The following is a 57,671-nucleotide window of genomic DNA, read 5'->3' as shown; positions in this document are numbered from 1 at the left end:
ACCGCGGACGTCTGCCGCGAGCGTGGTGTCACGCTCGACGAGGCCGGCTTCGAGCGCGAGCTGGAGGCGCAGCGTCAGCGCGCGCGGGCCGCCAGCCAGTTCGGCGGCGACTACGGCGCCGCGCTCGAGCTCGAGGGCAGCACCGAGTTTACCGGTTACGACCGTCTCGAAGATTTGTCGACGGTAACGGCGATCGTCGATGGAGAGGGCAATGCCCTCGACGCGCTCGAGGAAGGCCAGAAGGGCGTCGTGGTGCTGGATCGCACGCCGTTCTACGGCGAGTCCGGCGGCCAGGTGGGGGATACCGGCTACCTGAAGGCCGGTGGCGGCCGTTTCCAGGTCACCGATACCCGCAAGCAGGCCGGGCATCATCTCCACGAAGGCGTCATGGTCGAGGGCCGTCTGGCCGTGGGCGAGACGCTCACGCCCCAGGTGGACGCCACGCTGCGTCAGGCGACCATGCGCAACCATTCGGCCACTCACCTGCTTCACGAGGCGCTGCGTCTGACGCTCGGCGACCACGTGCAGCAGAAGGGCTCGCTGGTCAGCGCCGAGCGTCTGCGTTTCGATTTCAGCCATTTCGAACCGGTCACGCCGGAACAGCTGGCGCAGATCGAGCGTATCGTCAATGCTCAGGTGCTGGCCAACGCGCCGACGCAGACCGAATTGATGACGCTCGACGAGGCCAAGGCCAAGGGGGCCCGAGCGCTGTTCGAAGCCAAGTACTTGGATAGCGTGCGTGTGCTGACGATCGGCAGCGACGACTTCTCGATCGAACTCTGCGGCGGCACGCATGTGGCGCGCAGCGGCGATATCGGGCCTTTCCATATCGTCTCGGAGTCGGGTACGGCCGCTGGGGTGCGTCGCATCGAGGCGGTCACCGGCGAGGGCGCCCTGGCCTGGTTCGATGCCCAGTCGCGGGAGCTCAATGCCGTCGGCGAGCGGCTGAAAGCCAAGCCGGAGCAGGTCGTGGAACGCCTGGATGCCGTGCTCGAGCGTCAACGCTCGCTGGAAAAGGAGCTCGAGCGACTCAAGGCCAAGCTGGCGAGCGCGGCAGGCAACGACCTGCTGGCCGAAGCGCAGGACGTTGCCGGGGTTCGGGTACTGGCAACGCAGGTCGAGGGAATCTCGGGCAAGGAGCTGCGGAGCCTGCACGATCAGCTCAAGCAGAAGCTGGGCTCGGGAGTCCTGGTGCTGGCGACGGCTCAGGATGGCAAGGTCAGCCTGATTGCCGGCGTGACCGACGATCTGACCGCCAAGGTCAAGGCCGGCGAGCTGGTCAATCACGTCGCTGCGCAGGTGGGCGGCAAGGGCGGTGGACGCCCTGACATGGCGCAGGCCGGTGGTAGCGACCCGGCGCAATTGCCGGTAGCACTGGAAGGCGTACCGGCCTGGGTCGCGCAGAAACTGAGCTAGGGGCTGGGCTAAATGCATTCACGGTCGGCGCCAGCGCCGGCCGACAACGCTAGGGAGCGATAAGCAGACTCATGGCGCTATACGTACAAAAGTTTGGAGGCACATCGGTCGGCTCGGTCGAGCGGATCAAAGCGGTGGCCGAGAAGGTCAAGCGGGACCGCGATGCGGGACATCAGGTCGTGGTCGTGGTGTCGGCAATGAGCGGCGAGACCAACCGGCTCATCGAGCTGGCCAGCCAGATCAACGAGGATCCGACGCCTCGAGAGATGGACATGCTGGTCTCGACCGGGGAGCAGGTCACCATTTCGCTGCTGGCCATGGCCTTGCATCAGCTGGGCGTGCCGGCGACCTCCTATACCGGTGCTCAGGTAGGAATCCGTACCGACAGCGCGCACACCAAGGCGCGGATCCAGCGCATCGAGACCGATGAGATCCAGGACGATCTGAACGATGGTCAGGTCGTCGTCGTCGCGGGTTTCCAGGGCGTCGACGAGGAAGGCAACATCACCACGCTGGGGCGCGGCGGTTCGGACACGACCGGTGTCGCCCTGGCCGCGGCCCTGAATGCCGATGAGTGCCAGATCTACACTGACGTCGACGGCGTCTACACCACGGACCCCCGCGTCTGCTCCAAGGCTCAGCGCCTGGAGAAGATTACGGTCGAGGAGATGCTGGAGCTCGCCAGCCTGGGCTCCAAGGTGTTGCAGATCCGTGCCGTGGAGTTCGCCGGCAAATACAACGTACCGTTACGCGTGCTTTCGAGTTTCGAGGAAGGACCGGGCACGCTGATCGTGGCAGACGAGGAATTCGAATCGATGGAAGAACCGCTGATCTCCGGTATCGCCTTCACGGCGAACGAAGCCAAGCTGACCCTGCTCAATACCCCGGACGTGCCCGGCGTGGCCTCGCGCATCCTGGGGCCGATCGCCGACGCCAATATCGAAGTCGACATGATCGTGCAGAACGTGGCCCCGGCTGGCGACTACACCGATTTCACCTTCACCGTGGCCAAGGGCGACTACAAGCAGACCATGCGGATTCTGCAGAATGACGTCATCCCGGCGCTCGGCGGTGGAGAGCTGCGTGGCGACGAAAACATCGCTAAGGTCTCCTTGGTCGGTGTCGGCATGCGTTCTCACGCCGGCGTGGCGTCCAGGATGTTCCGGGTGCTCTCCGAAGAGAATATCAACATCCGCATGGTGTCGACATCCGAGATCAAGATATCCGTGGTGATCGACGAGAAGGCGATGGAACTTGCCGTACGTGCGTTGCACACCGCTTTTGGCCTCGACAAAGACAGTATTCAGAGCGAATAGCTGAATAACACCTTCAACAATGTCTCAGGCGTTCTACGCTAAGGGTGAGTTGGAAGGAAGTGAAAGGAACATGCGTTCTTTCAACGTTGCCGCGGGTTTGCATGGAACGGCGTCATTGGCCTGAAGGTCCGTATGACGCATAATCGCTTCTCGGGTGGCAGGCTTGCCTCGCGGAAGCCCGAGAACGTGACCCGAGAATGGAAGAAGGCCCTGAGAAGGAGATCAGATAATGCTCATCCTGACCCGTCGCGTGGGAGAGACTCTCATGATCGGCGACGACATTACCGTCACGGTTCTGGGAGTGAAAGGGAATCAGGTGCGTATTGGCGTGAATGCGCCCAAGGATGTGGCCGTCCACCGTGAAGAGATCTATCAGCGCATTCAGCGCGAGAAATCCGAAGACGAAGACGGCGATCCTGGCGCGTGAGTGCTGGATAGGCGCTTTGGTACCGTCTGGGCTGGTGAAGTCGTCCCCTTTATCGGCTCGGGCTACCCCTGAACACCTTCTTCGCCCGCAGGCATCGGCCTTCTAATCTCGCCTTCTGGTAACTTCTTCATCCTCTAAGGTTTTTTTCGAAAAAAGTTTGTCCGTTGGCTGGACAACCCTCATCGAAATCGGTAACCTACGCGCCGTGCTGATCGGGGAGAGGTGGCCGAGTGGCTGAAGGCGCTCCCCTGCTAAGGGAGTATAGGGTTTATAGCCCTATCGAGGGTTCGAATCCCTCCCTCTCCGCCATTTCCGGGAAATCGGAAACCGCGATCAACACCGTGTGAAGGAAGTTAGTGATCAAGCGCCCGTAGCTCAGCTGGATAGAGTACCTGACTACGAATCAGGTGGTCGGAGGTTCGAATCCTCCCGGGCGCGCCACTCACTGAAGTCGGGTAAACCGGCATTGCTGCTTCACAAGATTTCAAGCGCCCGTAGCTCAGCTGGATAGAGTACCTGACTACGAATCAGGTGGTCGGAGGTTCGAATCCTCCCGGGCGCGCCATATAGACGAAAACCCCCGCACTCATGTTCTTATACAGGGCGCGGGGGTTTTTGTTTGTCGGGTATCTGATCGGCGATATCTGGCCGATAGCGGTCGAGCGCCGATGAGACCTCGGCGCGCCGCCGTCCAACGGTTTGGCCGGCCAGAGCCGGTGAGGACGCTTTCTAGGCGAGCGCTGTCGAGGAGTCGTGGATCGACGTCGGTGCCGGCTCGGAGGCGTTCAGGCCCGCGAGGAAGGCATCCAGTGCTGTCTCCCGGCGCAATGCCATGAATCGCATCGCCGCCTCCGTCTCTCGCCCCCGCATGATGTTCAGCCACTGTTTCAACAGCGACACGATCACCTTTTCCGGCATGCCCGCGCTTTGTTTTGCCTCGGCATAGCGGTTCAGCAGGGCGCTACGTGCCGACCACGGCGTCGCGGGCAGACGTTCGCCGCCCGAGATCTGCCAATGACGGATACGCCGTGCCAGCCACGGATCTGCCAGCATGCCGCGACCCAGCATCACATCGTCGCAACCCGAGAGCGAGCGCGCCTTCCAGTAGTCCTCCAGCGACCAGATATCGCCATTGGCCACCACCGGCACGCTCACGACGGTCCGGATCCGAGCGATCCATTCCCAGTGGGCAGGCGGGCGATAGCCCTCGCGTCGCGTGCGCGCATGCACGACCAGTTCTTCGGCCCCACCGGCTTCGGCCGCTTGCGCACAGGCCAAGGCCAACTGCTTGTCATCGAAGCCGAGGCGGAGCTTGGCGTTGACCGAAACCCCGAAAGATCGGCCCACCTCGGCAACCGCGGCGACTGCGGCGTGAACGCGCGCCGGCGTACGCAGCAGCGACGCACCGCCGTCGTGGCGATTGACGGTCTTGGCCGGGCAGCCGAAGTTGAGATCTAGCCGCGTCGCTCCCTGTGCGATCGCCTGTTCGGCATTGGCCTCCAGTGCCTGTGGATCGGAGCCGAGCAACTGCAGGGTGACGGGCGTGGCCGAGGGCGTGACAGGCCCAGACGCGCCTGCGGTCGCCAGCTCGGGGCAATGGCGCAGAAACACCCGTGGCGGCAGTTTCGCGTCGACGACACGCACGAACTCGGTCACGCACCAGTCCAGGGCTCCGTCCTCGCTCAACAGCGCACGGGTATCGGCATCGATGACGCCCTCCATTGGCGCCAGACCGAGTCGGCCGCGTGTGGCCGAGGGCCCATGAGGGAGCGGCGTATCGCAAGGGGAGAAAGACGTGTCTGGATAGGGGAAAGGCTGTACCATACGACCTCCGGATGATCGGCCGTCAAGCTAGCACACCTCTCGCCGAGGACGAATGAAAAGATGGTCAGGTGAGCGGCATGCCCGATGTGGGGCATGCCGCTCCCTGTCGTCAGGCGCGGGCGGCGGCTCGCTGCTGGAGAAGACGGCGGACGGTGAACGCCACCGACAGAACCGCGAGTACCAGCAGGCCCGCCGAGATCGGGCGGGTGAAGAACAGCGTCCAGTCCTCGTCGGCCATCAGTGCCCGGCGCAGGTTGGTTTCGGCAATCGGCCCGAGGATGACGCCGAGCACCAGCGGCGCCAGCGGGTAATCGAGCTTGGCCAGCAGATAGCCCACCAGGCCGACGCCGATCAGCAGGTAGAGGTCGGTAACGCGGTTGTTCAGCGCCAGCGCACCCACCGCACAGCAGACAAGTACCACCGGCACGATGATCGACTTGGGAATCTCGGTGATTCGCAGGAACCAGCGCATGCTGATCAGGCAGAAGACCAGCACCATGCCGGCGGCCAGGAACATCGCCAGGAACATGCCATAGACCAAATCGGCGTTATCCATGATCAGCCTGGGGCCTACGCTGACGCCTTGTACCATCAGCGCTGCCATTAGCACGGCGTCGACCGCGCTACCGGGAATGCCCAGCGCGATCATCGGGATCAGCCCGCCGCCGGCGGTGGCGGAATTGCCCGACTCGGAGGCGACCACGCCATCGGCGATACCGGTACCGAAGCGTTCCGGGGTCTTCGAGGCACGCTTGGCCTGATCGTAGGCGATCAGGTTGGCGATGCTGCCACCGGCGCCGGGGACGGCACCGATGACCACGCCCAGCAGCGACGAACGCAAGAGATTTACAGGGCGGCTCAGAACCTCGCGCATGACGGCGAAAGGCCGAAACTGCATGCTTCCGCTCACCAGCGCCTTGCCTTGCTGGAGCTCCGACGGATTCTCCACCTCGCTGGCCAGCTGGCTCACCGCAAAGATGCCGATCAGTACCACCAGGAACGGAAAGCCGGCCGCCAGCACGTCGATGCCGAAGGTAAAGCGTGGCACGCCCATCATCGGATCCTGGCCCACGGTCGCGATGAACAGCCCCAGCAGGCTCATCATCAAGCCCTTGAGAACCGACTTGCCGACCAGGCTGGCGACGACGGTGACAGCGAACAGGATGAGCGAGAAATACTCCCAGGGGCCGAGTTTGACGGCGATCATCGCCAGCGGTGGCGCGGCGACGATCAGCACCACGGCACTCACCAGCGCGCCGAAGAACGAAGCCCAGATACCCAGCGCCAGCGCGCGGCCCGGTTCGCCCTTGCGCGCCATCGGGTAGGCATCGAACGTCGTCGCCACCGCAGAAGGCGTGCCCGGAATGCCCAGCAGGGCGGCACTGATCAACCCGCCCGAGCCCCCGCCGACATACACGGCGAGCATGGTCGCCACGCCCTGAAGCGGCGACATGGTAAAGGTCACCGGTAGCGTCAGCACGATCGCCATGGTGATCGTGAAACCGGGAATGGCGGCGGCCACGACACCTGCCATGACGCCAATCATCATGCTGACGAGGGTCGCCAGCGAAAACAGTTGTTCGACGCTGCTGAGCAGCGCATCGGTCATCAGCATGGAAAGTTCTCTTGTCCCGTTGGTCTTGTTCGAGTCGGACGACCGGTCTCGGGCTACCCGCTCCGCGCTACCACAGGCGTCCCGCGGGTAGCGAAATCAGGAACACGTGGCTGAACAGCATGTAGAGACCCAGGCCGAAGATCACGGCGACGAGTGCAGCGATCAGCAGTCGGCGTCCGCGACGAGCGCCCAGGATGAACTGCACGGCGAGCAGGAACAGCAGTGACGCCAGGGCGAATCCGATCCATGGCATGAGCAGCGCGTAGACGGCAAACGCCGCCAGCGTGGCAAAGGCCAGGCGTCGCTGCAGGAACCACTGTCTTGCACCGGCGCTCGCGGATCGGTCAGTGACGCGCAATGCCGCCATCGACTGCACCACGATCGCCAGATTGAAGATCACCAGCGCCCCGAGAATCAGCCTCGGGAACGAGCCGGCACCCAGCGGTTCCCACATCGACGACGGCAGGTCGCCGGCCTGCACGAACAGCCCGACGAACAGCGCGGCCAGGACGGCATTGAAAATGACGTTGGCGACCGCCTTGCCGTGCTCGCTGCTGGTCTCCCGCGCGGGGCGGGAGACCATCTCGGCATCCTTGCTCATCGTGCCAGCTTGCCGGAGAGGCGCTTGACCGTGGCATCGACCTCGGCGAGGTAGTCCGCATAGGCCTGCGGCCCCATGAACTCGACCTCTGCGCCGGCCTTGTTCACGCGCTCGACGAACTTCGGATCCTGGGACATGGCTTCGAAGCCCTGGGCCAGGGTCTCTACCTTGGCCGGATCGATCTCCTTGGGCGCGACGATACCGCGATTGATGCTCAGGTTGAGGTTGTCGTAGCCGAGCTCCTTGAAGGTCGGTACGTCGGGGGTCTGCTTGAGACGTTCCTTGCTGCCGATGGCGAGAAACCGTAGGTCGCCGTTCTTGACGAACTCCAGGCTCGACGAGATATCGCCGATCGAGGCGTCGATATGGCCGCCGACCAGCGCGCGAATGCGAGCGCCGGTTCCTTCGAAGCCGACGTATCGGAACTGTGCATCGATGGCGTCTTCGATCATCGCCGCATGCACGTGGGGAATGCCGCCGAGCGTTGCGCCGACGCGAATGTCACCGGGATTCTCCTTGGCATATTCGGCGAAATCCTCGAAGGTCTCCCAGTCGCTGTCGGCATTGACCACCAGATACTGGGGCGAGGAGGCCAGCGAGGCGATCGGCTGGAAGTCGTCCCAGTTGAGCTGAGTCAGGCCGGTGGCGTTGGCGGCCATCAGCCCCTCGTGGACCTGGCCGACGGTGTAGCCGTCGGGATCCTTCTGCGCCAGCTCCTTGAGGCCGATGGTACCGCTGACGCCGGGCATGTTGATCACCGGCATCGGCTGGCCGATGTGCTCGTCGGCGGCGTTGGAGATGATGCGCATCAGGGCATCGCTGCCACCGCCGGGTGACCAGGGCACGATGAACTCGATGGCCTTGTCGGGATAGTCTTCGGCTTGTGCGAGCTGGCTGGTCGCCAGACCGGTCGCACCGAGCCCCAGTGTCAGGGAAGCGATCGCGCCGCCGGAGGCGAGCATTCGGCCCAGTTTACCCTGGGCGGCGTTACGGAGTACGTCGTAGAACATGAGTTGTCCTTGTTTGGCTTGTAGGTTTTGACGTCGTATCGACTTTTTTCGGTCCGTTGACTTTCTTCGCTTCTTGCGTTGCTGCCTTTCGAGGGCGCGTGCGCTCGCGCTTTGGCACCTACCCGAGCAGTAGCCCTCCATAGATCAGTCCCAGAAGAACGGCCCACACCGGATGGAGCTTGAGACGCCAGAGCATCACCACGGCGATCGCACCGATGATGGTCGTGTGAATCCAGCCGGAATCAGTGACGCTTTCGTTGAGGAACGACCAGGTGAGATAGCCCATCAGCACCATGATCACCGGCCGGACCCACTGGCTCATCGACTTGACCTTGATCGAATCCCGGTAGCGATACAGGGTTCCCAGCGCTACCAGCATCAGGATCAGTGAAGGGGCGACGGTGGCGAACGTGGCCACCAGTCCGCCGCCGATGCCGGCCACGTCATAGCCGATATAGCCGGCCATCTTGGTGGCGATGGGGCTGGGCAGGGTATTGCCCAGCGCCAGCGTCTCGGCGAATTGCTGGGAGGTCATCCAGCCATAGCGGCCGACGACTTCATTCTCGACCAGCGGAATGATCGCCGGCCCGCCGCCATAGCCGATGATGTTGGGAATGAAGAAGGCGAGGAACAGATCCCAGTAGATCATGACTTCGCCTCCCCGCTGCGCTTGCGCCACCGTTCCGGTCGCAGCAGTGCGGCAATGAGGATCGCGCCAATCACCAGACCTGGATGAATACCGAGCCCGTATATCAGACCGCCGGCGACCGCCCCCATGATCAGGGTCGCGATCCAGCCGAGCACGATGCGTGACTTCTGGAAGAAGTCCCAGGTGAGCTGGGCCATCATCACCATCACCACCGGAATGACGCCTTCGCTCATGCCCTGGATCCAGCGCTGGTCGCGGAAACGGGTGAACAGCCCCAGCAGTACCACCATCGCCACGATGCACGGCACGATGACCGCCAGGACGGCATTGAGACAGCCGACCACGCCGCCAACCCGATAACCGATGGTGCCGGCCATCTTGGTGGCGATGGGGCCGGGCAGGGTGTTGCCGATGGCCAGCACGTCGCCGAACTCCTCATCGTTCATCCACTGATAGCGAGTGACCGCCTCGGCGCGAACCAGCGGAATCATCGACGGCCCGCCGCCGAATCCGAGCAGGCCGATGCGCAAAAACGCCACGAACAGATGACGCTGGGTTGTCAAAGACGAAGACATGGATCAGAACACCGCGATGCTGGAGTCGGTGCGCGGCTCGGTGCCGCCGCAGTAAACGCCGCTCTGAGGTTCTCGCAGGATGATCTGACCACGACCATAGGCGGTGCTGTCCACGGCCATGGTCATCTGGTGACCACGTGCCGCCATCTCGCGGATCACGTGAAGCGGATAGCCGGGTTCGATGCCGATCTTGCGTCCGCCCATCCACTGCCAGCGTGGCGCATCCAGCGCCGCCTGCGGGTTGAGATCGAAGTCGATCAGATTCATGACGACCTGCATGTGGCCCTGGGGCTGCATGAAGCCGCCCATGACGCCGAACGGGCCGAGCGCGGTGCCGCCCCGGGTCAGAAAGCCGGGGATGATGGTATGGAAAGTGCGCTTGCCAGGCGCCAGCACGTTGACATGATCCGCCTCGAGGCTGAAACCGTGACCCCGGTTCTGCAGCGAGATACCGGTTTCGGGCACTACGACGCCGGAGCCGAAGCCGTGATAGTTGCTCTGGATATAGGAGACCATGTTGCCGTCGCTGTCGGCGGTCGCCAGATAGACCGTGCCGCCGGCCTGTGGCTGGCCGGGTTCGGGGTCGATGGCATTCTCGCCGATCAGGCGGCGGCGGGTGTCGGCATACTCGTCGCTGAGCAGCGAAGCGACGCTCGTGCGCATGTACTCGGCCTGGGTGATGTGATGGTGGCCATCGGTGTAGGCCAGCTTCATCGCTTCCAGCTGACGATGCAGCAGTTGCGGGTCGTCGCGGACCGTGACATCGAACCCTTCCATCATGCGCAGCGCCATCAATGCGACCATGCCCTGACCGTTGGGCGGAATTTCCCAGACGTCGTAGCCCCGGTAGTTGACCGAGATCGGCTCGACCCATTCGGGGCGATAATCCGCCAGATCGTCGGCGCGAAGGTAGCCGCCTGTTGCGCGCGAGAACGCATCGATCTTCTGCGCCAGTTCGCCGCGGTAGAAGCTTTCGCAGCGGCTCTCGGCCAGGGCTTCGAGCGTTCTGGCCTGAGCTTCGTTGCGATGGAGTTCGCCAGGGCGAGGCGCGTGCCCTTCGGGCGCGAAGGCCTCGAGCCACGTCGCAATGGCGGGATCGCTTGCCTTGGCACGGAATTCGACCTCGGCGCGTTGCCATAGCTGGCTGATCACCGGCGAAACCGGGGAACCTTCCCGGGCGATGCGGATCGCCGGCGCCAGCAGGGTGGCGAAGTCCAGCTTGCCGTACTGCTTCGACAGCTCGGCCCAGGCGGCAGGAATGCCGGGGACGGTGACCGGCGTCCAGCCGTGCAGCGGCATCTCGTCGTGGCCGGCGGCCTTGACGGCTTCCGGCGTCAGCCGCTTCGGCGCATGGCCGCTGGCGTTGAGACCGTGGAGCTTGCCTTTCCCGTCGTTGCCTTCGGCAATCCAGACCAGGGCGAAGGCATCACCGCCGATTCCATTGCCGGTGGGTTCGACCACAGTCAGCACCGCCGCCGTCGCGATGGCGGCGTCGATGGCGTTGCCACCCAGGGCCAGCATGTCTCGCCCGGCCTGGCTGGCCTGTGGCTGCGAAGCCGCGACCATGCCGCGATCGGCATAGGTGGCGCTACGGCGAGAGGGGTAGGGATTGTTGTGATCGAAAGCGAGGGACATGGCGTTTCTCGATTATTGTGAGCCGATTCACCGTAAGGCGGTTCGCCGGATGCCGAAGGTCGTACGGTAAATTGATGTTAATCGTTTATGATGTGAAAAATCGATTTTTTACTATGGCGTCGAATTCTTGTGAAGGTCAAGACCTGAGTCGGCGAGATAGTGAGTTTCTATCACTGGATCGGAAGGTGAGCACTTATGGGAGTTGAAGCACCCACCGCCAACATGACGGCCAGCCAGCTGTACACGGCCTTGAAGCGCGATTTGATCGATGGACGTTTCGCCGCCGGGCAGAAGCTGGCAATCACCACCCTCAAGCAACGTTACCGGGTCGGGCTCAGTCCCCTGCGCGAGGCGCTCAATCGATTGGCCGCCTATGGCCTGTTGGTGCAGGAAAATCAGCGTGGCTTCCGGGTTCCCGCATTGACGCGTGCCGAACTGGACGACATCGCCGAGCTGAGACAGCGTTTCGAAGGGCAGGCGCTGGCGCAGGCACTGGCGGCGGGCGACGATGAATGGGAAGCCGGCCTGCTGGCGGCGTTTCACCGTCTCAAGCGGGCCGACGAGACGCCGGGTCAGCTGGAGCATTGGGAGCAGATGCATCTGCAGTTCCATCGTCATCTGCTGGAGCCCTGCGGTTCGCCCTGGCTGTTGCGTTTCATCGAACAGCTGCATGACCAGTTCGATCGCTACCGGCGCATGGCGCCGGCCAACAATGCGGTGCGAGAGACACTCAATGACCAGCACGGCCAGCTGGTCGATCTGGCCATGTCACGCGATACCGCTGCGGCGCGAGCGCTGCTCGAAGAGCATATACGGCTCTCCTACGAGGTGGCGCAGGGTGCCTGCCAGGAAAACGAGATGAGCAAAGGGAAAGGCGGGGCGACAGGGATAGGCGGGGCGACAGAGAAAGCATGACGACGATCACAACGGCGTGATCAGAGCCGCACGAGTGCGCCTTTCAGGCGCCGCTCCAGCACGGCCAGCGAGATGCTGTCATCGGCCGGCCACGCCAGCAGCAGACGCGCCCCCTGGCTATCGTAGTCGGCGCTGACCACCGGAATGTCATGCTCCGCCAGCCAGCGGCGGGCTTCCGCTTCGTTGCTGAAATCGACTTGGATGGTCACGTCGCGACGCTCGGTGAATTCGCGCCGGGGCAGAGTGTCGAGTGCCTTAAGCACGGCCTGGGTGTAGGCACGAACCAGCCCGCCGGTTCCCAGTTTGGTGCCGCCGAAGTAGCGCGTCACCACTGCACCGATCTGCCCCAGTCCGCTGCCTTCCAGCGCCTGAAACATGGGGCGTCCGGCGGTGCCGCCCGGCTCGCCGTCATCCGAAAAGCCGATCGCGATCTGCTCGCCGGGCGCGCCGGCAATGAAGGCGGAACAGTGGTGGCTGGCATCGGGATAGGTCGAACGCGCGTCGTTCAGCAGCACATCGAAGGCGGCGTTGTCGGGTGCATGACAGAGCCAGCAGATGAAACGGCTCTTCTCGATCTCGACGGTATTGGCGTGTCGCGCACGCGGGGCAAGATCGGGAATCGGATAGCGCATGGCGTTCTCTTGGCTGACTCAGGCCGAGTTTTTTGCTCGGCCCGGAAGACTTGGGTCGATTCCGGGGGAATCAGGCCACCTGGGGTGGGTTGCGCATCACGCCCATGACCAGGCCGAGTACCTGCACATCCTCGTTCTTCAGGTAGATCGGCGGCATGCTGTCGTTGGCGGGCTGCAAGCGGACACCGGATTTCTCGATGAACAGCTTCTTCAGCGTCACTTCCTGATTGTTGATCAGGACTACCGCCGTTTCGCCGTTTTCGGCCGACTCATAGCGCTCGATGATGATGACATCGCCATCGAAGATATTGCTGTCGACCATCGAATCGCCTCGGACGCGTAGCGCATAGGTGTTTCGGCGGACCAGCTTCGCGGGGACATGAACCGTGGCATCGTCGAGGCAGGCTTCCATCGGCAGCCCGGCGGCGACCTGTCCGAGCAGAGGAATCTCGACCAGATCGGTGGCATCGATGGGTTCCCAGTTGCCGTCGATCAGCGGCAGGTTCGGCTGGCGCTGCAGATAGCTCGGTGCGGCGTTTGTCATCGTCTTCTCCCGAGGTGGTGCCGCCATCATAGCAAGGCAAACGGCAGCGGCAAGTCGATACTTTGTTGCAGGATCGCCTGCCACCAGCGACTCCGGTTTTCCTGGTGGCGCGGGTTTCCGCGTCCGGCCAGGCGATGCCGCAATCCGGCGATCTCTACGGGCGGCTGGATGACGTCGAGATCGCTGGCGCCAGGACATTGACGCTGGATATCGATCACACGGTGCCTTAGGCTCTGCCGAAACCGGCGATGGCGGGTTGCCGACCGGGTAGTTCGCCATCGCCATATCGGTTCAGGAGCTCGATTCCCCGCATGCGTCTCAAGTCCATCAAGCTGGCCGGCTTCAAGTCGTTCGTCGATCCGGTCACGGTGCCGTTCGACAGCAACATGACCGCCATCGTCGGACCCAACGGCTGCGGTAAGTCCAACGTCATCGATGCCGTGCGCTGGGTCATGGGCGAGTCCTCCGCCAAGACCCTGCGCGGCGAGTCGATGACAGACGTCATCTTCAACGGTTCCACCGGCCGTTCTCCCGTCGGCCAGGCCTCCATCGAGTTGATCTTCGACAATCGCGACGGCGATCTCGGCGGCGCCTATGCCGGCTACAACGAGATCGCGGTCAAGCGCCTGGTCACCCGCGAGGCCCAGTCCAGCTATTTCCTCAATGGCCAGAAATGCCGTCGCCGCGATATCGCCGACATCTTCCTGGGCACCGGGCTCGGGCCGCGTTCCTACGCGATCATTGGCCAGGGCATGATTTCCCGGCTGGTCGAGGCGCGGCCGGAAGAGTTGCGCAACACACTGGAAGAGGCGGCGGGAATCTCCAAGTACAAGGAGCGTCGGCGGGAGACCGAAAATCGCCTGCGGCGCACCCAGGAGAACCTCGAACGGCTCGACGACATCCGCGAAGAGCTCGACAAGCAGCTCGAACGGCTCAAGCGTCAGGCCGAAGCGGCCAAACGCTATCGCACCCTGAAAGAGGAAGAACATCGCCTGCGCGGCGAGCTCGCGGTGCTGCGGGAACGCGCCCTGCGCAGCCAGCAGCGCGAAGAAGAGGCGCGCGTGCGCGACTGCGAGATCCAGGTCGAACGCGAGATTCTCGGCCAGCGCCAGTGCGAAACCCGATTGGCGGAAGGCCGGGAGGCCCACGATGCGGTGGCCGCGGAGCTGGAAACGCACCAGGCCGCGTTCTACCAGACCGGCGCCGATATCGCCCGGCTGGAGCAGTCGCTGGAACATGCCCGGCAGCGTGAGCAGCAGCTCGCCGACGATCAGGAGAGCGCCCGACGCGAGCGGGATGCGCTGGCGCAACTGGTCGAGCAGGACGAGACGCGCCGCGCGGAGCTCGATACCCGACTCGAGACGCTGTTGCCAGAAGCCGAGATCGCGGACGAATCGCTGCTGACGCTGGAGCTGCAGCTCGAAGAGGCCGAGGCCCTGGCAGACGAGCACCGGCAACAGTGGGAAGCGTTCAGCGAACGCGACCGGGATGCCCGTCACCGGGCCGAACGCGAGCAGGAGACGATCCGGCGTCTCGAACGCCAGCTCGAAGAGGCGGCCCGTGAACTGGAACGTCGACGGCAGCAGCGGTCCGAACTGCCGGATGTCAGTGATCTGGAGGCGGAAAGAGACGCGCTCCGGGAAGACTTGGCAATGCTGGACGAACGGCAGCAGGCGCTGGAGATTCGTCGCGAAACGCATCAGCAGTCCCGCGAGCGGGCTCGGCAAAGCCAGGCTGAAGCGCAGGCGGCCAGAGACAGCGAACGTGAGCGTCGGCATCGCTGCCAGGGAGAGATCGCCTCGCTGGAGGCACTGATCGACGCGGCCCTCAACGATGACGACGCCAGCCTGGCCGAACAGCTCGGCGATCACCCGCTGGGTAGTGCCCCGCGAGTCGCCGAGCGTCTCCAGGTGGCGGCCGGCTGGGAGCGCACCGTGGCCTGGGTGCTCGCGCCGTGGTTGAAGGCGCGCCTGGCGGATCCGGAAGCCGCCCGCGTGCCGCTGGCGTCGCTGGTCAGCGGTGAGCTGCCGGTGGTCTCGGACCAGTCGCCGGAGGCCGCACCTCCCCGGTCGCTGGGCGCCCGGGTCGAGGGCGCCGGTGCGCTGTCGATGTGGCTGTCGGCGATTCATTGCGTCGATGACCCGGAGGCGGCCTGGCAGATGGTCGCCGACCTTCCCGCGGGGCAGAGCGTGATCACGCAGGATGGCCTGTGGCTGGGGCGGGGCTGGGCCCGGCGTCTCGGTCGGGACGACGCCAATGCGGACAGCGTCCTGCTGCAGCGACAGCGCCGCGATGCGCTGATCGAGGAGATCGCGACGCTCGACGCCACGCTGGCCGAGCATGAAACACGGATCGCACACTGGCAGTCCGAAGTCGAGGCCAGCGAAGCGGCACTGGAAACGCTGGGGCAGGACGAACGCGGGCTCGCCCAGCAGCGTCAGACGCAGGCGACCCGGCTGGCGACGCTGGAGAGTCGTCTCGAGCATGTCATTTCGCGGCTGCGGGAGTTCGATGCCGAACAGGCGCAGGGGCAGGAGCGACACGCGGAGCAGGCACTGGAACTGGAAAGCGTGCGGGAGCGCTGGCAGCAGGCGCTCGATCAGGTCGAGGCCAACAGCGCCGAGCGCGACGCGCTGCAAGCGGCCCGCGAACAGAGCCAGTCCCGGCTCGCGGAGCTGCGCCAGCAACAGCAGCAGACCCGGCAGACCCAGCAGCAACTGGCGCTCGAACGTCAGCGTCTCGAGGCCCAGCGCGGCGAGCTTCGGCAGCAGGCCGAGCGCAGTCGGGAGCAGCTGTCGCGACTCGACGAACGTGTCGAACTGCTGCAGGAACAGCTGGAAACCTTGCGCGAACCCGACGACGATCAGCGTGAACGCCTGGCGCAACGACTCGAGACACGATCCCGGCAGGAGGCCACGCTCAACCGTTGCCGGGATCGCGCCAATCAGATCGGCGAGACGTTGCGCCAGACCGAGATCGAACGCCAGCAGCACGAACGCAATCTGGAAGGGCTCCGCCAGCGGTTGCAGGAAGCGCGGATGCAGGTTCAGGCGTTGACGCTCAAGGCGGATGCGCAGCAGGAGGCGCTGGCGGAACAGCAGCAGGACGCCCGGAGCCTACAGGAAAATCTCGATCCCAATGCCACGGAATCCGCCTGGCAGACTCGGCTGGAAGAGACCGGTGAGCGCATTCGGCGGCTCGGCGCCATCAACCTGGCCGCGATCGAGGAGTACGAGCAGCAGGCCGAGCGCCGTGATTACCTCGAAGCCCAGCACGCCGAGCTGAGCGAAGCGATCGACACCCTGGAGCGTGCGATCAAGCGTATAGACCAGGAGACGCGCACCCGTTTCAAGCAGACTTTCGAAGAAGTGAACCAGGGCCTGATGGCACTTTTTCCCCGAGTCTTCGGCGGTGGGACCGCATGGTTGACGCTCACGGGAGAGGATTTGCTGGAGACGGGCGTGGCCATTATGGCCCGCCCCCCAGGCAAGAAAAACAGCACCATTCACCTGCTTTCCGGGGGAGAGAAAGCACTGACGGCACTGTCGCTGGTATTCGCCATCTTCCAGCTCAATCCGGCACCTTTTTGCATGCTCGACGAAGTCGACGCGCCACTGGACGACGCGAATGTGGGACGCTATGCAAAACTGGTCAAGGAAATGTCGGAAAGCGTGCAGTTCATCTTCATCACGCACAACAAGATCGCAATGGAAGCGGCCGAGCGATTGATGGGCGTGACCATGCAGGAGCCGGGCGTGTCACGCCTGGTATCGGTGGGGGTGGAAGAAGCGGCGTCGATGGCGGATACGTCCTGATACTGGCGAAAATAGCCAAACCGGCTAATGACGTAATAGGATGTCTCGCATGGGATGGAATTGAAGGGTGATTGCTGATGGGAAAAACTTCGCTTGACAAAGAAAAAGTAGCCCATTTTTGACAAATCACGCTATGCTAGTGCGAACATGCCATAGGCATGTTGTCCTCTTCCAGCATAGTGGCACCGCGAACAGGCAAGACGACCCATGGAACTAAGAGAGTGGCTGATCATCCTGGGGCTGGTTTTGGTGGCGACCATCGTGATCGATGGTTTCCGTCGTCTTCAGCGCCAACGTCGGGTTCCACGCCTAGATCAGGCGATCGGAGACAGCGAATCCGACGCCGGATCCGACGTGGATCCGGAACAGGCGGCCCGCGAGGCCGAGGTCAACTGGGAATTGCCCAATGGAGGGGCACGTGTCGTACGTCCGGCGACGTTTGAACGCAGTGGCAATGGTTCGGAACCGATCAGGCCTTCCGAACCCAAGCGCCAGGAACGAATTCCGAAAGAGGAACTGCAGCGCAGCATCGTCGATCGCCGAACGCGCTCCTCGTTCGCCGACATGCAGCACAACGTCAAGAGCGCCGTTCGCGCGGGTGCCAAACGCGTCAGCGAATCGGCTCATCGCCTGAGCCACAAGCGCGACGCGGAAGAAACACGGGTTCAGAAGACGACGGAGCGCCACCAGGAGCCGAGTCTGGCATCTCGGGAAACCGACGTCGCCGAACCATCGAGCCAGCTGCAGATCACGACGCTGGTGCCGCCCGAGGGCGCGTCGATTTCGTATGACGGTGACCGTGTGGCCAGCGAGGCGCACTCGGCCGATCAGCCCGAGCCCACCCTCTCGGAACGCCGTGTCGAACCGGAGACGGCAGAAGGGTCCGTCGCGCCAGCCGAGGATGCCGACGTATCGCCACGAAACGACGTCGTGACGCAGCATCCGGCGGTGGAGCGTGCCAAGCGTCATCACGTGAGTGCCGCTCGTGCCCGCGAAACCCTGGCGCATTCCGAGGAGATCATCGTCATCAGTGTGCTGGCGAGAACCGAAGATGGGTTCGACGGTGCCGATCTGCTCAACCTGATGCTGGCCTGCGGCCTGCGTTTCAGCGAGATGGGCATTTTCCATCGCTACGAGACCGAAGCGGACGACAGCGAGCTGCAATTCTCGATGGTCAACGTGGTCAAGCCGGGCGTCTTCGATCTCGACAACATGCAGGAGATCGTGACGCCGGGGGTGACCTTCCTGATGCCGCTGCCGGGCGCCAACGACACCTCGGCCGCCTTCGAGGCGATGCTGGAAACCGCGATGGTGCTGGTGCGCAATCTCGGTGGCGAGCTCAAGGACGAGAACCACAGCGTGATGACCGCCCAGACGATCGAGTTCGCGCGTCAACGGGTGCAGGAGTTCGAGCGCCGCCATCGGTTGCATCGCTATCAAGCCAATTGAGTTGGCAAAGGCTCGAAATGAGCCGGACTTGACGACGGGGCCTTTCGGGGCCCCGTCGTCGTTTCGTTTCCTCGTTCGGCCTGAGTCGGGGCTCCGCGTTACGGCAGCCGTGATCGGCTTCCGCTACAATGCGGGTCACTTTGTGCAGCGATCGAATCGAGCGTCATGAGCCAGATCCCCCAAGCGGTCCTCGAGCGGGCCGATGCCCTGCGCCAGCAGTTGGACGATGCCAACTATCACTATTACGTCGAAGATCAGCCGCAGATTCCGGATATCGAGTACGACAAGCTGCTGCGCGAGCTGCAGTCGCTGGAAGCCGATCATCCCGACCTGGTGACGCCGGATTCACCGACGCAGCGTGTCGGGGCTTCGCCGGCCGAACGCTTTCGGGAAGTGACGCATGCCGTGCCGATGCTGTCGCTCGATAATGCGTTCAGCACGGAAGAACTCGAGGCATTCGTCAAACGTGTCGCCGACAAGCTCGAGAGTGACTCGGAGACGCTGAGGTTCTGCTGCGAACCCAAGCTCGACGGGCTGGCGGTGTCGCTGGTCTACGAGAACGGCCGGCTGGTCCAGGGCGCAACGCGTGGCGACGGGCGGACCGGCGAAGACGTCACGCTCAACCTGCGTACGCTCCACTCCATCCCCCTCAAGCTGCGGGGCAAGTCGGTGCCGCCGCTGATCGAGGTGCGCGGCGAAGTCTATATGCGCCACTCAGGCTTCGAGGCGATGAACGAGCGTGCGCGGGAGAACGGCGACAAGGTCTTCGCCAACCCGCGCAATGCCGCTGCCGGCAGCCTCCGGCAGCTGGATTCCTCGATCGCCGCCAAACGGCCATTGGAGTTCTGTGCCTATCAGGTCGCCCGGCTCGAGGGGGACGACAGCGCGCAATCCCATTCCGACTATCTGAAGCGATTGCGCGAGCTGGGTTTCCGTACCAGCCCGCTGCTCGATGTCGTCGAGGGCGCGAGCGGCGTCGTCTCGTTCTGCCAGACGCTGGGCGAGCAGCGCGAGACGCTCGATTACGACATCGACGGCGCCGTGCTGAAGGTCGACAGCCTGCGCGATCAGCGCGAGCTGGGCTTCGTCTCCCGCGCGCCGCGCTGGGCCATCGCCTACAAATACCCGGCCCAGGAGCAGACCACGACGCTCAACGACGTGGCGTTTCAGGTCGGTCGCGTCGGTACGCTGACGCCGGTGGCCAAGCTGGAGCCGGTGCAGGTCGCTGGCGTGACGGTCTCCAACGCCACGCTGCACAACATGGACGAGGTCGAGCGGCTCGGTGTTCGCATCGGCGATACCGTGATCGTGCGGCGAGCCGGCGACGTCATTCCGCAGATCGTCGGTGTCGTCGAGTCGCAGCGCCCGGAGGGGGCGCGTGCCATCGAGATGCCGACGGCCTGCCCGGTCTGCGGCTCGCAGATCGAGCGGCTGGAAGGCGAGGTCGCGGCGCGCTGTTCCGGTGGCCTTTACTGCCCGGCGCAGCGCAAGGAGGCGTTGAAGCACTTCGCCAGCCGGCGCGCGCTGGATATCGACGGTCTCGGCGAGAAGCTGATCGATCTGCTGGTCGAACGCGAGTGGGTCAAGACGCCGGCCGATCTGTTCCGATTGAGAGCCGAACGACTCGCCGAACTGCCCCGGCTGGCGGAAAAATCCGCGAACAACCTCGTCCATTCGCTCGAGGCGGCCAAGCACACCACGCTGGCGCGTTTCGTCTACGCCATCGGCATCCGTGAAGTGGGCGAAGCCACGGCGGCCAGCCTGGCGCGCCACTTCGGTACGCTCCAGGCGCTGCGCGAAGCCTCGCTGGAGGCCTTGAAGGCTGTCGACGATGTCGGCCCCGTGGTGGCCCACCATATCCATACTTTCTTCCGTCAGACACACAACCAGGAAACGCTGGACGACCTGCTGAAGGTGGGCGTGACCTGGGAAGAGGAGGCTATCGGCGAACGGCCGCAGCCGCTGGCAGGGCAGACCTGGGTGTTGACCGGCAGCCTGGAGGGCATGACTCGTGACGAAGGCAAGGCGCGCCTGCAGGCGCTCGGCGCCAAGGTCGCCGGCAGCGTCTCGAAGAAGACCGCTACCGTCGTCGCCGGGCCCGGTGCCGGCAGCAAGCTGACCAAGGCCGAAGAGCTGGGCGTCGAGGTGATCGACGAAGCCACGTTCATCGAACGGCTGAACGCATGGGAGGCAGGAACATGAGTGGACGCTTCATCGAAATCCCGCACCGCATGCTGCCCGCGGAAACGCTGGATGCGCTGCTGGAGACGTTCGTCACGCGGCAGGGGTACGACACCACCGATGTCGCGACGGACATGCATGACTGGGTGCGGGATCTCAAGCGGCAACTCGAGCGGAGCGAGTTGCTGATCGTTCACGACCTGCAGACCGAGAGCACCGAGGTGATGACCCTGGCCCAGTGGCGCAGCTTCGGGCGGGATCTGGCCGATGACGAGGAGGAAGGCTAAACGGTGCGTCCGTTTTGCCAGATGACTAATTCGAGCAGCATTTGCTTACCACTGACCGAGCATCAACCGCCCTTTTGCTCATTATTGCGAGGGGCAAGCCCCTCGCGCTCCCCTTTCTTGACGCCCCAGACGGCGAAACCCTGAACGCCAACCGCCCGCGCTCGGGTCGGCGCGAAAGGGCATCCTGCCCAACGCGCCTCTCGCGTCATCCATGACGCGAGACCCGACGCGGCGATCGTCGTTCAGCGCCGTTCTGGAAGGCGTCATCGGGTGGGGAATTCAAGCGTATCGGTTTATCAGCAAACCAAAACGGCGCCCCGTCATTAAGAACAGGGGCGCCGTTTTGCTTTGTCACCTTTCTCGATGAAGAACAGCCGTTGTCAGGTGAAGGCCACTATCAGGTGAAGGTCGCCATCAAGTAAAGAATAGCGGCACCACGATACTGGAGATCAGCAGGATCAGCGCGCCACCCAAGCGTGAGGAGATCTGGGCGAACGGCATCAACTGCATGCGCTTGGCAGCGGAGAGCACGGCCACGTCCCCGGTGCCGCCCATATTGGCCATGCACAGCCCGGCGGTGATCGCGGACTCGATCGGATAGAAGCCGACCAGCTTGCCGACCAGGCCGGCGCCGAAGGCTGCACCGGCGACGACAGCGAACACGATCAACACGTAGGTGATGGAGATGGCGTCGATCACCTGGGCGAGATCGGTGTAGGCAATGCCGATCCCGAACAGCAGGGCGAAGGTCCAGTTCTTGGCAACGAACTGGAACCACTGCGCCGCGGCGTCGTTGATCGATTCCGGCACCACGTTGGCGATCTTGAGAACGGCGACCAGAATGATCATCAGCGCGTACGGATGCAGCGGAATGAACCCGCCCAGAATCTCGCCGCCGACGAAGAAGGTGAGTGCGGCGACGACGCCGATGCCCAGCTTGGAGAGCTCTAGCTTGCTCTCGCGCTCTTCGATTTCCACGCCCGGCATCATCTGGCCGTTGCCAGTCAGGCTCGGCATGCGGTTGGCCAGGCCGTTGAGCAGGCCGGCGATGATGATGGCGAAGACGTTACCCAGGGCCAGCGCCGGCACCAGGATGGAAATGTAGTAGCTCGCCGGCTGGCCCAGCAGCTGCTCGTAGATCTGGCTCATCGGTACGGCGCCGGCGCCCATGCCGCCGCCCATGATCGGCAGGGCGATGACGACGACAGCGTCCTGCGGCGAGAAGCCCATCATCCAGCCGACGGCGATCGCGAACAGGGCGGCGAATAGCACGGCGCAGATCAACGGCAGAGCGTAGCGCGAGCCGACCTTGACCAGCACGCGGGAGTCCATGCCCAGAATGCTGCCGGTGATCAGCGCGGCGATGTAGAAGTTGAGGAAGCCGCCGCCCTTCATGAACTGGGTCACGTTGTCGACGACGCTGGTCGGCAGCCACTGGACGTAGACCAGCGCTGCGGCGCCGAAGATGGCCAGGATCGCGCCGCCGCCAAGATAGCTCTTGACGATCGGCAGCCGATCACCGATGAAGCCCATGAGTTCGCCCAGGATCATCATCACCAGCAGGGCGCCGATCATCCCGGTCGGGATCGTGTCCGTCGCCATGGAGATGATCAGAACGAGGGTGGCGATGGCGAAAAGCGGTAGGGGAATGCCGAAGATCGGCGTCGACAGCCAGCTGTCTCGACGGCCGGAATCGGCGTGTGCAGTTTGCGTCACGGTTGAAGTCATGGTTGGCTCCCCATGGATTCTCGCCCAAAGGGCGATAAGCGGTATTCTTGCCCGGCGGGCGGTACGGTGCCGAGGATAGAGACCTCACGGTGTCGACCAAGCTTTAGGAAATTATTAAAGCCTTTATAAACTATTGAAAGAAACGCGCTCGAGAGCTGCATACACACGGCCTGGAGGGTATACCACCATGGTCTAAAGCCATGGCGGTTACCGACCGGTTACCTCGAGGGCGGCTGTTGCGGCCGGCATTGTGAAAAGGAGTGGCGGAAGATGTTCGGATTGGCTCGATGCGGCGGCAGGCTTGGCGAGATTGGAACCACGCTCCCGCCTGCGAGGAACGTGGCGTGAAACGGCTACGTCTGAGTGCCCAGATATTCATCCTGGTCGCCAGCATGATCGTGCTGACGCTGGGCGTGGCGCTGTTGCTGTTCAACTACCAGCTGCGCGCCAATCTCGAGGACACCCAGGGCGAGAGGGTGATGGGGCTGGCGGCGGTGCTGGCCGATCGCAGTGACGTCAAGACGGCGCTCTCCGCCCGCCCCATCGTCCACGATCCCGATTCCGCCTTGCGCCAGCAGATCGAGAGACTGCGCGAGCGGCTGGGGGTGGATTTCATCACCGTCATGGATCTCGATCATCTGCGCCTGACGCATCCCGATCCCGACGAGGTCGGGCGGCATTTCCGGGGTGGCGACGAAGACCCCTCGCTGGCCGGGGAATCCTACGTCTCTCGCTCGGAGGGCACGCTGGGCGTCAGCATTCGCGGATTCTCGCCAGTGCTCGATGCCGGCGGTACGGTCATCGGCGCCGTCTCGACCGGGGTCACGCTCAACCGTGTCGGCCTGTTGCTGGCCGAACGCCGCCAGGGTCTGCTGCTGGGTATCGCACTGCTGATGCTGATCGGCGCCTCGGGCGCCTGGTGCCTGGCGCGCTATATCAAGCGGATCCTGCTGGGGTTCGAGCCGCACCAGATATCCCAGTGGGTTCGGGAGCGTCAGGCGATGCTCTCCTCGCTGCACGAAGGGGTGCTGGCGATCAATGGCGAGGGAGAGATCACGCTGGTCAATCCGGCGGCTTGCCAATTGCTGGGCTCCTCGGCGGCGGCCGACGGTTCGGGGATTCCGGCCGCGACGCTGAAGGAGCTGTTCGACAGCGGCATTCCCTCGCTCGACCGCCGGCTGACGCTGAACGGGCGAGCGCTGATCGTCAATCGCGTGCCCATTCGCGGCGAACGCGGTGCCGACGGAAGCGTGGTGACGCTGCGGGATCGCAGCGAAGTGAATCGGCTCGCCGAAGAGCTGACCGGCGTCAGCCGATACGCCCAGGCGCTGCGCGCCTCCACCCATGAATTCAAGAACCGGCTGCACGTGATCCTGGGGCTCGTGCAGCTGCGCGATCTGGGGCGCCTGGAGCGTTACCTGCGCGAGCTCGACGACACCCTGATCGCGCCGGCGGCGGCCCGGATTGCCGGGGTCAGGGACCCGATCCTGGCCGGCTTTCTTCTGGCCAAGGGCAGCGAGGCCAGAGAGCGGCGAGTGGCGTTCGAGATCGATCTGGAAAGCGAGATACCCGCACCCGACGAAAGCGAGATCATCCATCTTCTGGTATCGATCATCGGCAATCTGGTGGAGAACGCGTTCGAGGCGGTGGCCGGGCGCGAGGCGCCTCAGGTGAGCCTGACACTGGGCGTCGATGCCGGCGCGCTCTCGCTGCATGTATCGGACAACGGTAAAGGCATGGCCGAAGATCAGCAGCGGCTGGCCATGAAGCAGGGAGTCTCCTCCAAGGGCGAAGGGCGAGGCTATGGGCTGGCCATGGTCAAGACGCACGTGGAATCGCTCGGTGGCTCGCTGGCCCTCTATTCGACGCTGGGGCGTGGCACGCTGGTCGAGGTGACAGTACCCTATGCCATGGCGGTAACGCGGGTAACCGACGGAGTGACGTGATCCATGCGCGTACTGGTAGTAGAAGATGATCCGATGGTGATGCGGCTCAATGTCGAGTTTCTCAATCGTATCGACGGCATCGATCTGGTGGCGCAATGCGAAGACTTGCCGGCGGCCAGGGACTTGCTGGCGCGGGAGCCGGTGGACCTGCTGCTGCTCGATGTCTATCTCCGCGAGCACAACGGCCTGTCGCTGGTACGCGACCTGCGCCGCCAGGCCAGGGATATCCAGATCGTGCTGATCACGGCGGCCTCGGAAATGGAAACCGTGCGTGAAGCCAAGCATCTCGGCGTCAGCGACTATCTGGTCAAGCCCTTCGAGTTCGAGCGCTTCAAGGAGGCCCTGACGCGCTGTCTGGATACGCACCGGCGGCTGTCGCGGCTGCCGGCGCGCGCGCACCAGCGCGATCTGGATGCGCTGTTCCGCCGCGAGTCGATTGCCGCCCAGCCGGCCCGCCCCGGCGATTTGCCCAAGGGGCTGACGGCCAATTCGCTCGCTCAGGTGGCGAGAGCCGCCGCCGAACAGGACGGGGCGCCTTTCACCACCGAGGCGCTGAGCGAGAACACCGGCATGTCGCGGGTGTCGGTGCGCAAGTACCTCAAGCATCTGGTGGATCGCGGCGTGCTCGAGGAGTCCTTCCATTACGGCCAGATCGGCCGTCCTTCCTTTACCTACCGTTGCCTCGATGGCGAGACGCTGGCGCATCTGGGAGAGACCGGCACGCCGGGCTCGTGAGGCGAGGAAACCCGATTGACGATTCCGCTGGGCAACACGGCGTCAATCGGAGGCTCCCCGGACCGCAGGTGTCGTATCAGCGCCCGCAGGGGCCGTATCAGCGCCCGCGAATCAGGTCGGCGATGAGGCGTCGACCGGGGTGGAGGTGATCCACCAGCTCGCGCTCCAGCGGCATCGGTTCATCGTATAGCCGCGAGGCGATCAGTTCGGCACACAGCGGGGCACTGACCATGCCGCGGGAACCGTGCGCGGTCGTTATCCACAATCCCGGATAGTGGCTGCCGGGGCAGTCGAAGCGACGCTTGGCATCCTTGCCCAGCGCGGCGTAATTGCTGCGCCAGCGCGCGACGTCCGGCAGCGGCCCGGCGTAGGGCGTCTTGTCCGGGCTGGCGGCACGAACGCTGGCGCGGCCGCCGCAGCTGGCGGGATTGATTCCGGCAAACTGGCGGGCCAGCGCCGGAGCCGTTCGCGCCAGCTCGTCGAGGTTGCGGCGATGATCCGATTCGCGCAGCGTCGTATCGGCATCGTTGGGCGAAAAGGTCGCGCCGAAGGTGAGCATTCCGTCCCGGGCCGGCATTACGTAGCCCTCGGCGCAGAGCACGCGCTCCAGGGTCGGACCGTTGCCGGACTCGGTCTGCTGCGGTAGCGCCAGGGTGGATACCTGGCCGCGAACCGATTGCAGCGGCAGACCGTCGAGCCAGTCGTGGCTGGCGTGGCCGGTGGCGAACACGACCTGATCGACGCGCAGCGGGCTCTGGCCCAGCTGCAACTGCCAGCCGCTTTCCGTCTCCCGCAGTGAACGGAGTTCGGCCTGGTGTGTTTCGACGCCGGGCGTCGCCGCGAGGTGATGACACAGCGCCACCGGATCCACCCAGCCCGCCTGCGGATAATAGAGAGCAGCCTGGTCCAGATCGATGCCGGCGAGCGACGTGGCGTCGGCGGCCTCACTGGCGGAGACGACGGTCGACGGCAGGTCGTAGAGGTTCAGGAACCGGCGCTGGCGTTCGATGCCACGCGCATCCCCGGTCAGTTGCAGCAGCCCGCAGTCCGACCACCAGCGGCGCTGGGGATCGAGGCGCGCCAGCCAGCGCTGCGTGTAGAGCAGCGCGGCGAGATAGAAGCGGCTCTGTAGGTTGGGTTCGATCGCCAGTTTGACGTAGAGCGCGGCCTGAGGATTGCCGGAGGCCCCGGCCGCGATGCCGGTACGATCCACCAGCGTCACCCGACTGCCTCGGCGCGCCAGTGCCGCCGCCACGCTGGTGCCGGCGATACCGGCGCCGATCACGGCCACGTGCGCCGCCGGCCGGGCGGGCGGCGGCTGAAACCAGGGTGTCGCCGCTCGGGCGGAAATGGCCTCGGACGCAGGCCGCGCCGATTCGTCCCGCTCGCCGCGCAGCATCTCGCGCTTGCGGCCAAAGCCCGGCACCTTGCGCCAGCGGAAGCCGGCCGCGGCCAGGCCTCGGCGAACGAATCCCGCGCAGGTGAAAGTGGCAAAGGTCGCCTCTGGCCGGCTGGCGGCGGCCATGGCCTCGAACAGCTCGGGCCGCCACATGTCGGGATTCTTCGACGGCGCGAAACCATCGAGGAACCAGGCATCGACCTGACCGTCCAGCCGCGACAGACAGTCCGCGGCATCGCCGAAGTGAAGATCTAGAGTGACGCGGGCATCCAGTTGCAGCCGGTGGATACCGGCCACGGCCGGCGGCCACTGGTCGATCAGCGAAGCGGCCCGGGACGCCAGTTGCGGCCAGCTGCGCCAGGCGCGTTCCAGTGCCTCGCGGGTGAGCGGATGCTTCTCGGTCGAGACGAGGTGCAGTCTGGCCTCCGCCTGGGCGTGCTCGTCGAAGCACGCCCAGGCGCACAGCATGTTGAGCCCGGTGCCGAAGCCGGTCTCGCCGATCGTGAACGGACGCCGAGCCCGCCAGGCGGCCAGACGCCGTGGCAGGTCGTTGTTGTCGATGAAAACGAAGCGGGTCTCCTCGCGGCCATCCTGACGCGAGAAATAGACATCGTCGTAAGCGGTCGAGAAGGGGGCCTCGACGTCACCATCGTCGACACGCCAGTCCAGCTCGGCATGTCGGATGGAATAGCGGAGGGCATGGCGGTGAGGAGAAGCCGAGTTGCCGGTCATGGTTTCCAAGTCCAGCGCCGCCAGGCAATCGCTTCAGGAAAGCCAGGCGGCGAGCTGTATAAAAATTGAACACTTTCCGCCAGGCGGCGGCTTGTCGGCGGCGCGGGAAGCGGTCCGCGGGATCTTAACAGTGTTATCCACAGCCACTGTGCAAAACCATGACGCGAGCGGTTGTGGATAACGGCAATGCCGAGGCGATGACGGGAATCGCGAAGTCAGGGAAGTACCCGCTTGAACGGCTTGACCTGCACCTGCGAGTAGACGCCGGCGGCGACGTACGGGTCGGCATCGGCCCAGCGCTGCGCGGCTTCGAGCGATTCGAACTCGGCCACGATCAGGCTGCCGCTGAAGCCGGCCTCGCCCGGGTTGTCGCTGTCGATGGCCGGATGGGGACCGGCGAGCACGAGTCGGCCTTCGTCTTTCAGCGCCTCCAGGCGTTCGACGTGCGCCGGGCGAACCGAGAGCCGCTTTTCCAGGCTGTCGTCGACATCGTCACTGATAATGGCGTAGAGCATCAGGAACCTTCCTCCGATTGTGATTGCGAAAGGTGGCGGGCCAGGAACAGGGCCTGCCCGACCACGAACAGCAGCGTCAGTCCCAGCATGCCGAAAAGCTTGAAGTCGACCCAGGTCGCCTCGTCGTAGTAGCTGAAGACATAGACATTGAGCGCCGCCATGGCGAAGAAGAACAGCACCCACGCCAGATTGAGCCGCCGCCACACGGCCGCGGGCAGCGATACCGCCTTGCCCATCATCCGCTGGGTCAGCGTCTGCCCGCCGAACAGCGGCGACAGCAGAAATGCGACGCCGAACAGCGCATTGATGACGGTGGGTTTCCACTGAATGAAGGCCGGGTTGCGAAACGCGATGGTGGCGCCGGCCGAGGCGATCACGATGATCGAGGTGATCAGCAGCATCTTCTCGATGCGGCGCTGACGCCACCAGACGATGCCCAATTGCGCCACGGTAGCGGGAATCAGCACCATCGTCGCCATGATGATGTCGCCGCTCAGGTGGTACACGGCGAAGAAGATCGCGATGGGCAGAAAGTCGAACAGCAGTTTCATACGGGCTAGGCCTCTGGCGGGTGGTGGCGGCGCAGACGTTTGACCCGGCTCGTCGCGCCCGTCACCATAGTCGATCTATTCTGACAAAGACGCTGGCTGGCGTCATGCCCATGAGCGTTTTTCCCACCGATGATCGCGAGACTCGTTCGTTGACGCTGCCAGAAACGCTGGAAAGCGTTCGCGGGGTCGATCTGCACCTGCACTCCACGTCTTCCGACGGCAAGCTTTCACCCACCGAACTGGCGGACCTGTGCCATGCCCGCGGGATGACGCACGTCGCGCTGACCGACCACGACACGCTCGATGGCGTCGAGGAAGCGCGACAGCGATGCCGTCACCATGGCATCCACCTGATGGCGGCCGCCGAGCTCTCCTGCCAGTGGCGGGGCATCGCGCTTCACATCGTGGCGCTGTTGCCCCACGGCACCTCCCGCGCCCTCGATGCCGGCCTGGCGTCGCTGGCCCACGCCCGCGAGCTGCGATCCCGAGAAATTGCCCACCGTCTGGAAAAGGTCGGCCTGGACGACGGGCTCGCCAGGGCGCGGCGGGAAGCGGGAAGCGAGCGCCCGCTGGGGCGGCCGGATTTCGCGGCAGCGCTGGTCTCCGCCGGCGTGGTGCCGGATATCAAGACGGCGTTCAAACGCTACCTTGGCGCCGGCAAGCGCGGCGACGTCAGGATGCACTGGCCGGAGCTGGCGACGGTGGTCGGCTGGATTCGCGACGCCCAAGGCATCGCCGTCGTTGCGCATCCGCTGCGCTACGGCATGACCCGGCGCAAGCGCGATCTGATGTTCTCGGCCTTCATCGAAGCCGGCGGCGAAGCGGCGGAGCTGGTCAGCGGCTACCAGAATCCGGATACGACCCACGACCTGGCCCGACAGCTCGACTTCCATGGCCTGTACGGCTCGATCGGCAGCGATTTCCACTATCCCGGCGGTGCGCTGTCGCCCGGGACGATCAGTCCGCCGCCGCGCTCCCACGTCAGGCCGGTGTGGTGTCATCCGTCCCTGCGAGGCTTTGCCTGCGGCGAATGACGCGGCGTCTGTTACGCTGAAAGCGGTGACGCTCGAAATAGCGAGAGTCATCCTACGGACGACCGCTGTCATGCGTGTCGTGGCGGGTTTCCAAAGCGGTTTCAGGAGAGCGTGCAATGACCCAATTCTTCCAGATTCATTCGCAGAATCCGCAGAAGCGTCTGATCGACCAGGCTATCGAGATCCTGCGTCAGGGCGGCGTGATCGCCTATCCCACCGACTCCGGCTACGCGCTGGGCTGCCGGTTGGGCGAAAAGAAGGCGATCGAGAAGATCAAGTGGCTGCGCCAGCTCGACGACCGCCACAACTTTACCCTGGTGTGCTCCGACCTGTCGGAAATCGGCACCTACGCCAAGGTCGACAACAGCGTGTTCCGCCTGCTCAAGTCGCATACGCCCGGCGCCTACACCTTCATTCTCAGCGCCACCAGCGAAGTGCCGCGTCTGCTGTTGCATCCCAAGCGCCGTTCGATCGGCGTCCGGGTGCCGGATCACAAGATCACGCATGCCCTGCTCGATGCCCTCGGCGAGCCGTTGATGAGCGTGACGCTGATCCCGGTGGGAGAGACCTTGCCGATGACCGACGCGGAAGAGATCCGCGAGCGCTTCGGTGCGCATCTGGAGCTGATCATCGACGGCGGTGCCTGTCAGCTCGAACCGACCACCGTGGTCGATCTGCGCGAGATCCCGCCGGTGATCGTCCGCGAAGGGCGGGGTGATTCCGAAGCCTTCCGTTAGGCGAAATCTCGAACTGCACCGTCATTTTTCCAACGCCACGGCGGTTCCACTCGCGGGAAGACGCCGTGGCGCCGGCATCTCGCTCACGCCGGTAACGGTTCAGGGGCCTCGTGTCTCGCATCGGCTATCGACCTCGCCTCGGCGTTGGGCCTGTCATCCGTGGCCGAGCTCGCCTCGACGGGCGCGGCAGGGGCGTGCGAACCCGGTAGGGACGTCGCGGCTGCGGCAGCGGATGACGATGCCACCAGCTTGAACGCATCGCAGCGTTCCTGCTGGCGCTGAGCGCGGTCGTCGAGATCCCGCGTGGCGTGGAGCGTCCGCTCCGCCAGCGCGACATTGCGCTGGGTGGCGGCATCGATGGCGTTGATGGCCTGATCGATCTGGCGAATGCCGTCGCGCTGTTGCTGGCAGGAGAGGGCGATGCCGTCCAGCAGCTCGCTGAGCCGCTGGCTGGAACCCACGGCCGTGGTCAGCGTTTCCCCGGCGCCGACCAGTACGTGGGTGCCTTGCTGCACTTGGCGATGCGTGCCTTCGATCTGCTCGCGAATCGTTCCGGCGGCCTCGGCGGAGCGAGCCGACAGGCGGCGAACCTCTTCGGCGACCACCGCGAATCCGCGCCCCTGCGTGCCAGCCCGGGCGGCCTCGACCGATGCGTTGAGTGCCAGCAGATTGGTCTGGAAAGCCAGCGAGTCGATCATGGCGATCACTTCCAGCGAGGCTTCGGAGCGGGCCTGGGCAGCCTGCATTTCACTGATCGCCGTCGAGACATGTTCCCCGCTGGAATCGATCCGGCGCTGGTTTTCCGCCGACAGGGCTCGCCCCTGATCGGCATGCTCCGCCGTGTGCGAGACGGTCGCGGTGATCTCTTCCATGCTTGCCGTGGTCTGCTGCAACGCCTGGGCCTGCTGTCGGCTCTGATCGTTGAGGGCGTGGCTGGCGTCGGTCAATTCCAGCGCGTCGTCACGTAGTGCCCGGCTTCCCTGTTGTAGCTGAGAGACCAGGTCCAGCAGCGCGAGCTGCATGGCATCCACGCCGGATTTGAGCAGTGCCATTTCGCGCACGCCCTGGGTCGACAGGCGTGTGCCGAGATCACCCTGGGCGATATCGGCGCAGTGTTTCCTGACTTCGCCAAGCGGGCGCAGCAGATGGCGCTGAAACAGGTAGAAAGCAAGCAGGACCAGCAGCGCAGTGACCGCCGCGGTTGCCGATAGCCCCAGTTGCAGGTGGCGAACGTTGCGCGCCATGGCCTCAGCGCCCGACGCCGCGTTGGCATTCGCGGCGGCGGTCAGCGTTGCGAGACTGGCATCCAGCGCTGCGGTCAGATCGCTGGCTTTCTGCACGCTGGCCTGATACGCCGAGACGTCCCAGGTCTTGAGCGAGTCGAAACCGGGCTGTATGCCGTCGTCGATCAGTGCCTGGAAACGGCTTTGCAGGTCGCGATTCGTCCGGCTCTGCTCCGAAGACGGGTCGCCCGTCGGGGAAAGGTCGGCAAGCCGCTGTTTCGCGTGGTCGAAGGTGGCTGCGGCCTGTGCCCACGTCTTCTTGGCGGGCTTGACGCGCAGGCGGTTGTAGTCGGTCTGGTAGCTGTCCAGCAGGACGCGGGTCTGCATCAGTGCCGCGTAGATTTCGCGCGCGGTGCCGAGCTGGACGACATTGAGTGTGTAGACGGAATCGAAGGCATCCCTGGCTTGCTTCATCGCCAGGTAGCTGCCACCTCCGATCAGTGACGTCAGCAGGGCGAAGAGCAGCAGCATGGCGATGAGGCCGCCCCGCAGCGTGAAACGAAACGATTTCATGACAGACTCCCGATGAATATGCACCGCTCGAGGCGGGCTCGAAGGAGTCTGTCGCGGTCATGTCACAGAATGATGACAAAAGGTCATGTTTCGCTGGCTTAGGGGCAGTGCAGAGTCAGTGCGACGGTTTACCGTCGGTGGCCGGCGTCTCGTCCTCATCGCGCGCATTCGGGTCCGGCGTCTCTTCATTGAGCCAGGTGCCGCAGAAGCGGCAATACTTGGCGTCACGCTCGTGGCCCTCGCGACCGCAGCCCGGGCAGGCTTCCTCGGAATAGCGCTCGCGCTGGATCGATCGGATCACTTCGGCCGAGAAGACCCCGGTAGGCACGGCGATGATCGAGTAGCCCAGGATCATCATGAAAGCGGAGATGAACTGCCCCAGCGGGGTCACGGGGGCGATATCGCCATATCCCACCGTGGTCAACGTGACGATTGCCCAGTACATCGACCGCGGCATGCTGGTGAAGCCTGCCTCCGGGGGCTCGATCATATAGATGACCGAGCCGAAGATCGTGATGATCAGCAGTATGGTGGTCAGGAACAGCAGAATCTTGCGCTGGCTGCGCTGCAGCGCTTCCACCAGCATGCGGCCTTCACCGACGAACTCCATGAGTCGAAGCACGCGAAACACCCGCAAGACTCGCAATACCCGCACCACCAGCAGCGATTGCGCGCCAGGTATGAAAAGGGCGAGCCAGGTGGGGAGGATCGCCAGCAGATCGAGGATGCCATAGAAGCTGCGCAGGTAGCGCAACGGCCGCTCGAGACAGTAGAGCCTGAGGACCAGCTCCAGCGTGAAGATTAGCGTGAAGCCCCACTCCACCACGTAGAAAATCTCTCCGAAGCGCTCGTGGAGCTCGGGCACGCTGTCGAGAAAGACGGTCGCCACGCTCACCAGAATGAGGGTGATCAGCGCAATGTCGAAAGCCTTGGCCTGTGGCGTGTCCGATTCGAAGATGATCTGGAATAGCCACTTGCGTAGCGATGAGTCGCCCGATTGCATCGATTGAGTTCCCGTCCCTGGTGTTGAGTGGCGCCGTAGCGCACGCCTGGCAATTCGTTTACGGCACATTTCAGTTCTCGGCGTGGATACCGATAATTACTTAGAATTGCTGGATGTCATTGGCCGTCAGCTCATGCGCGTTTGAAGTTCGTCGAGTCATTGCGATGTACCGGTACCATGCCCAGGCATAAACTGACGCGAGGGTAGTATTTTCATGATCGGGTTGATTCAACGTGTTCTCATTGACCATGTCGAGGCCAACTACGGCGAAACGGCCGTACAGGTGATCGCGGAGCGGGCAGGCGTGCCGTCGCCCGGACGACGTATAGACACGGATTACGACGATGCCGATACGCTGGCGTTCTTCGCCGCGGCCGGCGATTACCTCGAACTCGATCATGAGGCGCTGATGGCGCTGTACGCCGATCTGTTCATCCAATGGACGCGCCGACACTACCCCATGTTCTTCTCGATGGCCGAATCGGCGCAAGCCCTGCTGGGGCGCCAGCCGGCCATTCATGCGTCCCTCGGCGCCGGTGTGCGTGACCCTAAACTGCGTAGCCGGGTGAATGACAAGTTTCGGATCGTCGAGCAGAGCGCGTCCTGGCTGGTCGTCGAATACCGCTCGCCGAATGGGCTCTGTTCGCTCTACCGCGCCATCTTCCCCCGGGTGCTCGAGGTGTATGGTCAGGCCGGCGAGCTGGTCGAGACGCGCTGTCGGCATCGCGGTGACGATTGCTGTCGATTCGAAATGACGTTCGCGGAGGAGGCGGTGGCATGAGAAGAGGGCCTGGGGGTTCGGAAGAGCGCGAGCGACACCTGCTGGCGGAGGTCGACTCCATCAGCAACCAGCTATGTCAGGCCGTGGACGGCAACTTCGAGTTTTACGTCCATACCGACAGTGATGAAATCGCGGTGCAGAAGCTGGCTCAGCTCAATAACTTCGTCCTCGATTCGGTACGCCGCACGATCCGGGATCTCCAGGCGTCACGAGACGAGCTCGAGACCCGCGTCGAGGAGCGGACGCAACGCCTGAACCTGGTGCTGACCGCCACCAACGACGGTGTCTGGGAGTGGGATATCGCCAGTGGCAACATCACGTTGTCGCAGCGCTGGTCCAGCATGCTGGGGTTGCCGTATGCCGCAGGGCAGCAGGATGTCGATGAATGGTTACGGCGGATTCACGATGACGATCGCGCCAAGGTCCAGCAGTCGCTGTACCAGCATCTCGACGGGTTGACCTCGTCGGTCAACGTGGAATACCGCATTCGCGACGCTCGCGGCAGCTGGCGAATGATGCTGTGCCGGGGATTGTGCCAGCGCGATGATCATGGTGTGGCGACTCGCATGGCCGGCACCCAGACCGATACCACCGAACAGCGACTCGTCGATCCGTTGACGCTGCTGCCCAATGGCGATTATCTCGATCTGCTGCTGCGAGAACGCCTGTCGCATTCGCCACTGTCACCGATGGCGCTGGTCAAGTTCCAACTGCTCAACGTGGCCTCGCTGTTCGACGGCGTAGCGGTCGAGGACGCGATCACTGCGCTACGGGGGCTGGTCCAGCAGATGCGCCGCCAGTTGCCCCTGCAGGTGGCTCTGGCCGCCTTGCCGGAACACACCTTTGCAATGATTTTCGAGATCGGTGATGCCGAACGGCTCGATCACGTTCTCGAACCCCTGGAGGCGCTGCTCGCGCAACCGGTGGAGATAGACGGGCAGCAGGTCTGGCTGTCGCACGTCAGTGGGGTGGCGGTATTGAGCCCGTCAGAGCCGGTGAGTGTCGACGAATGGCGCCATCGGTCGCGTCTGGCCCTGGCCAATGCACGCCAGTCGGATATCGGCTCCCGGCGCTATTACAGCGAGTCGCTGCGGCAGTGGGAGCGACAGAACAGCCAGGCCGAGCAGTTGATTCGCGGAGCGCTGGCGACTCGCGGGGTTCGCTGCTTCGTGCAGCCGATCGTCGATGTTTCGAAGGGCGAGGTGCGCTGCTTCGAGGCGCTGATGCGCCTGCAAGCGCCCGGCGGGAAAATCGTGGAGCCTGGCAGCTTCATCGAAGTCGCTGAACGTTCCGGATTGATCTCCCCGCTATGGGAAGCGCTGATGAAGCAGGCATTGCCGATGCTCAAGGACGATGCCATCCGTCAGCGCTTCGGCGACCGCTTTCTGTTGAGCGTCAATCTCTCGACGCGCCAGCTGATGGACCCGAGCCTTCTCGACACTCTGATCGAGGCATTGGATCGCCACGGGATTCCCTGTCATCGACTCCAGATCGAAGTCACCGAGACCTCGGTGCTCAGCGATCCGGTCAAGGCGTTTCGCATTCTCGACCGGATCCGGGCTGCCGGCATCCGTGTGGCGCTGGACGATTTCGGCAGCGGCTATTCTTCTCTGGCGCAGTTGACCTCGATGCCGATGGATACGGTCAAGATCGATCGCGAACTGGTCACGGACGTCACCACGTTGCCGCGCAAGCGCCATGTGCTGTCGGCTGTGATCGCGCTCTGTCAGCGCCTGGACTACGGCATCGTCGTGGAAGGCGTCGAGGAGTGCGAGACCCTGAATCTCCTGCGTGAATGGGGTGTCACCGACATTCAGGGTTATCTCTACGCCCGACCACTACCGCTGGATCGACTGGTCGAAGATTTCACGCTACTCGATCCCTGCGAGTTTGATACCGGTGTCGAGGAAACTAGGTATCCTGACGCCTGAGAGCCAGCCAGGCCTGGCTGTCCCAGGGAACGCTTCCCTGATTCAGGGCGGCTTGAATTCGCTCGATCGCCGGAATGCGTTCGCCATGTCGAAGAGGGGATTCCCGCCACGGGTGAACGAGCCGTTCGCACTGTGCTTCGGCGCTGGCGAGCCAGGCGCCATCCTGGCTGTCCTGCCAGTTGTCGATCGCGTCGATCAGCGTATCCACGGAAACCTCTCGATGCGAAGAAGGCTCGGGCCATCCGCTGCCCAGGCAGGCGGCTCGGCTGGCCTTGCTGTGGTTGGCCGGACGCGCCGGTAGCGGCGTTGTCTCCGGGGTTGCCGGTTCGCACAGGGCCTGCGCCAATGCCCAGAGCTGCTCGGGGTGGCCGCTCTTGAGTTCGAGCTCGAGCTCGCAGATCGGCAAACTGGCGTCGCCCGCATGAATGGCGCCCTGGTCCAGCGCTATCTCGATATCGCTGCCCTCGGCCTGGTAACGCCAGAGCCGACGCTCGAAATCGGTAGTGAAGACCGGACGCAGCGTCGCGAGGTCCAGATCGGCGAGGGCGGGATGCTCGAGGGCGCGCAGCCCGTTCGCGTCCAGGCCTGCGGCATTGCACTCGACCTCATCGATCGACCACTCCCATTCGCCCCGGCTCGACAACCCGCCGCGACTCTTGGCGGCGCTCTTGAGGGTCTGCAGGCGTTGCTCTCCCTGGCGCCGGACCCGCAGCGCGACCCGGCGCGACTGCAGTATCGCCTCGGTGGTGTCGTAATACTGGTTGCCCAGGGAGACCGTGCGCGAGGCCATCTTCCGCAACAGGGGGTGATCGATCAGGCGGGCCGGACCTTCGGGCGACAGCGCCAGTTTGAGTTCGATCTCGTCGCTCATGCATGCTCCGCAGTGATTGTCTGTTCTTGGATGAAGGCCGTTCTGAATTGAAAGACCGTCCTGGACAAAAGACGAGCGCTGTCTCGAATACAAGACAGAACGTCGGTACCAACATGAATTTTTCATGACGCATCCAGATGCAATCATTATACTGACGCCGCCACTTCCAACGCATCCAGGCCACGTTATGGTGAGTACCAATCCGTTCTCGGCGCTGTTTGGACGATCGCCGTTCCAGCCGCTCCTGGCGCATATCGTCAAGACCAGCGAATGTGCCAGCCAGCTGTTGCCCTTTTTCGATGCCGCGCTGGGTGGTGACTGGGAAGAAGCGCGAAAGCACCGCGAAGCGATCACCCGTCTCGAACACGATGCGGACGAGCTCAAGACGCAGCTGCGCCTCAACCTGCCCAATACCATGTTTCTGCCCGTCTCGCGCTCCGATCTGCTGGAACTGATCAGCGTCCAGGACAAGATCGCCAACAAGGCCCGGGATATCACCGGCATCATGTTGGGGCGGAACATGATCATTCCCGAGCCGCTGGCGGAGCCGATGCGCGGCTATCTGCGTACCGCCGTGGCCACCGTCGACCAGGCGCGCAAGGCGCTCGAGGAGCTCGAGGACCTGCTCGAGTCCGGCTTTGGCCGCAACGTCTCCGATGTCATGCAGGAACTGATCAAGGAACTGCACGATCTCGAGCATCAGGCCGATGAACAGCAGATCGACATTCGTCGTCAGCTGTTCCAGCTCGAGGCGCAATTACCGCCGGTCGATGTCATCTTTCTCTATAAAATCATCGAATGGATCGGCGAGCTGTCCGACCGCGCCGAGCGCGTGGGCAGCCGCCTGCAGATACTGACGGCCCGCTGATCGCGGGCTTCGTCATTCTACGCCTTCGTCACGCCACTCAAGCGAATAAAAGCCTATGTCCATCATTGCGCAATACGGTGATGTCTTCATCATTCTTGCCTGTGTCTTCGGTTTCTTCATGGCATGGGGGGTTGGAGCGAACGACGTCGCCAACGCCATGGGAACCTCGGTCGGCTCCAAGGCGATCACGATCAAGCAGGCGATCATCATTGCGGTGATCTTCGAATTCCTCGGCGCCTGGCTGGCCGGCGGACAGGTCACCGAAACGATCCGCAAAGGCATCATCGATCCGGCCCTGCTCGAGAACGACCCGCAGATGCTGGTCTACGGCATGCTGGCTTCGCTGCTTGCTGCCGGCTCCTGGTTGCTGATCGCCTCGCTGAAGGGGTGGCCGGTTTCCACCACGCACTCGATCGTCGGCGCCATCGTCGGTTTCGCGGTGGCCGGGCTGGGCGTGCAATCGGTCAGCTGGGGCGCGGTGGGAACGATCGCGCTCAGTTGGGTAACGTCGCCGCTGATCGCTGGCGTGTTCTCCTTCATGCTGTTCCGTTCCGTGCAGGTGCTGATCTTCGACAACCCCGATCCGTTCGCGGCGGCCAAGCGCTATGTGCCGGGCTATATCTTCCTGGTCGGCTTCATCGTCTCGATGGTGACGCTGGTCAAGGGGCTCTCCCACGTTGGCCTGCATCTGACGTTCGGTGAAAGCCTGCTGCTGGCGGTGGCGTTCGGCGTGATCATCATGATGTTCGGCCTGCTGCTGGAAAACCGCATCAACCGTGGTGACCGCCGTGCCCGCAGCAACTATGACTTCTCCAGCGTGGAGCGCATCTTCGGCGTGCTGATGATGTTCACCGCCTGCGCCATGGCCTTCGCCCACGGCTCGAACGACGTCGCCAACGCGGTCGGCCCGCTGGCGGCGGTGATCAGCGTGGTCGAGAACGGCGGCGGCGTTTCCGGCGCTGCCGCCATGCCGTGGTGGGTGCTGGTGCTCGGCGGCGGCGGGATCGTGGTCGGCCTGGTGACCTACGGCCACAAGGTCATCGCCACCGTCGGTACCGGCATCACCGAGCTGACCCCGAGTCGCGGTTTCGCCGCGACGCTCTCTGCCGCGTCGACCGTGGTGCTGGCCTCCGGTACCGGGCTGCCGATCTCGACCACGCACACCCTGGTCGGCGCCGTGCTCGGCGTGGGGCTGGCTCGCGGCATGGCGGCGCTCAATCTGCGCGTGCTCGGCACGATCGTCCTCTCCTGGCTGATCACGCTGCCGGCTGGCGCGGTGCTTTCCATCGCCTTCTTTTTCATGTTCAAGGGCATGTTCGGCTAGGATCTGAAAACTGTCTGCGCTCGGTAATACCGCGTTCAAAATCGGCTTAGAATGCTCATTTACAGCTTGTAAGCTCCGCTTCTGCGCCGATTTCCGCCTTGTCTTGCCTTCGCTCGCCGACTTTTCAGGAAGCAGGATTCTGGGCCAGTGCGTAAAGCTGGTCATGGCTCATGGACGCTCTGGTATAGTTCGAGGCAGGCCCCACGCGGGTCATGCCTCATAGCCAACAGCCGGAGCGTCTAATCCTTGGACTCGCGTTTTCCCTTCGTCGACTGGTTTCGCCATTCATCGCCCTACGTCAACGCCCACCGTGGCAAGACCTTCGTCATCCTGGTGGAAGGCGAAGCGATGGCGTCGTCGCGACGCAGCCAGCTGCTGCAGGATCTGGCGCTGCTGCATACGCTCGGCGTTCGGGTCGTGCTGGTCTACGGCATCCGGCCGCAGGTCGGTGCCTCGCTGGAAGCCGCCGGTATCACGCCGGTGCGCATCGAGGGGCGCTGGGTCGCCGATCGCCAAGTCATGGATCACGTCGAACGCATCGCCGCGGTAAACCGTCTCGATCTTGAAGCCCAGCTCTCGCTGGGGCTGCCCAACACGCCGCTGCATGGTGTCGAGCTTACCGCCGTCTCCGGCAATCTGGTGACGGCGAAACCGCTGGGCGTGCGCGACGGGGTAGATTTCGATCACAGCGGTGAAGTTCGCCGCGTGCGCAGCCAGGCGATCGAGAGCCTGCTCGCCGGCGGCAATCTGGTGATCCTGCCGCCGCTGGGATACTCCCGCACCGGCGAGGTCTTCGATCTCGATGCCTCGGAGATCGCCCAGCATGTCGCGGTGTCGCTCAAGGCGGATAAATTGATTCTGCTGGGAGAGTCGGCCGGACTGCACGACGACAGCGGCCAGCTGCAGCGCCAGCTGACACCTGATGAAGCCGACGCCCAGCGCGAACGGGAGGCGCCCGGCAGCGAGCTCGCCCGCCATCTGGGGGCGGCCTGCGGCGCGGCCCGCCACGGTGTCGGCCGTACCCACCTGCTTTCCTGGCACGACCACGACGCGCTACTTGGTGAGCTGTTCACCCGCGACGGGGTCGGCACCATGATCACCCAGAATCGCTACGAGCAGTTGCGGCAGGCGGTACTGGATGACGTCGGCGGCCTGCTCGCGCTGCTCAAGCCGCTCGAGGCCAGCGGCATGCTGGTCGCCCGAACCCGGGAGCGGCTGGAGCACGAGATCGACGATTACGTCGTGATCGACCGCGACGGCATGGCGATCGGCTGCGCGGCGCTGCATGGCTACGCCGACGCCAGAATGGGCGAACTGGCCTGCCTGGCCGTACATGACGACTATCGGCGTGGCGCCCGGGGAGAGATGCTGCTTGCCGAGATCGAGCGTCGTGCCCGGCGACAAGGGCTGACGCAGCTGTTCGCCCTGACCACGCATACCACGCATTGGTTCGTCGAACGCGGCTTTTCCCTGGCCACCCCGGAAGCGCTCCCCGCGCTGAAGCGCGAGACCTATAATCAGGCCCGGCGCTCCAAGGTCTTGCTGAAGTCTCTGTAAAGCGACACCTCTGGCAGCGTATATCGCGCTTTGGCGTATCCAAATGGAGACGCTGTAAACCTCTGATTTTTGGATTTTATTCTGAATCGGGCGAAAAGGTGTCTGCTTATGGAGACGTTTTTGAGCCCGTTTTTTCGTTTCACCGGGGCAAAGATTGGCGGCAACCCGTCGTCGAATAAAGGGATGTCTATAAATTATTGATTTTAAGTTCTTTTTATAAAACTGGCACGGCTATCGCAATACTGTTCACCGAGAGCGACGAGATGGCCTCTCCGGAAGTCATCTCGCCGGGTCTTCTCAGGCCCCCAACTACCCTGTGCAGGGCCTGGCAAGATTCGACAGCGTCTGCTCCACGCGATGTGTGACTTAGGTTGCGATGAGACGGGTGCGGCCCATCGGGCAAGGAGATGCACCATTAGGGCAAGGATGCCCCGGCAAGGATGCCTTCCCCCTCGAAAGAGGGGACCCATTGCGACCGGGCGCAGCGTTTTCCGAAACGTTCTTCGTAACACGCTTTCGGAAAGCCAGGCGACCGGTTCAGACACGAAGCAGGCGGCTCGCCGCCACGGTATTCGAGAGCCCCTGAATGGCCGAATCGAGTACCGGCTTCGGGGCCTTCGGGGCTTTTTAGCCCTTCGGGGCTCTCGGGCCCTTCGGGCCAGGGGAGCGATCTCGAATGACTGATTCAGGCAGTGTTTCCAGGTCGTTCTCGACCCTTCAGTTCCCTGCGTACCTTGGGCCGGCTCTGCCGGCCTTCTTTTTTTGTGCGGGTTTCTCGAACCCACCACGTATGGCCCGAATGGGCGTTCAATAATAATGCTATTCTTGCGGAACGATCCATGGCCCCGATGGGCATCCTGCATAGAGCGATTTTCATGACCACCAAGCTCTCCCGACGCTGGCGTCCTCGCTCGCTACTGCAACTCGTGTTGCTGGCCTTCGTCGTCGTCATGTTGCCGATAGCGGTGCTGATGTTTCAGGCCGGGCAGGCGCTGTCGCAGCTTTCGACGCTTGCCGACCAGAGCGCCCGGGAAGCCGTCGAAGAGACGCGTCGGGCGCGCATGTTGAGTACGCTGGCGCTGCAGATGGAGCGCAGCGCCCGCCAGTACGCAGTCATCGAAGAAGAAGGGCTGCGCGACATCTACGATCAGAAGGTTCGACAGTTCGGCGAGCTGCTGCAACAGCACGAGTCGTTGATGCGCGATAACCCGGATTTCCAGTCGCTGGCCGAACGCTACCAGCAGTTGCGGTATCTGCCCCAGGCCTCGGTGGGCGATCTGGATGCTTTCCTGGAGCGGTTCTCCGGTTTTGCCTCGGAGTCCGATGCGGTCAGGAAAGCCACCAACGATCTGATCGACACGCGCATCGCCAATATTCGCGAGCAGGCGGATGCGGTCAAGGCGCGGCTGTGGATGCAGACCGCTGCCCTGGTTTCCGCCAGCCTGATGCTGATGCTGTTCTTCACCTGGTTGATCACGCGTCCCATCCGCCAGCTCGAACGGCGTATCTTCGGCCTGGGCAGCGGCGAATGCAGCGACACGCCGATCCGTATCCAGGGTCCGGCGGAGCTGGTCCAGCTGGGTGACCGGCTGACCTGGCTATCCGGGCGGCTATCGGAGCTGGAAGCCCAGAAACAGCAGTTTCTGCGCCATATGTCGCACGAGCTGAAAACGCCGCTGGCCAGCGTCCGGGAAGGAACCTCGCTGTTGTCCGACGGCGTGGCCGGCGAGCTCAACGAGCGCCAGAGCGAAGTGGTCAGGCTGATCGACGAGAACGGGCAGGAACTGCAGACCTTGATCGAGCAGCTGCTGGACTACAATCTGCTGCAGAACAGCCGCCGAATGAAAGTCACGGCGTTCGATGTTGCGACGGTGATTCAGGAAGTGCTGGCCAAGCATCGCCTGGCGCTCGACAACAAGGGGATGCGCGTCAAGAGCCCGCATCATCCGTTGAAATGGCAGGCGGACCGTGAGAGAACGGCGCGCGTGCTGGACAACCTGATCTCGAACGCCATTGCCTATGGCGACGACGGCGGCCAGCTGGTGATTCGTGTCGCGAATCAGCGCGATTGGCTGATGCTGGATGTCGCCAACAGCGGCGAACCTATTGCCGAGGCAGATCGCGAGCATCTGTTCGAAGCCTTCTATCAGGGCAGTGTGAGGCGCAAGGGCCCGTTGAAGGGATCGGGCATCGGGCTTTCGGTCGCCGCAGACTGCGCCAGGTTGCAGGATGGCCAACTGGCGCTGGTGGACGATGCCGAGCTGCCGGTCTGCTTCCGCCTTACCCTGCCGTGGTCGAATTTTCCGTCGCATGGAACGCAATACGAGCAATACGAAAATGACGCCGCGCCGGACGAGACGCTGCCGGGCGGTGATTCAAGGAAGGAAACATGGTCAGTCAGATGAGAACGACGCTTGCCCTGTTCGGCGTGATGGCGCTGGCGGGCTGTCAGTCCCTTACCAGTGAGCCCGTGCCCTACGGCTGCGGCGAGATCCCGACCTACGCCGACAACGTATGTCTGGTCGATACCTGGGTCGAGTTCGGCCTGCAAGCGCAGCGCGGGGATGGCGACTGGCGCGACGAGACCCTGGCCAGGGTCGGCCAGGGCCGCATGGATCAGAAGGCCGTGCGCGCCGTGGTGCTCTCCTGGGATGGCCCCGGCGAGTGGCGGGAAGCCTCCGACCTCTACAAGGCCTCCATCGACGCCGCACCTTCCCGGCTGCAACCGTTGCTTCAGCAGTGGTTGAACGGTCTGGAAGCGCGCCGTCAGCTCTATGCACAGCGAGGCGCGAGCGAGGGTGGCCGTCGCGACGATACGCAGGCACTGAAAGACGAAAACGAGAAACTAAAACAACAACTCCAGGAGATGTCGGACAAGCTGGATGCATTGACCGATATCGAGCGGACCATCAACGCACGCGATTGATCTCCGAGGACGCTCGCGACCGATCTTCGAATAAGATCCCCGCGAATATCAACACACACGTAAAAACCAGGCCATCCGTGCGACCCAGGCAATACCGGCGTCGCACGACCGCGTCACATCGAGCGTGACACGCCTTCATCGGCATCGATAAGGTGAAGCGGTGGCAGGAGGTGCCCATCCCATGTCATTGAATATCGAAACTCCCAAGACCCGACCGGTGAGAACCCCGGCCATGCAACCGGGCAAGAGCAGCAACACCGCCCACATTCTCCTGGTCGACGACGACACCAGCCTGCTCAAGCTGCTGGGCATGCGTCTGGAAAGCCGCGGCTTCCGGGTGACCACGGCGGAGAGCGGTCGCGAAGCGCTGACCCACATCGAAGAGACCTCGCCGGATCTGGTGCTGTCCGATCTGCGCATGGACGAAATGGATGGCCTGACCCTGTTCCACGAGCTGCAGCGGCGGGTGCCGGGTATTCCCGTGATCATCCTCACCGCCCACGGTTCGATACCGGATGCCGTCAGCGCCACGCGACAGGGCGTGTTCAGCTTCCTGACCAAGCCGGTCGATCGCGACGAACTGTTCGAAGCGATCGACGAAGCGCTCAAGCAGACTCCGACCACGCGAGGCGAGGGCGGGGAAGCGTGGCGTTCGAAGATCATTACCCGCAGCCCGCAGATGGAGCGCATTCTCGAACAGGCCTACATGGTCGCCGCCTCCGATGTCAGCGTGCTGGTGACCGGCCCCAGTGGTACAGGCAAGGAGCTTCTCGCCAACGCCATGCACCAGGCCAGCCCGCGTGCCGACAAGCCGTTCGTGGCGATCAACTGCGGCGCGCTGCCGGAGCAGCTGCTGGAGAGCGAGCTGTTCGGTCACGCTCGCGGCGCCTTCACCGGCGCGGTCAGCCAGCACGAAGGCCTGTTCCTGGCTGCCGACGGCGGCACGCTGTTCCTCGACGAGATCGGCGACATGCCGCTGCCGCTGCAGGTCAAGCTGCTGCGCGTATTGCAGGAGCGCCAGGTTCGCCCGCTGGGCAGCACCAAGTCGTTTCCGATCGACGTGCGGATCATCTCCGCCACCCACCGGGATCTCGACCGCGCCATGCACGAAGGCGACTTCCGCGAGGATCTCTACTACCGCCTCAACGTGGTCAATCTCAAGCTGCCGCCGCTGCGTGAGCGAGCCGAGGATATCCCGCTACTGGCCAAGCACATGGTGGCCCAGATTTCGGCGCGGCATAAACCGTTCGTCAAAGGCTTCTCGCCGGAAGCGCTCAACCTGCTCGCCTCCAGCGGCTGGCCCGGCAACGTGCGCCAGCTCGTCAACGTGGTCGAGCAGTGCGTCGCCCTGACCAGCACGCCGATGATTCCGGAAGCGCTGGTGTCGCAGGCGCTGGTCGCCGAGGAGAACGCGCTGCCTTCGTTCAGCGAGGCGCGTGCCGGGTTCGAACGCAGCTACCTGATCAAGGTGCTCAAGATCACCGAAGGCAACGTCACCCAGGCGGCACGCATCGCCGGACGCAACCGCACCGACTTCTACAAGCTGCTCGCGCGTCACGACCTCGATCCCGGCTCTTTCAAGCCGAGCGCAATGCCGGATCCGACTGGCTGACGCCGCTCGCAATCGAGTACAGGAAAGTCGAAAGCCACCGCCGGCGATGAGCGAATTGCTGGCGGTGGCTTTTTGCCGATGGCTTGTCGTCGATTACCGAGCGGCAACCGCTCTGTCTTCTCGATGTATCAGCGCTTCAGCCGCCGCTTCACCTCCAGCTTCAGGCGGCCTTCGCCGAGACGGGCCGTCAGCGTCTGGCCAGGTTGGGTCTGGCTAGCGGCGCGGACGACCTGGCCGCGGTCGTCCTGCAGGATCGAATAGCCCCGGCCCAGCACGGCCAGCGGGCTGACCGCATTGAGCTCGCGGGCGATTCCCTGCAGGTTCTGGCGCTCCTGCTGCAGTTTCCGCCGCTGGCCGGCTTCCAGCCGCTGCCGGAGCTGTTCGACCCGTTCGCGAGCCTGGCGCAGCGTCCGGCTCGGGTCATGCAGCGTGAAGCGCCGAGTGGCGGCATCCAGCCGTTGGCGGTCCCGTTGCAGGCGCTGGCGCATCGCCAGTTGCAGCCGACGATCCAGCCCCGCCAGATGCTGACGCTGTTGAGCCAGGCGTTCGCCGGGATGGCGCAGCCTAGCACGCAGATGATCGAGCCGTTGGGACTCGGCGTTGAAGCGCCCGCGCCACGCCTGGTGAAGCCTTCTCCGCTGCTGATTCAGCGTCGCCTCGAGATCGCGGCGATCCGGCACCAGCCGTTCGGCGGCGGCGGAAGGCGTCGGCGCGCGGACATCGGCGGCAAACTCGGCCAGCGTCGTGTCGACCTCGTGGCCGATGGCCGCCATTACCGGCAGCGAAGAGTGGAAGATCGCGCGGACCAGATGCTCGTCGTTGAACGCCCACAGGTCTTCCAGACTGCCGCCGCCGCGAGTGATCAGAATCGCATCGAAAGGGTCGCTTGCGTCTTCCCGTCGCGCCTGACGATTGGTTCTCACCTGACGATTAATCAGGGCCAGCGCCCGGATCAGCGCCGGTGGCGCCTCGCGACCCTGCACCGGCGACGGGAACACGCTGACGCGAACCATCGGCCAGCGCGCCCGCAGCACCGCCAGCACATCGCGAATCGCCGCGCCGGTGGGGGAAGTGATCAGCGCCAGATGCCGGGGCGGGTAGGGCAGCGGCCGGGCATTGGCGAACACGCCTTCGGCGTTCAACTGCCGCTTCAGTCGCTCGTAGGCCGCCATCAGCTCGCCTTCGCCGCTGGGCTGGACGGCATCGACGATCAACTGGTAATCGCCCCGCGGCTCGAAGATCGACACCCGCCCGCGCACCTTGATCCGGTCGCCATCCTTCAACGGCGTGCGGGAAAGGCCCGCCCGGTTGCGGAAGAACGCGCACCTGAGCTGCGCCTTGGCATCCTTCAGCGTGAAGTAGATGTGGCCGGAAGCGGGCCGCGCCAGTCCGGAAATTTCCCCCTCGACCCAGCAGTCGCCGAAGCCGCGCTCCAGCATCTGGCGGGCCTGGCGGTTGAGATCGCTGACGGATAGCGTCGTTCTGCCCGGTTTGTCCATCGCGGACCTCGTTAGATAGAAAGTGCGGCCAGTCTAGCATTCCGCTTCAGCGCCTTGCGTCGAGGCAGACTTCAGCAGCCAGCTCACGAAGATTGCCCCGGCGAGCAGCGCGCCGCCGAAAAGCTGCAGGGCAATCGTGTGTCCAAAGCTATCGATCAGCGCGCCAGTGGTGACGACGGGCAGACTGAAGCCAACGTAGGCGAGCAGAAAAAAGCCGGCGCTGGCACTGGATTGTCGCTCGCTGGTGATAGCGAGAACGCCACTCAAACCGCCCAGGTAGACGAAGCCGTAGCAGGCACTGCTGGCGGCGACGGTGCCGATGAGCACTGCAGACAGTGTCCCGGTGAGTGCCCCCCAGGCGATCACCGCATACGCCAGGGGCAGAATGACCAGGCCCAGTTGGGTCGCGGTGTGGGGCGAGAGCCTCCGCGCCCATGGCTGGAACAGTACGCCACAACTGCAGATGCCGAAAGTGGCGAAACCGGACCAGGCGGTGAGCCCGTGTCGCGCCAGCGTCGACGGTAGAATCGCGATGACTAGCCCGACCGTGGCCCAGGCCAGCAGGATCGCCAGCCCGAACGGGAGCGCTCCGGCCGGGAAGGCCGGCAACCGGAGCATGGTGGCATGCCCTTGGCGTGGCGTTTCATCGGCTAGGCCGATCGTCAGCAGCAAGGCCAGACTTGCAGCACCCAGATACAGCCAGAGACTGGGCGGGGTCAGACTAGGGGCGTTCAGGACGAAGAGACTGGTCACCGCGGCTCCGAGGCCGAAACCCAGTGACGTACTGGCCGTGACCCAGTTCGCCGGCACACGCTTGTCGCGGCCTTGGAACAGCTCGAGCATGTAGGCCGGTGCGACGGCCGAGGTCAGCGCGGTGCCCAGGCCCATCAGGAAGCGAGCAATGCCCAAGGTGACCAGCCCGGGAGACACCAGTGTCAGTGACGTTGCCGCCAGGCAAAGACACAGCGCCGCAACGATCAGCGGGCGCCGCCCGACGCGTTCCGGCAGGCCGTTCAATGTCAGCAGGACCGGCATGATGCCTAGCACGTAGCAGGCGAAAGCCACGCTGGTAGCGCCGACGCCCAACCCGTCTTGCGCGGCCAGAGCGTCGTAGAGCGGCGCCTGCAGATTGACCGCTGTGGTGATCATGCAAAGTGCGAACGCGAGGCGGAGAGGAGAAAGTCCTGTCATGCGATGGCTGCCCGAGTCAGTAAAGGGGTTCCAGCCTGGCACCGGCGCACGGGACCGGTAAGGTACAATGCCGGCGGATAATTCACGCACTGTTCGCGATTATCACAGAACGGTTGCTACCCGGGGGTGTTACCGCGGTGAAGTGGGAAATCGATCAAGATTCGAGCCTGCCTGTGGTGACTCAGGTGGCCGAAGGCATGCGCGACTGGATTGCCCGGCACGGCGTGGGCAGCCGTCTCCCCTCGATTCGTCGTCTGTCAAACGACATGGGGATCAGCCGCAACACTGCCATCGAAGCCTATGAGCGGCTGGTGGCGCAAGGATTGGTGTGCTCCAGGCCGGGATCGGGGTTCTATGTGACCGATGGCGCGTCCCGGGCGCTCGGCAGAAAGGATCGAGAGGCGCCAAGCCTGGACGACGTTACCGATGAAATGTGGCGTTTGTTTCAGGTTCACGAGCAGACCCTGAAGCTCGGCTGTGGGTGGTTGCCCACGCATTGGCGCGAGGGTGACGACCTGGCCTACGCCATCCGTCATGTGACTCGGCAGAGCCGCTCGGGCCTTTTCGACTACAGCACACCGCTGGGCACTCCGGAGTTGCGCTCGCTAATCCGGGAAAGAATGCGATTGCTGGACATCGAAGCGGATGCCAACCAGATCCTGCTGACGGGCGGTGGCAGTCATGCCCTCGACCTGCTCGTGCGGCTGACTCTCGAGCCGGGTGATACGGTTTTCGTGGAATCGCCGGGCTATTACAACCTGTTCGGCCTGTTGCGGCTTCAACGGGTCAAGGTGATCGGCGTACCGCGCCTGAGCGGGGGGCCGGATGTCGAGCGAATGGAATCTCTGCTGAAAACGCATAAGCCCAGGCTGCTGTTCACCAACAGCGTGTTCCAGAACCCGACAGGGACGACGCTGGTGCCAACCGTGGCGCATCGCGTTTTACAACTCGCCGAGAAACACGACTTCCAGATCGTCGAGGATGATATCTACGCGGATTTCCAGCATGCCCCTACGATTCGGCTGGCGGCACTCGATGGCCTGCGAAGGGTGATCTATCTCGGCAGCTTCTCGAAGAGTCTCTCCTGTTCGCTGCGCGTGGGGTTCATCGCCGCCGGGCCGAGGCTGATCAAGCAGTTGGTGGACGTCAAGATGCTTACCAGCATCGCCTCGTCGCGCTTTGCCGAGCAGGTAGTGAAAACCATGCTGGAGAACGGCAGCTACCGAAAGCTGGCCGAGCGCCTGAGCACCAGACTCTCGGAGCAGATGGCCTCGACCCTCGAGCTGGTCGGGACAGCGGGCTGGGAGGCCTTCGCCGAGCCGGCTGGAGGCATGTTCCTGTGGATACGCCACCCTGCCGTGGCGTCCTCCGGCCGGCTTGTCGAACTTGCTCAGCGCGCGGGCATCAGCCTGTCGCCGGGCGATGTCTTTCTGCCTGAAGGCGGGCATTCGCCCTGGACCCGCATCAACGTGGCCTACGCGCGCGACCCCCGAGCGTTGCGCTTTCTCTCTTGTCCTGATGATGATGAACCCGTTGGCGGCGGATAAGCTGGCGTATGCATGGCAGGGAGGACTTAAAACCACCATGCCGCCCCGACCACGCGACCCGCGACCCGCGACCCGCGACTGCCATTGAGCAGCGTCGGCCAAGCGACTATAATGCGCGATTAACTTTTCGCGGCTCCCGGTTCATTGCCGAGTCCACACTGCAAGAACGGTCCCCAGGGGCTTGTCCCAGGGCATTCACCTTCAAGGACCATCGCGGTGCCGCAGGCTGTCACAGGCTCCCCACCACCTGCCAAATTGGGTTTCCGACCATGCTACGTATAGCGCAAGAAGCTCTTACGTTCGATGACGTATTACTCGTACCCCGCTACTCGGATGTCCTGCCCAGAGACGTCGACCTCAAATCCCGCCTGACCCGCAACCTGACCCTGAACATTCCGCTGCTCTCTTCGGCCATGGATACCGTGACCGAAGCGCGTCTGGCGATTGCCATGGCCCAGGAAGGCGGCATCGGCATCATTCACAAGAGCATGTCGATCAACCAGCAGGCCGCCGAGGTCCGCAAGGTCAAGAAGCACGAAAGCGTTATCGTCAAGGACCCGGTCACCGTCGGTCCCAACGCCAAGCTGCAGGATCTGCTGGAGATGGCCTCCGAGTACGGCTATTCCGGCTTCCCGGTGGTCGAAGGCGAGACCCTGGTCGGTATCGTCACCGGGCGTGACATGCGTTTCCAGCCGGATCACAGCGACAGCGTCGAAGCGATCATGACCCCGCGCGACAAGCTGGTCACCGTGCTCGAAGGCACCCCGCTGGACGTGATCAAGTCCAAGCTGCAGGAAAACCGCATCGAGAAGATCCTGGTCGTCGACAAGGACTTCCACCTGCGCGGCCTGGTCACCGTGCGTGACATCGAAAAAGCCCGTACCTACCCGATGGCCGCGAAAGACGCCGATGGCCGCCTGCTGGTCGGCGCCGCCGTCGGCACCGGCCCGGAAACCCCGGACCGCATCGCCGCGCTGGTCGAAGCCGGTGTCGACGTGCTGGTCGTCGATACCGCCCACGGCCACTCCAAGGGCGTCATCGACCGCGTGCGCTGGGTCAAGGAGCACTACCCGGAGCTGCAGGTGATCGGCGGCAACATCGCCACCGGCGAAGCTGCCGTGGCGCTGGCCGAAGCCGGCGCTGACGCGGTCAAGGTCGGCATCGGCCCCGGCTCCATCTGTACCACCCGCGTCGTCACCGGCGTCGGCGTTTTGCAGATCACCGCCGTCGCCAACGTCGCCGAAGCGCTCAAGCCGTTCGACATCCCGCTGATCGCCGATGGCGGCGTGCGTTACTCCGGGGATATCGCCAAGGCGATCGTCGCCGGCGCCAGCACCGTCATGCTCGGCAGCATGCTCGCCGGCACCGAAGAAGCGCCGGGCGAAGTCGAACTGTTCCAGGGCCGGACCTACAAGGCCTATCGCGGCATGGGCTCCATGGGCGCGATGTCCCAGACCCAGGGCTCCTCGGATCGCTACTTCCAGAGCAAGGACGAAGGCGTCGAAAAGCTGGTGCCGGAAGGCATCGAAGGCCGCGTGCCCTACAAGGGCCAGATGAGCGCCATCGTCCATCAGATGATGGGCGGCCTGCGTGCCTCCATGGGCTACACCGGCTGCCACAACATCGAAGAGATGCGCACGCTGCCGGAGTTCGTCAAGATCACCGGTGCCGGCATCACGGAATCCCACGTGCATGACGTGCAGATCACGAAAGAAGCGCCAAACTACCGCGGCGCCTGATCGTTCGTGATTCAGGAAACCATCTGCGCTCGCTCAGGCTTTGTTGAACGGCGGCTCGATATGCTCATTTACCAACACGTAAACTCCGCTATCTCGCCGCCGTTCGCCTCCCCTGAGCATCGCTCGAAAGGTTTCTTTTCATGGTCGAGTCCATCTTGCATGGGCTCGATCATCGAAACAGTTTCCAGCCATTTCCGGCTTCATCAGCGGCGCCTAACAGCGCCGCTGCTTGTTTTAGGTTCACTTCCAGGGCTCATCCGATGACCGACATCCATTCGCACAAGATCCTGATCCTCGACTTCGGCTCCCAGTACACGCAGCTGATCGCGCGCCGCGTGCGCGAGATCGGGGTTTATTCCGAGATCCGCGCCTTCGATATCACCGAAGAAGAGATCCGCGAATACAACCCCAACGGCATCATCCTCTCCGGTGGGCCGGAATCGGTCTCCGAGCTGGGCTCGCCGCGCGCGCCTGCGTGCGTGTTCGAGATGGGCCTGCCGATCTTCGGCATCTGCTACGGCATGCAGACCATGGCCGAACAGCTCGGCGGCGCGACCGAAGGCTCCAACAAGCGCGAATTCGGCTACGCCCAGATCAACGTGTCTGGTGAAGACGACCTGCTCGGCGGGATCATGGATCATGTCGGCCACGACGGCGGGGCGCTGCTGGACGTGTGGATGAGCCACGGCGACAAGGTCGCCCGCGCTCCGGCGGAATTCACCGTCACCGCCTCCACGCCGAGCTGCCCGATCGCCGCCATGACCTGGCCGGAAAAGCGCTTCTATGGCGTGCAGTTCCACCCGGAAGTGACCCACACCCTGCAGGGCCAGCGCATTCTCGAGCGCTTCGTGCTGGATATCTGCAAGGCCGAACGCCTGTGGACCCCGGCGCAGATCATCGAAGACCTGACCGAGCGCGTCCGCGAACAGGTCGGCGACCGCCACGTGCTGCTCGGCCTCTCCGGCGGGGTGGATTCCTCCGTCGTCGCCGCGCTGCTGCACAAGGCGATCGGCGATCAGCTCACCTGCGTGTTCGTCGACAACGGCCTGCTGCGCAAGCAGGAAGGCGATCAGGTGATGGAAACCTTCGCCAGCCACATGGGCGTCAAGGTGATCCGCGTCGACGCAGAAGAGGAATTCCTCACCAAGCTGGGTGGCGAGAACGACCCCGAAGCCAAGCGCAAGATCATCGGCAACACCTTCATCGACGTATTCGACCGTGAAGCCGCCAAGATCGACGGTGTCGAATTCCTCGCCCAGGGCACCATCTACCCGGACGTGATCGAATCCGCCGCCAGCAAGACCGGCAAGGCCCACGTGATCAAGTCGCACCACAACGTCGGCGGCCTGCCCGAGACCATGAAGCTCAAGCTGGTCGAACCGCTGCGTGAACTGTTCAAGGATGAAGTGCGCAAGCTCGGCCTCGAGCTCGGCCTGCCGTACGACATGGTCTACCGCCACCCGTTCCCCGGGCCGGGCCTCGGCGTGCGCATCCTCGGCGAAGTGAAAAAGGAGTACGCCGACATCCTGCGTGAAGCCGACGCCATCTTCATCGAAGAGCTGCACAACTTCGACTGGTACCACAAGACCAGCCAGGCGTTTGCCGTGTTCCTGCCGGTCAAGTCCGTCGGCGTCGTCGGCGACGGCCGCCGCTACGAGTGGGTTATCGCCCTGCGCGCTGTCGAAACCATCGACTTCATGACCGCCCGCTGGGCTCACCTGCCGTATGAGCTGCTGGAAAAGGTCTCCAACCGCATAATCAACGAGATCAGCGGCGTATCGCGGGTGACCTACGACGTGAGCAGCAAGCCGCCGGCGACGATTGAGTGGGAGTGAGTATTTAAAAAGTATTGTTTTAACCAAGAACCCGCTACCGAGCGGGTTCTTGTTACTAGTTAGTACCGAAATTCGGCACATAGTTTGTTGTTGAGCTTCTATACACACTCTGGCCTGTGGGGCACGTGATGGATAAGAATAAGCTGAGCGAACGAGACATCTGCACCAAGTTCGTTACCCCCGCTATTCAGCAGGCTGGTTGGAGTCATCAACAATTTCGCGAAGAAGTGCGTCTTACTGAAGGCCGTGTTCTTGTGCGCGGCAAGCTGGCAATACGAGTAAAGAATCCTGAAGCCAAGGGTGGCCCCAAGCGCGCTGACTTTGTACTCTATGCCAGGCCTAACATTCCAATAGCAGTTATTGAAGCGAAGCAGGCAAGGTTCTCCATCGGTCATGGTATGCAGCAAGCCTTGGCCTATGCTGAGATGCTAGACGCACCGTTTGCCGTTAGCAGTAATGGTGATGGCTTCATGCTTCATGACCGCACTGGCTTATCGCAGCCTGTTGAGCGTGAACTTTCGCTCTCCGAATTTCCTGCCCCTAGCGACCTTTGGAAGCTTTATGAGCAGTGGAAAGGTCTTGTCGAGCCGTCCGCCGTCAAACTGATTGAGCAGCCGTTTTACGTTGATGGTAGCGGCAAAAGGCCTCGTTACTACCAGCGCGTTGCCATTAATCGCGCTATCGAGGCGATCGCCAAGGGTCAGCAGAGGGTGCTGTTGGTTATGGCTACCGGTACGGGTAAAACCTATACGGCGTTTCAGATCATTTGGCGTCTTTGGAAAAGTAAAACTAAGAAGCGTATTCTATTTCTTGCTGACCGCAATATCCTCGTAGACCAGACCATGCAGCAGGACTTTGCTCCTTTCGGTGAGGTGATGCACAAAGTCACTAATCGCGAAGTCAAAAAGAATTACGAAATCTATTTGGCGCTTTATCAGGCCGTGACGGGGCGGAAAGAGTGGAAGCAAATCTACCGTCAGTTCCCTGCCGATTTTTTCGACTTGGTTGTGATCGACGAATGCCATCGCGGCAGCGCGGCGGATGACTCCGCTTGGCGTGACGTGATCGGTTACTTCAGCAGTGCCACTCACCTAGGCCTGACTGCAACACCGAAGGAAACCAAGGAGGTGAGCAACATCACTTACTTTGGTGAGCCAATCTACACCTATTCACTCAAGCAAGGCATCGAAGACGGGTTCCTTGCGCCATATAAGGTCATTCGCATTGCCTCTGACGTCGATGCTGTGGGGTATACCCCTGACCAAGGTAAGATCGACAAACTTGGTCAGGCTGTCGAACAACGGCAGTACAATACGAAGGATTTCGATCGTAATCTGGTACTGGAAAAACGCACTCGCTTGGTCGCCAGCAAGGTTTGGGAATACCTGAGTACTATCGACCCGATGGCTAAAACTATCGTCTTCTGTGACGATCAGGATCATGCAGAACGCATGCGGCAGGAACTGGTAAAGATCATCCCGGCAGCTGCCAGTAACCGCCGTTACGTGATGCGCATCACCGGAGACGACAACGAGGGCAAGGCCCAGCTCTCATACTTTATCGACAACGACGAGCCTTATCCCGTTATTGCTACTACTTCCAAGCTGCTCACAACTGGGGTGGATGCCAAGACTTGCAAGCTCATTGTGCTGGACCAGAGCATCAACTCAATGACCGAGTTCAAGCAGATCATTGGTCGCGGTACCCGGCTACGCGAAGACTACCAAAAGCTCTACTTCACCATCATGGATTTTAAAGGTGCCACACGCCTGTTCGCCGACCCCGATTTTGATGGCGAACCTGTAGTGATCTACGAACCCAAACCCGACGAACCCGTGGTGCCGCCTGAAACCTCTACACAATCCGGGGCCGACGAGCCTGAGCCCATAGATGGCGATGATAGCTCGCCAGGTGGTGACATCGGCGGGAGTGGTGTTAGCGAAGGCCGCCGCAAATACGTTATCGATGACGTGGATGTGAGCGTCGCTGTCGAACGCTCCCAATACCTTGATGCGGATGGCAAGCTTATTACCGAAGACTACCGCGCCCTGCTCAAGGATGACATCAAGAAGGCGCTGCAGGCCGAGTTCACCAGTCTCACCGAATTCTTGCGCCGCTGGAACAGTGCAGAGCGCAAGCAAGTCGTGCTGGAAGAGCTGGCAGGGCACGGTGTACCTCTGCACATTTTGCAACAAGCCGTACCCGATGGCTACGAGCTGGACGCCTTCGATCTGGTCGCCCACGTCGCCTTTGACCAGAAGCCACTCACCCGTCGCGAGCGGGCCAACAATGTGAAAAAACGCGATGTGTTTGGCCAGTATGGTGAGCAGGCCCGGGCCGTGCTCGCAGCTCTACTTGACAAGTTCGCCGACCACGGCGTGCAAGATATCGAAGACGCCAAAGTATTGGAACTGCCTCCGTTCGATCAGCTTGGCAGTAAGACACAAATCCGGCGCGGCATATTCGGCAGCATCGAGCAATATACACAAGCCGTGCAGGTGCTTGAAAAGGCGCTATACGACGACCACGGATAGAGGCAAGCCTGACCCATTTAGGCTTCGCGGAAAGAGAGCAGTGCGATGAATCTCAGCAGTACTATCAAATCCATCCAAGACATCATGCGCAAGGATGACGGTGTCGATGGCGATGCCCAGCGTCTAGGCCAGCTAACCTGGATGCTCTTCCTTAAGGTTTTCGACCAGCGAGAAGAAGAGTGGGAAGACGACAACCCGAAATACCGGTCTCCATTGCCTGAGCGCATGCGTTGGCGCAACTGGGCTGCCTACGTGGCCGGGCCTGATGGTAAGAAAAAACCACAGATTGCTGCCAGCGAGGTGAACAGCTTCGTCAACAATGAACTGTTCCCTAATCTCAAGGATCTGGACGCCAACGCTGGCCCTCAGCATAAGGTCATTCGCAGTGTTTTTGAGGATGCTAACAATTACATGAAGTCTGGCACCCAGTTACTAGCCGTGATCGAGAAGCTGGAAGAAGTCATTAACTTCCACGATTTCAAGACCCGTGCTAACTTGGGTGACGTCTACGAGCAATTACTCAATGACCTGCGCGGTGCGGGCAACGCCGGTGAGTTTTACACTCCGCGCGCTATTACCCAGTTCATGATCGATCGCGTCAATCCTAGCCTTGCCAAGCGGGAGGCAGTAATGGACCCGGCCTGCGGCACGGGTGGCTTCTTGACCGCCGCCATTGACCACCTGCGTAACCAAATAACAGTTAGCTCTAGTGCCGAAGACCAGCGCGCCATTGAAGAGCTCATTCGCGGAATCGAGAAGAAACAGCTCCCGCACCTACTGTGTACCACGAACATGCTGCTACACGGTATTGATGTGCCTAGCCAGATTGAGCACAAGAACACGCTAGGAATCGGTTGGAACGAGTGGAGCGCCCACAGCAAGGTTGATTGCGTCATCACCAATCCCCCCTTTGGCGGCTACGAAGATGACGGCGTCGGTAGCGATTACCCAGCTGACCTGCGTACTCGTGAGACGGCCGACATGTTCATGGCACTCATCATTAAAAAGCTCCTGAAGGATAACGGCCGCGCCGCCGTGGTACTGCCCGATGGCTTTCTGTTTGGCGAGGGCACAAAGGCCACGCTGAAGAGGCTACTGCTCCGCGACTGCAAGCTACATACTATCGTGCGCCTGCCCAAAGGTGTGTTCGCACCTTATACTACCATCAAGACCAATCTACTGTTCTTCACCAAGGGTGCCACAGTGGATGACGGTAAAGAGCACTTCCACACCGACACCATCTGGTACTACGCGCATCCTTACCCGTCGGGCTACAAAAGTTACAGCAAGACTAAGCCCATTCGCTTCGACGAGTTTAAGCCCGAGCAAGACTGGTGGGGCAGTGAGGACAACGACTTTGCCGACCGCGTAGAGAACGAATTCGCTTGGAAGGTGGATTTTAAAGCCAAGCGTGAGCAAGCCGAGGCCGCTGCCAAGCCGCATTGGGATCGTTCCGAAGCACTGAACTTTGAGGCGAGCACGCTGGAAAACCGCATGCGCGACCTGCGTGGTTCTATCAGGGGCGTCAGCGACGCCGCGCAGCGCAAGCCGGTAGAAGATGAGTTCGATACCCTTCGCGCCCAGGCCGAAGGCCTGCGCTTGCAAGCCCGCGACGCTCAGGCCGCGGGTGATCGCCTCTACTGGCCTATCTACAACTTGGATGAAACGAACCCGCGCAGCCCAAAGGAACTACCGGACGACCCCGATAAGTTGCTCACTGCATATAAGGTCTTGCTTGGCCAGATCGAAGAAACAGAGAACCGCCTGAAGAGCGAACTCACCGCTGCGCTGGCGCATCATTTCGTCACTGAGGAAGCCTGATGGACGCGCAGCAGTTTCTGGCGGCGTTTGGACATATCGCCAATGCGCAGGGGGGAATCGCTCAGCTCCGGCAGATGATCTACCAACTGGCGGTTGCCGGCTCGCTTACACCGCGTGGCGATAACCCGGAGGACGTTGATCAGCTTCTTTCCAGCATCGAGCAAGAGCGGGAGCGACGAATCCGAGCAAAGAAATACAAGCGGATGCTTAAGCTTGAAAGCGAGCCGATCAGACAGCCTCACGGCTTTGTACTTCCTGCAACTTGGCGTTGGTCTCGTTTGCTCGACATCGGTGAGATCAATCCTCGTAACGTGGTATCGGACGATCAACTGGCTGCCTTCTTACCGATGAGTGGTGTACCCCAGCTACATAAAGCGCCCGTTGTTACCGAGACCAAACGCTGGGGCGAGATAAAGAAGGGCTACACCCACTTTGCAAATGGCGATGTGGTGCTGGCCAAGATCACGCCCTGCTTTGAAAACGGCAAAGCAGCAGCTATTGAGAACCTGCCTGGCGATGCGGGTATCGGTGCTGGAACGTAAGCGTTCATTCGGGGACGTAGTAGACG

The 57,671-nt window shown here is 63.0% G+C and carries 45 protein-coding genes and 3 tRNA genes (1 of these 48 running past the window's edge); 30 read left to right on the top strand and 18 right to left on the bottom strand.

The annotated features are described in order from the left end of the window. The 6 genes from alaS to CCD76_RS03485 form a co-directional block, all read left to right on the top strand. Positions 1-1,416 carry the 3' portion of an alanine--tRNA ligase gene (gene alaS / locus CCD76_RS03510; RefSeq protein ID WP_087718167.1) on the top strand. The gene continues 1,188 nt to the left of window position 1, outside the view, so only the last 1,416 of its 2,604 coding nucleotides appear in the window; its start codon lies off the left edge, out of view; its stop codon occupies positions 1,414-1,416. 71 nt (positions 1,417-1,487) lie between these two features. Then, complete coding sequence (locus CCD76_RS03505; protein ID WP_071230654.1) at positions 1,488-2,732, top strand: aspartate kinase; 1,245 nt, start codon at positions 1,488-1,490, stop codon at positions 2,730-2,732. Between the two features lie 229 nt (positions 2,733-2,961). Continuing rightward, the gene (gene csrA, locus CCD76_RS03500; RefSeq protein ID WP_075570877.1) at positions 2,962-3,159 is read left to right on the top strand and encodes a carbon storage regulator CsrA; all 198 of its coding nucleotides are present in this window, start codon (positions 2,962-2,964) and stop codon (positions 3,157-3,159) included. Positions 3,160-3,375: 216 nt separating this feature from the next. Continuing rightward, positions 3,376-3,468, top strand: a tRNA-Ser gene (locus tag CCD76_RS03495). A gap of 55 nt (positions 3,469-3,523) precedes the next feature. After that, a tRNA-Arg gene (locus CCD76_RS03490) sits at positions 3,524-3,600 on the top strand. Positions 3,601-3,647: 47 nt separating this feature from the next. Further along, positions 3,648-3,724 (top strand) — tRNA-Arg (locus CCD76_RS03485). A gap of 164 nt (positions 3,725-3,888) precedes the next feature. On the opposite strand, the gene CCD76_RS03480 is transcribed toward CCD76_RS03485, so the two are convergent. The 7 genes from CCD76_RS03480 to CCD76_RS03450 form a co-directional block, all read right to left on the bottom strand. Then, positions 3,889-4,881 (bottom strand): tRNA dihydrouridine synthase, encoded by a 993-nt coding sequence (locus CCD76_RS03480; protein ID WP_087718166.1) that lies wholly within the window; start codon positions 4,879-4,881, stop codon positions 3,889-3,891. A 211-nt stretch (positions 4,882-5,092) separates the two neighbouring features. Beyond that, the gene (locus tag CCD76_RS03475) at positions 5,093-6,598 is read right to left on the bottom strand and encodes a tripartite tricarboxylate transporter permease (RefSeq protein ID WP_256961077.1); all 1,506 of its coding nucleotides are present in this window, start codon (positions 6,596-6,598) and stop codon (positions 5,093-5,095) included. A gap of 67 nt (positions 6,599-6,665) precedes the next feature. After that, a complete protein-coding gene (locus CCD76_RS03470; RefSeq protein WP_087718165.1) occupies positions 6,666-7,199 on the bottom strand; it encodes a tripartite tricarboxylate transporter TctB family protein in 534 nt (177 codons plus the stop codon). After that, the gene (locus CCD76_RS03465; RefSeq protein ID WP_218776951.1) at positions 7,196-8,209 is read right to left on the bottom strand and encodes a Bug family tripartite tricarboxylate transporter substrate binding protein; all 1,014 of its coding nucleotides are present in this window, start codon (positions 8,207-8,209) and stop codon (positions 7,196-7,198) included. Before CCD76_RS03465 ends, CCD76_RS03470 begins: the two co-directional genes overlap by 4 nt. A 118-nt stretch (positions 8,210-8,327) precedes the next feature. Continuing rightward, positions 8,328-8,858: a chromate transporter gene (locus CCD76_RS03460; protein WP_087718164.1), complete on the bottom strand. Its 531-nt coding sequence runs from the start codon at positions 8,856-8,858 to the stop codon at positions 8,328-8,330. Then, entirely contained in the window at positions 8,855-9,433 is a 579-nt protein-coding gene (locus tag CCD76_RS03455; protein WP_087718163.1) for a chromate transporter, read from the bottom strand. The genes CCD76_RS03460 and CCD76_RS03455 overlap by 4 nt, the downstream gene beginning before the upstream one ends. 3 nt (positions 9,434-9,436) lie before the next feature. Next, positions 9,437-11,068, bottom strand: a complete 1,632-nt coding sequence (locus tag CCD76_RS03450) for a gamma-glutamyltransferase family protein (RefSeq protein ID WP_087718162.1) — start codon at positions 11,066-11,068, stop codon at positions 9,437-9,439. Positions 11,069-11,263: 195 nt separating this feature from the next. Here CCD76_RS03450 and CCD76_RS03445 point away from each other — a divergent pair, with 195 nt between their 5' ends. Beyond that, positions 11,264-11,983, top strand: a complete 720-nt coding sequence (locus tag CCD76_RS03445; protein ID WP_087718161.1) for a GntR family transcriptional regulator — start codon at positions 11,264-11,266, stop codon at positions 11,981-11,983. 20 nt (positions 11,984-12,003) lie between these two features. Here CCD76_RS03445 and CCD76_RS03440 read toward each other — a convergent pair whose 3' ends face one another. Continuing rightward, positions 12,004-12,615: an IMPACT family protein gene (locus CCD76_RS03440; RefSeq protein ID WP_087718160.1), complete on the bottom strand. Its 612-nt coding sequence runs from the start codon at positions 12,613-12,615 to the stop codon at positions 12,004-12,006. Between the two features lie 70 nt (positions 12,616-12,685). Further along, positions 12,686-13,159 carry a LexA family protein gene (locus CCD76_RS03435; protein ID WP_087718159.1) on the bottom strand — a complete coding sequence of 158 codons (474 nt, stop codon included), beginning with the start codon at positions 13,157-13,159 and terminating at the stop codon, positions 12,686-12,688. Positions 13,160-13,224: 65 nt separating this feature from the next. Between CCD76_RS03435 and CCD76_RS19980 the strand changes: the two genes are divergently transcribed. From CCD76_RS19980 to CCD76_RS03415, 5 genes are all read left to right on the top strand, one after another. Next, positions 13,225-13,389, top strand: a complete 165-nt coding sequence (locus CCD76_RS19980; protein ID WP_179208828.1) for a c-type cytochrome biogenesis protein CcmI/CycH — start codon at positions 13,225-13,227, stop codon at positions 13,387-13,389. 81 nt (positions 13,390-13,470) lie between these two features. Further along, on the top strand, positions 13,471-16,974 hold the full coding sequence (gene smc / locus CCD76_RS03430; RefSeq protein WP_087718158.1) for a chromosome segregation protein SMC: 3,504 nt from the start codon (positions 13,471-13,473) through the stop codon (positions 16,972-16,974). Between the two features lie 207 nt (positions 16,975-17,181). After that, entirely contained in the window at positions 17,182-18,423 is a 1,242-nt protein-coding gene (gene zipA, locus CCD76_RS03425; protein ID WP_087718157.1) for a cell division protein ZipA, read from the top strand. 165 nt (positions 18,424-18,588) lie between these two features. Further along, positions 18,589-20,625 (top strand): NAD-dependent DNA ligase LigA, encoded by a 2,037-nt coding sequence (gene ligA, locus CCD76_RS03420; RefSeq protein ID WP_087718156.1) that lies wholly within the window; start codon positions 18,589-18,591, stop codon positions 20,623-20,625. Continuing rightward, positions 20,622-20,891, top strand: a complete 270-nt coding sequence (locus tag CCD76_RS03415; RefSeq protein ID WP_087718155.1) for a YheU family protein — start codon at positions 20,622-20,624, stop codon at positions 20,889-20,891. Before ligA ends, CCD76_RS03415 begins: the two co-directional genes overlap by 4 nt. A 414-nt stretch (positions 20,892-21,305) precedes the next feature. On the opposite strand, the gene CCD76_RS03410 is transcribed toward CCD76_RS03415, so the two are convergent. Continuing rightward, the gene (locus CCD76_RS03410; protein WP_087718154.1) at positions 21,306-22,619 is read right to left on the bottom strand and encodes a 2-hydroxycarboxylate transporter family protein; all 1,314 of its coding nucleotides are present in this window, start codon (positions 22,617-22,619) and stop codon (positions 21,306-21,308) included. Between the two features lie 344 nt (positions 22,620-22,963). On the opposite strand from CCD76_RS03410, the gene CCD76_RS03405 reads away from it, so the two are divergent. Together CCD76_RS03405 and CCD76_RS03400 are read left to right on the top strand one after the other, a co-directional pair. After that, positions 22,964-24,565, top strand: coding sequence for an ATP-binding protein (locus tag CCD76_RS03405; protein ID WP_256961074.1), 1,602 nt, complete (start codon positions 22,964-22,966; stop codon positions 24,563-24,565). A gap of 3 nt (positions 24,566-24,568) precedes the next feature. Beyond that, positions 24,569-25,300 carry a response regulator gene (locus CCD76_RS03400; RefSeq protein ID WP_087718152.1) on the top strand — a complete coding sequence of 244 codons (732 nt, stop codon included), beginning with the start codon at positions 24,569-24,571 and terminating at the stop codon, positions 25,298-25,300. Positions 25,301-25,397: 97 nt separating this feature from the next. Here CCD76_RS03400 and mnmC read toward each other — a convergent pair whose 3' ends face one another. The 3 genes from mnmC to CCD76_RS03385 all read right to left on the bottom strand — a co-directional run bounded on the left by mnmC (position 25,398) and on the right by CCD76_RS03385 (position 28,497). Next, on the bottom strand, positions 25,398-27,431 hold the full coding sequence (mnmC, locus tag CCD76_RS03395) for a bifunctional tRNA (5-methylaminomethyl-2-thiouridine)(34)-methyltransferase MnmD/FAD-dependent 5-carboxymethylaminomethyl-2-thiouridine(34) oxidoreductase MnmC (protein ID WP_087718151.1): 2,034 nt from the start codon (positions 27,429-27,431) through the stop codon (positions 25,398-25,400). 215 nt (positions 27,432-27,646) lie between these two features. After that, positions 27,647-27,946, bottom strand: coding sequence for a YciI family protein (locus CCD76_RS03390; RefSeq protein WP_087718150.1), 300 nt, complete (start codon positions 27,944-27,946; stop codon positions 27,647-27,649). Continuing rightward, positions 27,946-28,497 carry a septation protein A gene (locus tag CCD76_RS03385; RefSeq protein WP_087718149.1) on the bottom strand — a complete coding sequence of 184 codons (552 nt, stop codon included), beginning with the start codon at positions 28,495-28,497 and terminating at the stop codon, positions 27,946-27,948. The genes CCD76_RS03390 and CCD76_RS03385 overlap by 1 nt, the downstream gene beginning before the upstream one ends. Positions 28,498-28,607: 110 nt before the next feature. Here CCD76_RS03385 and CCD76_RS03380 point away from each other — a divergent pair, with 110 nt between their 5' ends. After that, positions 28,608-29,531, top strand: coding sequence for a PHP domain-containing protein (locus CCD76_RS03380; RefSeq protein WP_087718323.1), 924 nt, complete (start codon positions 28,608-28,610; stop codon positions 29,529-29,531). A 116-nt stretch (positions 29,532-29,647) separates the two neighbouring features. Beyond that, entirely contained in the window at positions 29,648-30,268 is a 621-nt protein-coding gene (locus CCD76_RS03375) for an L-threonylcarbamoyladenylate synthase (RefSeq protein WP_087718148.1), read from the top strand. Positions 30,269-30,351: 83 nt separating this feature from the next. On the opposite strand, the gene CCD76_RS03370 is transcribed toward CCD76_RS03375, so the two are convergent. Continuing rightward, a complete protein-coding gene (locus CCD76_RS03370; RefSeq protein ID WP_087718147.1) occupies positions 30,352-32,064 on the bottom strand; it encodes a methyl-accepting chemotaxis protein in 1,713 nt (570 codons plus the stop codon). 115 nt (positions 32,065-32,179) lie between these two features. Beyond that, positions 32,180-33,067, bottom strand: a complete 888-nt coding sequence (locus CCD76_RS03365; RefSeq protein WP_087718146.1) for an ion transporter — start codon at positions 33,065-33,067, stop codon at positions 32,180-32,182. A 214-nt stretch (positions 33,068-33,281) separates the two neighbouring features. On the opposite strand from CCD76_RS03365, the gene CCD76_RS03360 reads away from it, so the two are divergent. Both CCD76_RS03360 and CCD76_RS03355 read left to right on the top strand, forming a co-directional pair. Further along, entirely contained in the window at positions 33,282-33,848 is a 567-nt protein-coding gene (locus CCD76_RS03360; RefSeq protein ID WP_087718145.1) for a heme NO-binding domain-containing protein, read from the top strand. Next, a complete protein-coding gene (locus CCD76_RS03355) occupies positions 33,845-35,779 on the top strand; it encodes a GGDEF domain-containing phosphodiesterase (protein ID WP_087718144.1) in 1,935 nt (644 codons plus the stop codon). Before CCD76_RS03360 ends, CCD76_RS03355 begins: the two co-directional genes overlap by 4 nt. Here CCD76_RS03355 and CCD76_RS03350 read toward each other — a convergent pair. Next, entirely contained in the window at positions 35,760-36,650 is an 891-nt protein-coding gene (locus CCD76_RS03350) for a CYTH domain-containing protein (protein ID WP_179208827.1), read from the bottom strand. The genes CCD76_RS03355 and CCD76_RS03350 overlap by 20 nt on opposite strands. 187 nt (positions 36,651-36,837) lie before the next feature. Here CCD76_RS03350 and CCD76_RS03345 point away from each other — a divergent pair, with 187 nt between their 5' ends. From CCD76_RS03345 to glrR, 6 genes are all read left to right on the top strand, one after another. Next, a complete protein-coding gene (locus CCD76_RS03345; protein ID WP_087718142.1) occupies positions 36,838-37,518 on the top strand; it encodes a TIGR00153 family protein in 681 nt (226 codons plus the stop codon). A gap of 55 nt (positions 37,519-37,573) precedes the next feature. Further along, on the top strand, positions 37,574-38,842 hold the full coding sequence (locus CCD76_RS03340) for an inorganic phosphate transporter (RefSeq protein WP_087718141.1): 1,269 nt from the start codon (positions 37,574-37,576) through the stop codon (positions 38,840-38,842). Between the two features lie 246 nt (positions 38,843-39,088). Then, on the top strand, positions 39,089-40,399 hold the full coding sequence (gene argA / locus CCD76_RS03335; protein WP_087718140.1) for an amino-acid N-acetyltransferase: 1,311 nt from the start codon (positions 39,089-39,091) through the stop codon (positions 40,397-40,399). An 875-nt stretch (positions 40,400-41,274) separates the two neighbouring features. Next, positions 41,275-42,804, top strand: coding sequence for a sensor histidine kinase (locus tag CCD76_RS03330; RefSeq protein WP_087718322.1), 1,530 nt, complete (start codon positions 41,275-41,277; stop codon positions 42,802-42,804). Next, positions 42,789-43,325, top strand: coding sequence for a hypothetical protein (locus CCD76_RS03325; RefSeq protein ID WP_087718139.1), 537 nt, complete (start codon positions 42,789-42,791; stop codon positions 43,323-43,325). Before CCD76_RS03330 ends, CCD76_RS03325 begins: the two co-directional genes overlap by 16 nt. A 232-nt stretch (positions 43,326-43,557) precedes the next feature. Next, entirely contained in the window at positions 43,558-44,937 is a 1,380-nt protein-coding gene (gene glrR / locus CCD76_RS03320) for a two-component system response regulator GlrR (RefSeq protein ID WP_087718321.1), read from the top strand. Positions 44,938-45,065: 128 nt separating this feature from the next. On the opposite strand, the gene xseA is transcribed toward glrR, so the two are convergent. Together xseA and CCD76_RS03310 are read right to left on the bottom strand one after the other, a co-directional pair. Beyond that, positions 45,066-46,436: an exodeoxyribonuclease VII large subunit gene (xseA, locus tag CCD76_RS03315; protein ID WP_087718138.1), complete on the bottom strand. Its 1,371-nt coding sequence runs from the start codon at positions 46,434-46,436 to the stop codon at positions 45,066-45,068. 33 nt (positions 46,437-46,469) lie between these two features. Then, on the bottom strand, positions 46,470-47,627 hold the full coding sequence (locus tag CCD76_RS03310) for an MFS transporter (RefSeq protein ID WP_087718137.1): 1,158 nt from the start codon (positions 47,625-47,627) through the stop codon (positions 46,470-46,472). Positions 47,628-47,764: 137 nt separating this feature from the next. Here CCD76_RS03310 and CCD76_RS03305 point away from each other — a divergent pair, with 137 nt between their 5' ends. The 6 genes from CCD76_RS03305 to CCD76_RS03280 all read left to right on the top strand — a co-directional run bounded on the left by CCD76_RS03305 (position 47,765) and on the right by CCD76_RS03280 (position 57,645). Then, the gene (locus tag CCD76_RS03305; protein ID WP_087718136.1) at positions 47,765-49,174 is read left to right on the top strand and encodes an aminotransferase-like domain-containing protein; all 1,410 of its coding nucleotides are present in this window, start codon (positions 47,765-47,767) and stop codon (positions 49,172-49,174) included. Between the two features lie 269 nt (positions 49,175-49,443). After that, positions 49,444-50,913 carry an IMP dehydrogenase gene (gene guaB / locus CCD76_RS03300; protein ID WP_087718135.1) on the top strand — a complete coding sequence of 490 codons (1,470 nt, stop codon included), beginning with the start codon at positions 49,444-49,446 and terminating at the stop codon, positions 50,911-50,913. Positions 50,914-51,173: 260 nt separating this feature from the next. Continuing rightward, positions 51,174-52,748 (top strand): glutamine-hydrolyzing GMP synthase, encoded by a 1,575-nt coding sequence (guaA, locus tag CCD76_RS03295; protein ID WP_087718134.1) that lies wholly within the window; start codon positions 51,174-51,176, stop codon positions 52,746-52,748. A 128-nt stretch (positions 52,749-52,876) separates the two neighbouring features. Continuing rightward, positions 52,877-55,282 carry an EcoAI/FtnUII family type I restriction enzme subunit R gene (gene hsdR, locus CCD76_RS03290; RefSeq protein WP_071230685.1) on the top strand — a complete coding sequence of 802 codons (2,406 nt, stop codon included), beginning with the start codon at positions 52,877-52,879 and terminating at the stop codon, positions 55,280-55,282. 45 nt (positions 55,283-55,327) lie between these two features. Further along, positions 55,328-57,103 carry a class I SAM-dependent DNA methyltransferase gene (locus CCD76_RS03285; protein WP_087718133.1) on the top strand — a complete coding sequence of 592 codons (1,776 nt, stop codon included), beginning with the start codon at positions 55,328-55,330 and terminating at the stop codon, positions 57,101-57,103. Then, positions 57,103-57,645, top strand: a complete 543-nt coding sequence (locus tag CCD76_RS03280) for a hypothetical protein (protein ID WP_087718132.1) — start codon at positions 57,103-57,105, stop codon at positions 57,643-57,645. The genes CCD76_RS03285 and CCD76_RS03280 overlap by 1 nt, the downstream gene beginning before the upstream one ends. Positions 57,646-57,671 lie beyond the last annotated feature (26 nt).

It is taken from the genome of Salinicola salarius (assembly GCF_002179555.1).
In the GTDB taxonomy this organism is placed as follows: domain Bacteria; phylum Pseudomonadota; class Gammaproteobacteria; order Pseudomonadales; family Halomonadaceae; genus Salinicola; species Salinicola salarius_A.
This window is presented reverse-complemented; position numbering and strand designations above follow the sequence as displayed.

Coding starts and splice junctions, on each gene's coding strand:
- CCD76_RS03400 (WP_087718152.1), top strand. CDS start 24,569: ATGCGCGTACTGGTAGTAGAAGATGATCCGATGGTGATGCGGCTCAAT.
- CCD76_RS03325 (WP_087718139.1), top strand. CDS start 42,789: ATGGTCAGTCAGATGAGAACGACGCTTGCCCTGTTCGGCGTGATGGCG.
- CCD76_RS03380 (WP_087718323.1), top strand. CDS start 28,608: ATGAGCGTTTTTCCCACCGATGATCGCGAGACTCGTTCGTTGACGCTG.
- CCD76_RS03390 (WP_087718150.1), bottom strand. CDS start 27,946: ATGCTCTACGCCATTATCAGTGACGATGTCGACGACAGCCTGGAAAAG.
- CCD76_RS03415 (WP_087718155.1), top strand. CDS start 20,622: ATGAGTGGACGCTTCATCGAAATCCCGCACCGCATGCTGCCCGCGGAA.
- CCD76_RS03440 (WP_087718160.1), bottom strand. CDS start 12,615: ATGCGCTATCCGATTCCCGATCTTGCCCCGCGTGCGCGACACGCCAAT.
- hsdR (WP_071230685.1), top strand. CDS start 52,877: ATGGATAAGAATAAGCTGAGCGAACGAGACATCTGCACCAAGTTCGTT.
- CCD76_RS03340 (WP_087718141.1), top strand. CDS start 37,574: ATGTCCATCATTGCGCAATACGGTGATGTCTTCATCATTCTTGCCTGT.
- CCD76_RS03410 (WP_087718154.1), bottom strand. CDS start 22,619: ATGACTTCAACCGTGACGCAAACTGCACACGCCGATTCCGGCCGTCGA.
- csrA (WP_075570877.1), top strand. CDS start 2,962: ATGCTCATCCTGACCCGTCGCGTGGGAGAGACTCTCATGATCGGCGAC.
- CCD76_RS03475 (WP_256961077.1), bottom strand. CDS start 6,598: ATGCTGATGACCGATGCGCTGCTCAGCAGCGTCGAACAACTGTTTTCG.
- CCD76_RS03330 (WP_087718322.1), top strand. CDS start 41,275: ATGACCACCAAGCTCTCCCGACGCTGGCGTCCTCGCTCGCTACTGCAA.
- CCD76_RS03280 (WP_087718132.1), top strand. CDS start 57,103: ATGGACGCGCAGCAGTTTCTGGCGGCGTTTGGACATATCGCCAATGCG.
- CCD76_RS03370 (WP_087718147.1), bottom strand. CDS start 32,064: ATGAAATCGTTTCGTTTCACGCTGCGGGGCGGCCTCATCGCCATGCTG.
- ligA (WP_087718156.1), top strand. CDS start 18,589: ATGAGCCAGATCCCCCAAGCGGTCCTCGAGCGGGCCGATGCCCTGCGC.
- CCD76_RS03460 (WP_087718164.1), bottom strand. CDS start 8,858: ATGATCTACTGGGATCTGTTCCTCGCCTTCTTCATTCCCAACATCATC.
- CCD76_RS03375 (WP_087718148.1), top strand. CDS start 29,648: ATGACCCAATTCTTCCAGATTCATTCGCAGAATCCGCAGAAGCGTCTG.
- CCD76_RS03455 (WP_087718163.1), bottom strand. CDS start 9,433: ATGTCTTCGTCTTTGACAACCCAGCGTCATCTGTTCGTGGCGTTTTTG.
- CCD76_RS03465 (WP_218776951.1), bottom strand. CDS start 8,209: ATGTTCTACGACGTACTCCGTAACGCCGCCCAGGGTAAACTGGGCCGA.
- CCD76_RS03285 (WP_087718133.1), top strand. CDS start 55,328: ATGAATCTCAGCAGTACTATCAAATCCATCCAAGACATCATGCGCAAG.
- CCD76_RS03470 (WP_087718165.1), bottom strand. CDS start 7,199: ATGAGCAAGGATGCCGAGATGGTCTCCCGCCCCGCGCGGGAGACCAGC.
- smc (WP_087718158.1), top strand. CDS start 13,471: ATGCGTCTCAAGTCCATCAAGCTGGCCGGCTTCAAGTCGTTCGTCGAT.
- zipA (WP_087718157.1), top strand. CDS start 17,182: ATGGAACTAAGAGAGTGGCTGATCATCCTGGGGCTGGTTTTGGTGGCG.
- CCD76_RS03355 (WP_087718144.1), top strand. CDS start 33,845: ATGAGAAGAGGGCCTGGGGGTTCGGAAGAGCGCGAGCGACACCTGCTG.
- CCD76_RS03350 (WP_179208827.1), bottom strand. CDS start 36,650: ATGAGCGACGAGATCGAACTCAAACTGGCGCTGTCGCCCGAAGGTCCG.
- CCD76_RS03505 (WP_071230654.1), top strand. CDS start 1,488: ATGGCGCTATACGTACAAAAGTTTGGAGGCACATCGGTCGGCTCGGTC.
- guaA (WP_087718134.1), top strand. CDS start 51,174: ATGACCGACATCCATTCGCACAAGATCCTGATCCTCGACTTCGGCTCC.
- CCD76_RS03310 (WP_087718137.1), bottom strand. CDS start 47,627: ATGACAGGACTTTCTCCTCTCCGCCTCGCGTTCGCACTTTGCATGATC.
- CCD76_RS03435 (WP_087718159.1), bottom strand. CDS start 13,159: ATGACAAACGCCGCACCGAGCTATCTGCAGCGCCAGCCGAACCTGCCG.
- CCD76_RS03445 (WP_087718161.1), top strand. CDS start 11,264: ATGGGAGTTGAAGCACCCACCGCCAACATGACGGCCAGCCAGCTGTAC.
- xseA (WP_087718138.1), bottom strand. CDS start 46,436: ATGGACAAACCGGGCAGAACGACGCTATCCGTCAGCGATCTCAACCGC.
- CCD76_RS03450 (WP_087718162.1), bottom strand. CDS start 11,068: ATGTCCCTCGCTTTCGATCACAACAATCCCTACCCCTCTCGCCGTAGC.
- guaB (WP_087718135.1), top strand. CDS start 49,444: ATGCTACGTATAGCGCAAGAAGCTCTTACGTTCGATGACGTATTACTC.
- CCD76_RS03480 (WP_087718166.1), bottom strand. CDS start 4,881: ATGGAGGGCGTCATCGATGCCGATACCCGTGCGCTGTTGAGCGAGGAC.
- CCD76_RS03345 (WP_087718142.1), top strand. CDS start 36,838: ATGGTGAGTACCAATCCGTTCTCGGCGCTGTTTGGACGATCGCCGTTC.
- CCD76_RS03365 (WP_087718146.1), bottom strand. CDS start 33,067: ATGCAATCGGGCGACTCATCGCTACGCAAGTGGCTATTCCAGATCATC.
- glrR (WP_087718321.1), top strand. CDS start 43,558: ATGCAACCGGGCAAGAGCAGCAACACCGCCCACATTCTCCTGGTCGAC.
- CCD76_RS03385 (WP_087718149.1), bottom strand. CDS start 28,497: ATGAAACTGCTGTTCGACTTTCTGCCCATCGCGATCTTCTTCGCCGTG.
- CCD76_RS03360 (WP_087718145.1), top strand. CDS start 33,282: ATGATCGGGTTGATTCAACGTGTTCTCATTGACCATGTCGAGGCCAAC.
- mnmC (WP_087718151.1), bottom strand. CDS start 27,431: ATGACCGGCAACTCGGCTTCTCCTCACCGCCATGCCCTCCGCTATTCC.